We start from the raw sequence: 57,671 nt of genomic DNA on the forward strand, positions 1-57,671 counted from the left end.
TCCGCGTGCCGGCCCGTGATCCGCGCACCCTCCAGCGCCGCGAACGTCTCCGGGAACGACCCCACCAGCACCATCGCGTCCCCCAGGCGGGTCTGCATCCGTCCCTTCGACTCCCCCAGAGCCGCCGCGAACTCCCCCGCCATCGCCCGGAACGGGAAGTCATACCGCGACGAGACCGCCCCCGACCTCGCCAGCTGCGCCCGCGCGACCTCCCCCGCCTCAGCCAGCGCCTGAATCTCCAGCGCATCCGCCTCCGCCCGCAAAGCCCGCGCCCGACGCGCCCGCTCCACCGCCGAACGCGTCACCGCGACCTCCGCCGGAGTGGGCTCCCAACCCACCCCCGCATCCTCCCGCGGCATCGTCCTCGACATACCCCCACACTACCCACCCCATCGGACATTCCACCGAACAATCCCAACCTGTGGATAACTCCACATTCGCAAAGAGATACGAGCACTGAGAGGCGCGCAGGACCCCTGCCTTCTCCTCCTCGCTCTGTCAACCCCGTTCTGCCTGCCCGTCGCGTGTAGTCGAATGGTCTGCACGACCGAAGGCACGACGAGAGGAGGCCCCATGGGACTCGACGACAAGATCGAGAACGCCGGGCAGGACATCGCGGGCAAGGCGAAGGAAGCCACCGGCAAGGCCACGGACAACGAAGAGCTCGAGGCCGAGGGCGAGGCCGACCAGTTCGGCGCGAAGCTCAAGAAGGCCGGAGAGAACGTCAAGGACGCCTTCAAGTAAGAGGCCTCCTCAACGCCGGCGGCGCACTCGCGCCGCCGGCGTTGCCCTCGCACCCGGGAGTGCGACATCGCGTGATCGACGAAGACCACACGACAGACGAGGACGTGCACCATGATCGAACCCCTGCAGAACGCAGACCCCCACAGACGCGACGGATTCCGCCGTGCCGGCGCCGCGAACGGGAGGCACCCGTCGCAGCGACCCGTGCCCATCCCGCATTTCCCGCCGTTGACCGACGGCTACCACCGTCCGACGGGACGGTGACCCGTGCTCAAGCAGATCGGCGGCCGCCGCGGCTACGCGGGCCGCGAGGTCATCGAGGGCTGCTGCGCGGATGACGACGCCTGGGCTCTCATCGCCTGGGACGGATGGGACGACGAGCGCTGGTGGGAGCTGCCAGACGGGCGCGCGATCGACGAGGTCCTCGCGGCGGGCGACATCGCGTCGCTCCCGCCGCTGCGACTCGCGTTCGAGCGCGGCGGACGTCTCGGCGACATCCTCTGGTCGAGCACGCCCGTCGCGCCGATCGTCTCCCAGCGCTTCGCGACCGTCCTCGCCGACACGGGCGCCACGGGGTACGCCCTGGTTCCGCTCGCGACGCCCGAGGGCATCCCGCCCTACTTCCTGCTGCTGCTCGACGACAACGACTTCGACGATGTGCGGGCGTTCCCCCAGGGCGCGCAGCCCGTGGATCGCCTCGACGTCTCGCGCGAGGTGATGGCGGCGCTCCGTGCGGCGCACGCCGACTGCTTCCATGTCGAGCATGCCGAGGCGGCGTCGCAGCGCGAGCGCATGCGCCAGCTCACGGTGGCGATCCCCTCCTGACGGCCGATCGTGGGCGGACGCCCCGGCTCACCGAGCGGGGGAGCGGGAAACTCCGCCCACGATCCTCAGTCGAGCGGCTTCTCGAAGAGCGCGGCCGGCACGCGGCCGATCTCCGGCGGGAACTCGCGGATGCCCTGGAAGACGTACCCGCGGCCCTCGTAGTAGCTGCGGAGATCCGCGTTCGACGCGACGCAGTCGAGGCGCGCCGCGGCCCACCCGCGCGAGCGGATCATCCCCTCGGCGAACGCGAGGACGCGCCCGCCGAGGCCCTCGCCCGCGCGCGACCGCGCGACCATGAGGCCGTGGATGTATCCGGCGTCGTCTCCTTCGGCGTCGGGCCAGAAGAGCGGGTCGTCGTCGAGCACGCGCACGGTCGCCTCGATCTCGTCGCGATCATCGAGGACGTGCCACTGGCCATCCGCGATCTGCGCCTGGATCTCGGCGAGCGGCACCTGCCCGGGCGTCCACTGGCGGATGCCGCGCGAGAGATGCCAGCGCGCGAGCGCATCGCGCAGCGCGAGGATGGCCGGGGCGTCGTCGGTCTGAGCGGGGCGCAGCACCCGACCATCCTCTCGCATCCGGATGCCCCCGATCAGATCTCGGGGACGATCCGGACGGCGCCCTTGTCGGCCGACTGCGCGAAGGCCGCGTAGGCGCGCAGTGCGGGCGAGACCTCGCGGACGCGGTTCTTCGGCCGGTAGCCCCCGCCTGCCTCGAGCGCAGCGCGACGGCGCTCGAGCTCCTCGGGGGCGACGTCGAGCGAGATCGCGCGCGTGGGGATGTCGATCGAGATGATGTCGCCGTCCTCCACGAGCGCGATGAGTCCGCCCGCCGCGGCCTCGGGGGAGACGTGTCCGATCGAGAGACCTGACGTGCCGCCCGAGAAGCGGCCGTCGGTGATGAGCGCGCAGCTCTTGCCGAGGCCGCGGCCCTTGAGGAACGACGTCGGGTACAGCATCTCCTGCATGCCAGGGCCCCCCTTGGGGCCCTCGTAGCGGATCACGACGACGTCGCCCTCCGCGACCTCCTTCGCGAGGATCTTCTGCACCGCCTCGTCCTGCGACTCGCACACGACCGCGGGGCCCGAGAACGTCCAGATCGACGGATCGACGCCGGCGGTCTTCACGACCGCGCCGTCGACGGCGATGTTGCCGCGCAGGACCGCGAGGCCGCCGTCCTTCGAGTACGCGTGCGCGACGTCGCGGATGCACCCGCCCTCGGCGTCGAGGTCGAGCGCCGCCCAGCGCTCGGACTGCGAGAAGGCCGTCGCCGAGCGGCGCCCGCCGGGCGCCGCGTGCCACAGCTCGACGGCCTCGTCGCTCGCGGAGCCGCCGCGGATATCCCACTCGTCGAGCCAGGCGCCCAGCGTCTGCGCGTGCACCGTGTGCACGTTCTCGTCGAGGAGCCCGCCGCGCCGCAGCTCGCCGAGGAGCGCGGGGATGCCGCCCGCGCGGTGCACATCCTCCATGTAGTAGGTCCGGCCGTTCGCGACGTTCGGCGCGACCTTCGCGAGACACGGCACGCGGCGCGAGACCTCGTCGATCTCATCGAGCCCGAACGCGACGCCGGCCTCGTGCGCGGCAGCGAGCAGGTGCAGGATCGTGTTCGTCGACCCGCCCATCGCGATGTCGAGCGCCATCGCGTTGCCGAATGCGGCAGGCGTCGCGATGCTGCGCGGGAGGACCGAGGCGTCGTCCTCGTCGTAGTAGCGGCGCGTGATGTCGACGACGAGCGAGCCGGCCTTCTCGTAGAGCGCGCGGCGCGCGGTGTGGGTCGCGAGCACCGACCCGTTGCCCGGGAGCGAGAGGCCGATCGCCTCCGTGAGGCAGTTCATCGAGTTCGCCGTGAACATTCCCGAGCACGATCCGCAGGTGGGGCAGGCCGACTCCTCGATGCGCTGGATGTCGGCGTCCGAGACGTTCTCGTTCACGGCCTCCGAGATCGCGTCGACGAGATCGAGGGTGCGCACGGTGCCGTCGACGAGCGTCGCGCGGCCGGCCTCCATGGGCCCGCCCGAGACGAAGACGGTCGGGATGTTGAGGCGCAGAGCGGCCAGCAGCATCCCGGGCGTGATCTTGTCGCAGTTCGAGATGCACACGAGGGCGTCGGCGCAGTGCGCGTTCACCATGTACTCGACCGAGTCGGCGATGAGGTCGCGAGATGGCAGCGAGTAGAGCATGCCGCCGTGGCCCATGGCGATGCCGTCGTCGACCGCGATCGTGTTGAACTCGCGCGGCACCCCGCCCGCGGCGGTGATCGCGTCGGAGACGATGCGGCCCACGGGCGCGAGGTGCGTGTGGCCGGGCACGAACTCGGTGAACGAGTTGGCGACCGCGATGATCGGCTTCCGGCCGATGTCGGCGCCGGGGACGCCGGCGGCGCGCAGCAGTGCGCGGGCGCCGGCCATGTTGCGGCCGTGCGTGATGGTGCGAGAGCGGAGTGCGGGCATGCTCCCATCTCCGCACGTCGCACGAGGAAGCGGGAGATGCGGCGAGTACGGGTACTCGCAGTACCATCAAAAGCGTGATCCGGCCGCGCACTCCTCGTCGCGAGCAGCTCGGCGAGTTCCTTCTCGCGCGCCGTCGCACGACGAGCCGCTCCGCACTCGGGCTTCCGCTGACCGCCCGCCGCGGCGACGCCGGTCTCACCCGCGAGGAGGTCGCGACGCTCGCCGGCGTGAGTGGATCCTGGTACACGTGGCTCGAGCAGGGGCGCGACATCAACGTCTCCCGCCAGGTGCTCGCCGCCGTCGCGCGCGTGCTCGGGCTGACCTCGGTCGAGACGGAGTACGTCTTCGCGCTCGCCGAGCAGGAGTCAGCCGAGCCCGCGCCCGAGCGCGAGGCGGTGCCCGACCATCTTCAGCGGCTCGTCGACGCCCTCGACTTCCCCGCGTTCATCGTCGCGACCGACTGGGCGATCGCCGGATGGAACGCCCGGTACGCCTGGCTTTACCCGCGGATCGCGACCCTCGACGAAGTCGACCGCAACCTGCTGTGGCTCGTCTACACCGACCCCGAGCTGCGCGAGATGCTGCCGGACTGGGAGCGCGACAGCCGGCGGTTCCTCGCGGAGTTCCGCGCCGAGGCCGGTGTGCGCCTCGCCACCCCGCGGCACCGAGCCATCGTCGAGCGGCTGCGTACTGCGAGCGACGACTTCCGCGCTCAGTGGGCGGAGCTCGAGATCCTGCGCTTCGCGTCGCGGCGGCGGATGTTCCGGCATCGCGAGGCGGGTCTGCTCGCGTTCGAGCACCATCGGCTCGTGCCGTCCGACGCCTCCGACCTCCACGTCGTGATGTACGTGCCCGTCACGACCTGAACCGCGACATACTGCAGAGGATGCTTCCGCTGACGACGACCGTGTTCACGGTCGGGCACTCCAACCGGCCGATCGAGGAGTTCCTCGCGATGCTCGCCGCGAGCGGGATCGAGCTCGTGGGAGACATCCGCTCGGTGGTCGGATCGCGTCGGAACCCGCAGTTCGGGCGCGACGAGCTGCCGCGCGCGCTCGAGGACGCGGGTATCGCCTACCGGCGTCTCGACGACCTCGGGGGGCGTCGCTACACGCGGGTCGGCGAGGAGTCGATCAACGGAGCCTGGCGCAACCGCAGCTTCCGCGCGTACGCGGACTACATGCAGACCGAGGCGTTCGCGCGCGGCGTGGAGGAGCTCATCCGCCTCGCGGAGCGGCAGCGGACCGCGATCATGTGCGCCGAGGCGGTTCCGTGGCGCTGCCACCGCTCGCTCGTGGGCGACGCGCTGCTCGTGCGCGGGATCGAGGTCGTCGACATCATGAGCCCGACCGCGTCCCGGCCGCACACGCTCACGTCGTTCGCGCGCGTCGACGGCGAGCGCGTCTGGTACCCGCCGGATGACGCCCCGGCGTGAGCGACGTCACCGGGCGGTGCGACTGCGCTCCTCGACGAGGTGCTTGAAGCGCTCGAGGTCGCGCTGCGCGAGGTCGTGGTCGAGGTCGAGCGGGAGGCCGATCGCGGCGAACGGATCGGGGGCATCCCAGGTCGTCTCGAGCGCGACATGGGTGCCGCCGTCGAGCGGCTCGAAATCGACGCGTCCGCAGTGGAGCGCGCCGTCGGTGCTCTGCCAGCAGATGCGCCGTTCGGGCACATCGTCGACGATGTCGGCGTAGAACGTCTGCGGCGTCCGCCCGAGCCGCACCGTCCAGAACGAGCGGATGTCGTCCACCCGGCGGACCGATTCCACGAGCTCGACGAATTCGGGGAACCCCTCGACGTCCCTCCAGCGTGCGTACACCTCCCCGGGAGGCGCGTCGACGTCGATCTCTCCGGTCAGTGCTGTGCGCATGTGTGCCTCGGCTGGTCGCATGATGGAGTGCTCTCTTCGTGGACCCGAGGCTATGCTCCGCTCCTCCGTGGGATTAATGGGGTTGACGAGCGGCGCGCTTCTCCTCACGCGCGCGCGACGGACGCCATCCGCCCCTCACGGCGTTCGAGCCGGGGTCGACGTGGAACAGATTCCCCTCGGAGGGAGAGGCGGCCATCCTGCCCACGCCGACACGGCGCATGTACGCCGACATGAACGCGTCGACGAGCCCCGGGCACAGAGGGCGCAGGTAGACGGCCGCTCCCTGCGTCCAGCCGACGACGCGACGGCGGCGCGGGCGGATGGCGAGCTCGACGATCGCGCTCGCCACACGCTCCGCGGGCACGAGCGGAGGGAGGGGGCGGATCGCGCGGCCGGTCGCGTTCGCGGCGTGCTGGTGGATCGGGGTGTCGATCGTCGCGGGGAGGAGCAGGCACACGTCGATCTCGCCGCGCAGCTCCAGGCGCAGGACCTTCGCGAAGCCGGCGATGCCGTGCTTGCTGGCCGCGTACGCGCCGACGAACGGGGCGGGCACCTCGGAGAAGACCGAGCCGAGGAGGATCATCGTGCCGTGCGCCCTCCGAAGGAGAGGGATGGCCGCACGCGCGGCCTCCATCTGCGCGATGAGGTTCACCTCGAGGATGCGCCGCGTCACCTCGCTCGGCGTGCTCTCGACCGTGCCGAGACTGTAGAGGGAGCTCGCGGCGACCCAGACGTCCACGCGTCCGAGGCGGCGCTCGACCGACGCGAGCATGTCGGCGACCCCGTCTTCGTCGACGATGTCGAGGGGGAACGTCAGGACGTCGGCCGCGCCGAGGCTGCGGCACTCGTCTGCGGCGGCATCGAGGCTCGCCGGCGTGCGCGCGCAGAGCACCAGACGCGCTCCGCGCCGCGCGAAGGCGTGCGCAGCCGCGCGCCCGATGCCGCTCGAGGCGCCGAGCACCACGACCACGGTGTCCGAGTCGATGCGGCCTCTCATGGCCGCTCGCGTGCTGCCATCGGTTCCTCCCGTCGGTGCCATCCCTAACACCGCCGGTCGGCGCGCGGCAAGCCCCTGGCGGACGCGGCGGTGCCGACGCAGGGTGCTCTCATGCGCGATCGATCGAGATCCTGGAGCGTGGTGGCCGAGGGGGTCCACCGGCTCGATGTCGCGCACGTGAACTGCTATCTCGTCGTGCGCCCCGACGGCATGACCCTCGTCGACGCGGGCCTGCCCGGCACGTGGGGCGCGCTCCGGGAAGTGCTCGGCCACCTCCGCGCGACACCGGCCGACATCGACGCCGTGGTTCTCACGCACGGCCATTTCGATCACGTCGGGATCGCCCGGCGGCTGCAGCGCGCGCACGAGACCCCCGTGCACGTCCACGCGCGGGATCGACGACTCGCGCGCCATCCGTACCTCTACCGCCCCGAGCGCGCCCGGCCGCCGTACCTCGCCCGGTATCCGAAGGCGCTCCCCGTGCTCGGCGACATGGTCCTGCACGGAGCGCTCGGCGTGCGCGGCGTGACCGCGCGCGCGTCGCTCGCGAACGGCCATCCGCTCGATGTGCCGGGATCGCCCGTGCCGCTGTGGACGCCGGGGCACACCGACGGGCACTGCGCGCTTCTCTTCGACGAGATCGGGATCCTCTTCTCGGGCGACGCGATCGTCACGCTCGACCCGTACACCGCCGAGACCGGGCCGCGCCTCGTCGCGAACGCCGCGACGGCCGACAGCAGGGCCGCGCTCGCGTCGCTCGACGCGCTCGCGCAGGTCGAGGCGCCGCTGATGCTGCCCGGCCACGGCGAGCCGTGGCGCGACGGTCTCCGCGCGGCCGCACGTCTGGCCCGGGCCGCGGGCGCTCGCTGACGCTGGCACCCGCCCCGCCAGTGCACTATGGTGCACCTATGACCTCTGAGGTGTTCACGGGTGTGAGCGCGTTCCCGCTCACGCCGCTGCGCGACGACGCGCTGGATCGCGACGCGTACGCGGGTCTCGTGGAGCGCCTGGCGCGCAGCGAGGTCGACACGATCACCGCGCTCGGCTCGACGGGCTGCTCCCCGTACCTGTCGCGCTCCGAGCGTGCGGAGGCGGCGCGGATCGCGGTCGAGAGCGCGGGCGAGAAGCCCGTGCTCGTCGGGATCGGCGCGCTGCGGGCGAGCGAGGTGCGCGCGCTCGCCGCCGACGCGCAGGAGGCCGGAGCGGCGGGTCTGCTCCTGCCCGCGCTGAGCTACCAGCCTCTGACCCACGACGAGGTCTTCGCTCTCTTCGAGGCGGTGACGACCGAGGTGTCGGTGCCTGTGGTCGTCTACGACAACCCGACGACGACCGGTTTCGCCTTCACCGACGACCTCCTCGAGCGCGTGGCGGCGCTGCCGCACATCGCCTCGATCAAGATCCCCGGCGTGCCCGCCGAGCCGCTCGCCGCCCGGGAGCGCGTGCGTGCTCTGCAGGGGCGCATCCCGGAGAGCGTGAGCGTCGGCATCTCGGTCGACCCGCTCGCCGCCGCGGGCCTCGCCGCCGGCTGCGCCGTCTGGTACTCAGTGGTGGGCGGCCTCTTCCCGCAGGCGGCGATGGCGATCGCCGAGCCGGCCGGCCGCGGCGATCGCGCCGCCGCGGCGGCGGCCTCCGAGCGCCTCGAGCCGCTGTGGCAGCTCTTCCGCGCGCACGGGAGCCTGCGCGTCGTCGCCGCGCTCGCGGGTCATCTCGGTCTCACGGCGGATGACCCGCTGCCGCGACCGCTCCGCGCGCTCGAGGGGGACGCGCGGCGGCGGGCCGTCGAGGTCGCGCACGAGCTGGGCCTCGACGAGGAGCTCTGAGGAGGGCGGTTCACCCGTCCGGCTGAGGCCGACCGCTCGGCTCCCCGGACGTCCGCGCCTGGACCTCGCGGTACGACGGGTCGCGGATCGCGTGGATCCACGACGCCACCGTCGCGCCCGGCGGAACATGCGCGCCCACGTCGATGCGCTCTGACGTGTCGAGCGCGCCAGTCTCGTGCCGGAGGGTGAGCTCGGCGAAGGGATGCCAGCGTCCGGTCGGGGTGGCGACGTGCAGGCGCAGGCGCCAGGGTGTCTCGCGCAGGGCGGCGGCCAGAGCGGATGGCTCGCTCGGCAGATCGCTCGGCGCGAGCGGCCGCGCGGCGAGCAGCAGAGAGCCCCGGGAGCCCGTGTAGGGGAGGAAGGTGCTCAGCCATGCCGCCGAGGGCGACCGGTGCGCCGTGAGAAGCCAGCGGGAGACGGGCCCACGCCCCGTCGACGCCAGCGCGAGGTGCACGGGGCCGCGTTCATCGTCCACGCGGAGCGCAAGGCCGATCACGTCGGGCAGGGGCGCTGGCACGCCGATCGAACGCGATGCTCGGGCCGACACGCGCTGCGGGCCGTCCGGAGGCTCGTCGACCCAGGCGATCCCCGAGCCGCTCCGGCCGAGCCATCGCATCTCGCCCGTGAGCGCGACGCCATGCGGATGCACGGGGCGCGGATGGCGCAGGCGCACGAGTCCCGAGAAGAGCGCCTTCAGGACCGTGCCGGTGAGCGAGGCGATGCGATGCATGCGTCCATCCCAGCCTTCGCCGACGCGCGCGGGTAATCCCTTGCAATGTCCGGCGGACAATGCGTAGCGTCTCGCTCCAGGCGTTGACAACGATGTCAACCCCCGCGCGACGAAGGGCGAACACGATCCCATGACGAAGAGACGACTCCTGCGCCTGGCCGCGATCGCGGCCGCCACCGCTCTCGGATGCTCCCTCGCGGCATCGCCTGCGTGGGGCGCGGACGAGCCACCACCGCCCGAGACCGAGCAGCACCGGCCGTACCTCCACTTCACGCCCGAGCGCAACTGGATGAACGACCCGAACGGACTCGTCTTCGAGAACGGCACGTGGCACCTGTTCTTCCAGCACAACCCTCATGGGACGCGCTGGGGCAACATGAGCTGGGGGCACGCGACGAGCACGGATCTCGTGCACTGGGAGGAGCAGCCGCTCGCGATCCCCCGCGGCTTCGACGAGAGCGGCACCGAGATCGAGCAGATCTTCTCGGGCTCCGTGGTCTACGACGAGGCGAATACGAGCGGCTTCGGGACGAACGAGAACCCTCCGCTCGTGGCGATCTACACGAGCGCGTACACCCCGCACCACCCGACCCATCCCGGCATCCAGGCGCAGTCGCTCGCGTACAGCCTCGACCACGGCCGGACGTGGACGAAGTACGAGGGGAATCCCGTGCTCGACCGCGGCTCGCAGAACTTCCGCGACCCGAAGGTCATCCCGTACACCGATCCCGAATCGGGTGAGACGTACTGGGTGATGGTCGCCGTGGAGGCGCTCGATCACAAGGTCGTGCTGTACCGCAGCGATGACCTCCGCACGTGGACGCATCTCAGCGACTTCGGCCCGGCGAACGCGGTCGGCGGCATCTGGGAGTGCCCTGACCTCTTCCCGCTTCCGGTCGACGGCGATCCCGCGAACACCAAGTGGGTTCTCGTCGTGAACCTCAACCCGGGCGCACCAGCCGGCGGGTCGGGTGGCCAGTATTTCGTCGGCGAGTTCGATGGCACGACCTTCACCTCCGAGAGCACCGTCGCGGGCGATACTCTGCCGCAAGGGGAGCTGTTCGCGGGCTTCGACGGCGGGGGCTACGACGGCTGGACGGTCATGAACGAGCAAGGGGGCACCGGTCCGTGGGGCGCGGCTCCCGCGCCCGGCACGCTGGACGGCCAGAACCCCGTGACCGGCTTCGTCGGCAGTGGTCTGGTCAACGGCTTCGTCGGCGGCGACGGGCCGGTCGGCTCGATGGAGTCGCCGCCGTTCACGGTGTCGGAGTCGCACGTCAACCTCCTCGTGGGAGGCGGGCGCCATCCGCGTGTGGACGGCACCCAGCTCGGCAACGAACCGCCCGAGGGTCGCCTTCTCTTCGATGGCTTCGAGCTGCCCGACGGCACGGACCTCGCCGACGCCGGATGGGAGCTCACGGGCGACTTCGCGACGGATCCGTCGCGCAACCCGTCGACCACAGGTGGGGACTACTATCTGGGAGCCAAGCGTCTGAATACGTGGGAGGGTGGGCCGAAGGGCGACGAGAACCTCGGCGACCTCACCTCGCCCGCCTTCGCGATCGAGCCCGGCGAGGACCACCTGTCGTTCCTCATCGGCGGTGGCAAGCGTGCGAACGGGACCCTCGAGGTGCGCCTGATCGTGGACGGGCAGGTCGTCCGCACCGCGACCGGGCCGGAGGCCGGCCAGCTCAACTGGCAGTCCTGGGATGTGTCGGAGTTCGCCGGGAGCGAAGCGCGCTTCCAGGTGCATGACGACGCGACAGGCGGGTGGGGACACCTCACGGTCGATCACCTCGTGCTGGGTGCGGAGCCCGCGCAGCCGCGCTCCGAGGAGACAAGCGTGAGTCTCGTCGTCGACGGCGAGGTGGTGCGGACCGCGACCGGAGCGAACAGCGAGACCCTCGACTGGGTGAGCTGGGACGTCGAGGAGTACCTCGGGCGCGAGGCGACCATCCGCATCGTCGACAACAACCGGTTCGGCTGGGGGCACATCCTCGTCGACCAGATCATGTTCGGACCGGAGGCGGCTGCCCCCCGCATCGAGTCCTACGACTGGCTCGACTGGGGGCGTGACGCGTACGCGACCGTGTCGTTCAACGGCGCGCCGGACGGGCGTCGCGTGCTCCTGGGGTGGATGAACAACTGGGACTACGCGAACGACATCCCGACCGGCTCATGGCGCAGCGCTATGGCGCTGCCTCGCGAGGTCGAGCTCGCGTCCACTCCCGAGGGGCCGCGTCTCGTCCAGCACGTCGTACCCGAGTTCGCGCAGCTCGAGCAGTCGGACCGCGCGTGGAACGCACCGGCCGGGCCGATCGCCGACGGCGCGGCGACGCTCCCCGTCGAGGGCGACGTGCTGAGGATCGACGCCGTGCTCGCGCCCGGCGGTGCCGACGCCGTCGGACTCAGCGTCCTCGGAGACGACGAGAGCGCGACTCGGATCGGCTACGCGGACGGGCGCCTCTTCATCGACCGGCGCGACTCGGGCGACGTGGCGTTCCACCCCGCGTTCCCGTCCCTCGACGACGCCCCCGTCGCGTTGGAAGACGGCCGGGTCGCGATCACGGCCTACGTCGACCGCGCGAGCGTCGAGGTCCTCACAGCAGACGGCGAGATCTCGATCACCGACCAGGTGTTCCCGAACGAGGGCGCGGACCGCCTGGCGCTCTGGGCTGAGGGAGACGGCGCGATGGTCGAGTCCCTCACGATCACGCCGATGCACGGGGCGATGTGGAAGGAGGCCGGCGCGGACGACGCGACCGCGGCGCCCCCGGCCGCCGAGGTGAGCGCCCTCACCGGCCCGAGGCGTGGACCGGATGCCGACGGCGACTTCTCGATCAAGGTGAAGGTCGGCAAGGGGCAGCCCACGACGGTCGTCCGGCTGCTTGAGGACGGACGCGTCATCGGCCGCGTCCACCGCACCGTCGCGAGCGATCGCGTCGTCGAGTTCCTGGTCAGCGGTGCCTCGCCGGGCGCGCACGAGTACCGCGTCGAGCTCGAGAACTCGGTTGGCGTCGTCGACGGCGGCGCAGTCCGCGTCGGCGTCGCGCGGTGAGTCGGGGGCCCCGGGGTCGTCCCCGGGGCCCGCGCTCATGCGGGAGCGGCGATCTCGCCACTCCCGCGTGGGATGAGGCTCGTCTGCACGACGATCCGGCGAGCGGAGGCGTCCTCGCCTTCGAGCCGCGCGAAGAGCAGCTCGACAGCGCGGCGACCGATCTCCTGCGGGTCCTGCGCTGCGACGGTGATGCCCGGATCGAGGAGGTCCGCGAGGGGCAGGTCATCGAACCCGACGAGCGCGACCCGGTGCTGGAGACCAGCCTCGCGCAGGGCGTGGAGTGCGCCGACGGTGACAAGGTTCTGGCTGCTGAACACGGCGGTGGGCGGCGTCTCGAGGGCGAGGAGCTCGGCGAGCGCCGCGCGCGCCTGCTCGGGGGTGTGCAGCTCGGTGACGGTCGGCGCGAGGGCGGTCGGGATCCCCGCCGCCCCGAGCGCGTCGAAGAATCCCGCTTGGCGCATCCGTGCGGTCTCGATGTCAAGCCGATCGGCGAGAAGGGCGATGCGGCGGTGCCCGTGCCGGATCAGGTGGGCCGTGGCTGCGGCTGCCCCGTCGCGGTTGTCGCTCGCGACCTGGTCGACCTCGGCGAGAGGGTCGCGGTCGACGAACACAGCCGGGATGCCCCGCGCGCGGAGCGTCTCGAGGTAGGCGGGGCGCGCCTGGGCCGTCGTGAGGATGAGTCCGTCCACTCGGCGCTGCAGGAAGGTCCGCACCGCAAGGTCCTCGCGGTGCGGGTCGTCGTCCATGCTCGCGGCGAGCACGGCCACGCCCCGGGGAGAGGCCGCGTCCTCGACCGCGCGGTGCACGGCGCCCGCGAACGGGTTGTCGACGCTTCCGACCAGGAGCCCGATCGTCCGCGTGCGTCCGTCGGCCCTGCGCAGGCTGCCGGCCTGGAGGTCCACGTGGTAGTCCAGCGTGCGCACCGCGTCCCAGACCTTCGCCGCCGTCGCCGCAGCGACGTTCGGCTCGCCGTTGACCACGCGCGAGACGGTCTTGATCCCGACACCCGCGAGCGCCGCCACGTGCTTCATGGTCGCCCGGGGTCTGCGGGCGTGGTCTTCTGCCAAATCTGACATCGATGTCACATTCTCATCTCGGCGACGGTTTGTCCCCTTGACTCTATCCGAGCCCTCGGATACAAACGTCACTGACATCGTTGTCATCACCTGGAGGTCTCAATGACGAAGCACAGCATCCGGTCCCGCTCCCTCATCGCGGCCGGCCTCGCGACGACCGCCGCGCTCGCGCTCTCCGGCTGTGCCGGTTCCGCGTCGAGTGGCGACCCAGACGCGATCGGCGTCTCGCTCATCGTGAAGACGAACTCGAACCCGTTCTTCATCGCGATGGAGGAGGGCGCCCGCGCTGCGGCAGAAGAACACGGCGTGAGCCTCACGGTCGCCGCCGGCAAGGAGGACGGCGACGAGGACACCCAGATCCAGGCCATCGAGGCCGCGATCTCGAAGGGCGACCAGGGCATCCTCATCACCCCGAACGGTCCCTCCGTCCTCGACGCGATCCAGAAGGCGCGCGACGCCGGGCTCTACGTCATCGCCCTCGACACCGTGCCCGAGCCGGCCGACGCGGTCGACATCACTTTCGCCACGGACAACTTCCTCGCGGGACAGCTGATCGGCCAGTGGACGGCCGGCGCGCTCGGCGGGGAGGACGCCGTGATCGGCATGATCGATCTCTTCGACGACAAGGTCGTCACGGTGGACTACAGCCGCGACCAGGGCTTCCTCGACGGGCTCGGCGTCGATCTCGGCGATCCGGCCGTCAACGGCGACGAGGCCGCGAGCGGCGAGTACTCGGGCGGCTCATACACGATCGTCGGCAACGAGGCGTCGCAGGGCGCCGAGGACGGCGGACGCGCGGCGATGGAGAACCTCCTCGCGAAGAACCCCGACATCAACGTCGTCTACACGATCAACGAGCCCGCGGCCTACGGCGCATATCAGGCGCTCGAGGCAGCGGGAAAGAGCCCCGAGGACGTCATCATCGTCTCGGTGGACGGCGGATGCGCCGGCGTCGGCCAGGTCGCGGACGGCATCATCGACGCCACGAGCCAGCAGTACCCCGTCAAGATGGCGGAGCTCGGCGTCGAGGCGATCGCGCAGCTCGCAGAGACGGGCGAGACCCCCGAGGTCAGCGAGGGCCTGGACTTCTACAACACAGGCGTCGCGCTCGTGACCGACACGCCCGTGGACGGCGTCGACTCGATCGACACCGCCGAGGGCGCGGACCTCTGCTGGGGCGCCGAATAGGCGGAGGTGGCGGGGCGGCGCGTCCTCCCCGCCCCCTCTCCTCGTCCACGCCATCCCTATCCCTGGAGATCCCGTGACTCAGAACATCTCACCGCCGACCAGCGCCCTCGACCTCGCAGCCGAGTTCCTCGATCGTCGGACGCCCGTCGACCGCCTTCGCGGCCTGCTGCACCGGTACCCCGTGATCAGTCCCGCGGTGGTGCTCGTCCTCGCGGTCATCGTCTTCGGCAGCATCAACCCGCGATTCTTCGCTCCCGCGAACCTGTCCCTCGTGCTCGACCAGGTCTCGGTCGTCGGCACCGTCGCCGTCGCGCAGACGCTGATCATCCTCACCGCCGGCATCGACCTCTCGGTCGGCGCGGCGATGATCCTCGCGTCCATGGTCGCCGCGCAGACCGCCGCCGACGCGGGGCTTCCGGCGCCTCTCGCGCTCGTCGTGGGCCTCGTCGTGGCTCTCGTTGCCGGTGCGATCAACGGACTGCTCGTGACGCGGCTGAAGCTGCCGCCGTTCATCGCCACGCTCGGGACGTTCAACGCGTTCCTCGCGCTGAGCCTGCTGTACAGCGGCGGGCAGACCGTGAGGCGCACCGACATGCCCGACCTCATGACCTGGACTGCTACGGCCATTCCGGTCGGAGACGTCCGGCTGACCGTCGGGGCGATCATCATGCTCGCGCTGTACGCGGGCGTCGCGTTCATCCTCGGCCGAACCGCCTGGGGGCGTCACGTCTACGCCGTGGGCGACGACGCCGAGGCGGCGCGCCTCGCGGGCATCTCCACGAGCCGCGTGCTGATGAGCGTCTACGTCGCGGCGGGAGCCGTGCTCGCGATCGCCGCCTGGATCCAGATCGGGCGGTCGGGCGCTGCCAGCCCCAACGCCGGCGCGGATCTCAACCTCGACTCCATCACGGCGGTCGTGATCGGCGGCACGTCGCTGTTCGGCGGGCGCGGCGTCATCTGGGGCTCGCTGCTCGGCGCGATCATCGTCGGCGTCTTCCGCAACGGCCTCTTCCTCGCCGGTGTGGACGGGCTCTACCAGACGCTCGCGATCGGCATCCTCGTCATCGTCGCCGTCTCCGTTGACCAGTGGATCAGGAAGGTGCGCAAGTGATCCCTTCAGAGAGCGCCGCCGCGGCGGCCGTGACCTCGGGGCGCGCCCCGGTGCTGGAAGCACGCCGGCTCGTGAAGACCTTCGGCCGCGTGGTCGGCCTGGACGGCGTGAGCCTCCAGCTCCACGCGGGCGAGGTGCTCGCTGTCATCGGCGACAACGGCGCCGGCAAGTCCACGCTCATCAAGTGCCTCACGGGCGCCTACATCCCCGACGAGGGCGAGCTCCTCCTCGACGGCTCCCCCGTGCACTTCAAACGGCCGCAGGATGCGCGCGCGGCGGGCATCGAAACCGTGTACCAGAACCTCGCCGTGTCGCCCGCGCTGGACGTCGCCTCGAACCTGTTCTTGGGGCGCGAGCGGCGCAAGCCCGGTGTGCTGGGCTCGGTCTTCCGCATGCTCGACACCGCGGGGATGCGCAAGGATGCCCGCGATGAAGTGCAGCGCCTGGGCATCTCCACGCTCCAGGACGTCACCGTCGCCGTCGAGAACCTGTCCGGGGGCCAGCGTCAGGCTGTGGCCGTCGCGCGCGCCGCGGCCTTCGGCTCGAAGGTCGTCATCCTGGACGAGCCGACGGCCGCGCTCGGGGTCCGCGAGTCGAATATGGTGCTCGAGCTCATCACGCGACTGCGCGACAACGGCGTGCCGGTCATCCTCATCTCGCACAACATGCCGCACGTCTTCCAGGTGGCCGACCGCATCCACATCCAGCGTCTCGGCAAGCGGGCCGCGACGATCACGCCGCAGTCGCACTCCATGACCGACGCGGTTGCGATCATGACGGGAGCGGCCACCGAATGAGCGAACCGGTCGTCCTGCATGCCGAGTTCACCGCCCGACCCGGCTCCGAGGACCATGTCGCGCAGCTGATCACCGCGTACGCGGGCGTCGTGCGCGCAGAGTCCGGGAACGTCGTGTTCGACGTGTACCGGAGGGCCGAGGCGCCCGAGCAGTTCTTCGTCTTCGAGGTGTACCGCGATCGCGCGGCCTTCGACGCGCACCTCGGGGGCGACGCCGGCAGCGCGTTCAACGCCGAGCTGGCCGACCACGTCACGGGCGGCGGCAGCGCGCTGCGCTTCCTCGAGCCGGCGTCGGTCGACGGATGGCGCACGTGACGGCGCCGCGTATCCTCGTCGTCGGCGAGGCGCTCATCGACATCGTTCGCCGCGCCGACGGGCGCATCGAGGAGATCCCCGGTGGCAGTCCCGCCAATGTGGCGATCACGCTCGGGCGCCTCGGACGTTCGCCGCGCCTCCTGACGGCGCTCGGGGCGGATGGCCACGGCCGGGTGCTGCGCGACTGGCTCGCCGAATCGGGCGTCGAGGTCGCGCACGCTGAGATCCCGCGGACCGCGACCGCGACGGCCGAGCTCGATAGGACGGGAGCGGCCACGTACGTCTTCGACATCGCCTGGTCGCTCTCCGGGGCGACGGCCGAAGATGCGGACGTCATCCACGTCGGCTCGATCGCCGGCCTGCTCGAGCCGGGAGCGGACGAGGTCCTGCACATCGTGGAAGCGGGGCGACCTGGAGCGCTCGTCACGTACGACCCGAACATCCGCCCCGCCCTCGTGTCGGATGGGGCCGAAACCCGGCGGAGGGTCGAGTCCCTCGTCGCCCAGGCGGACGTCGTCAAGGCGAGTGACGAGGATCTGCACTGGCTCTATCCCGGATTCGACCCTCGCGACGCTGCACGCGCCTGGCAGGCTTCCGGGCCGGCCGTCGTCATCGTGACGGAGGGGGCGAAGGGTGCGTTCGCTGTCGCCGACTGCGGGGAGCTGGAGGTGCCAGGGCGCCGCGTCTCGGTCGTCGACACGGTCGGTGCGGGGGACACGTTCATGGGCGCTCTGATCGACGGCCTCATCTCCGCAGGGTGGGTAGACGGCACCGCGCGCGATGCGCTGCGCGCGGCGGACTCGGCGCAGCTCGCGTCGATCCTCGACTGGGCCGCGCGGGCTGCAGCCGTCACGGTCTCACGCCCGGGCGCGGACCCGCCTCGACGCGGCGAAGTCGCCTAGCGAGACGAGGAGGGCCCTCCACGTGCGCGCGGAGGGCCCTCGTGTGCTGCGGCTCAGCGGCTGTTCTGGGGCTGGGGCTTGAGCTCGAGGTTGGATGGGATGTCGGCGTAGCCGCCGAGGCCGTTGTCGCCGTACGTGCGGTCGACTGTTGCGGTGTCGCCGTCGATCTCGATGCGGACGGTGGGGCCGAGGGTTCCGCCGCGGCGGAAGTTGTCCTTCGTTCCGATCGTGTCGATGAACGACTGCACGAGGCCGTTGGGCATGACGTAGTGCGAGTAGGCCTGGAACTGGCCGGGGTGCTGGTTGTAGTCCGGGTCGAAGGGGTGTCCCACCGCGTAGTTCAGGTTCGACGGGCTGGCCAGCGCGAGTCCCGAACCGCGGTTGAGGGGCTGGTAGTCGCTGCGGATGCCGTTGCCGACGAAGCCGTACACGCCCTCGGGGCCGTCGAGGCCTGCGGCATACGTGTGGCGGTGGCTGATCGTGAAGAGGTAGTACTTGCCGTCCTGCATGTAGATCTGCGGGCGCTCGGTCTGGTCCGTGACGCAGTTCGCGGAGAGGATGGGCGGGAGGAACTCCCACTCGGTGAGGTCCTTGTTCGTCGCGCGGGCCAGTCCGACGTTGCCGATCTGGTAGGTCGCGCCCGAGGCGTTGACCTCTTCGACGGTCTCGGCGTAGGGGTCGCCTTCGCGGTAGCCGAGGTCCTCCTCGGTGCAGTAGGCCTCGTCACGGGGCATGGCGGTGTTGCCCTCGAAGACCATGAAGGTCTCGCCGGGGTGGGCGGGGTCCTCGAACGTGAACGGGTCGCGGAAGTTGAAGAACGGGTTCTGCTCGGCGGTCTGGTAGTACTCGCCGTCGGCCTGGAGCAGGTCGTGGACCTTGTTGAAGCCCGTGAGCTTGACGCCGTTCTTGTTGGCGTGCACGTGCCCGACCGAGAGGGCGATGCGCGGGTCGTAGGGCTTGATGTCCTGCCCGTTCTCGTCGCGGTAGAACGCCACGTCGGTGAAGAAGAGCTTGATCTCGCCGTTCGGGTACACCCGGGCGGAACCGGACCACTGGGTCTGGTGGCTGTAGGACTGGTCCTCGAAGATCGTGCCGGTCACGCCCTCGTCGAACACGAGGCCGCCGTAGGTCCAGCCGCCGTTCTCGGCGTACTCGCCGCCCTCGTTGCCCGGAGCGGTGCCAGCCGGGCGGTAGAAGTAGCCGATCTTGGCGTAGTGGTGGCGCTCGTCGAAGCCGAGGCTGCGGTCGGCGACGAGGGAGAAGATGATCTCCCAGCCGTTCACGCGGTACTGGTTCGCCTTCTCGTCGGTGAGCGGCCAGGTGTCCCACACCCAGACCTGCTCGTTGCTCATGTCGGGGAAATCCTGCGGGATCGTCGGCATCGTGTACTCCTCGGGGAGGGAGTTCTCCCGGGGAGCGGCGTTCGGGTCGGACATCGCCTGGATCTGCATGGCATCCGCACGCGTCCACTTCGCGGTGAAGTCCGACAGCGGGTCGTATGCCTCCTGCGTGTGCTCGGTGGGAGCCGGGAAACCAGGCACCGCATCCGAGGCGGCGATGGCCGGGGTGGCCAGGAGGGAGGCGCCGAGGGCGCCGATCGCGACAGCGGCGCCGAGCAGGCGCCGTCGAGTGCGTGTGATGGTCACGTTCTTCGCTTTCGTGGGGAGACAGGAAAGTCGCTCGAACGCAGGGTGTGATCTTCCGGTGGGCAAGCTATGCGCGCGCTGAGAGCCGTGTCAAACGCATCGGGTCATCACGCGGAGATCGGCTGCCGACTCCGCCGCGTCATCGCGCGGCGGAAGGCGGTTTCCTGGGAATCCACTGATTGCAAAACGGTTTGCAACGCCATACGGTGGAGGCGTCACTCGGATGTGGCGTGCTGAACTTCCACCCCTGTTGTCCGCGATGGTGCACCGTCTCCGTCGCCCACCGGCGGGGAGGCGGTGCACCCCAAGGAGTCCTCATGACCTCCCGCCGCGCTCGCACGCGCCTCGCCGTGCTGGCCGCGTTCTCCATCGTCCTGGCTGTCGTCGTCGCTCTCGTGTGGGCCTGGCCCCGCGACGATGGCCGATCCGCGCCCGGGTCGTCTGGGTCGCCCGCCGCGACGGCCGAGGGTCGTCCGAGCATCCACCTCACCCCGTCGGCGCACTGGATGAACGACCCTCAGCGGCCCGTCTTCGTCGACGGTCGCTGGCACCTCTACTACCTCTACAACGCCGACCACCCGCACGGAAACGGCACGGCCTGGTACCACGTGAGCTCGACCGACTTGGTGCACTGGCGCGACGAGGGCGTCGCGATAGAGAAGTACCGGAACGGCCTCGGCGACATCTGGACCGGCAGCGTCGTCGTCGACAAGCGCGGCACAGCGGGCTTCGGGGCGGGCGCGCTCGTTGCGCTCGTCACGCAGCAGGACGACGGCGTCCAGCGGCAGTCGCTCTTCTTCTCGACCGACGGCGGGGAGAGCTTCGCGTCGTACGACGGCAATCCGGTGATGGACAACCCGGGGGTCGACGCCTGGCGGGATCCCAAGGTGATCTGGGACGAGCAGCGCGGGCGCTGGCTGATGCTCCTCGCTGAAGGCGACAAGATCGGCTTCTACACCTCGCCTGACCTGAAGGAGTGGACCTATCGCTCGGGGTTGGAGCGCGACGACCTCGGCGTGCTCGAGTGTCCGGACCTCTTCGAGATGACGGCCGAGGACGGCTCGCGACACTGGGTGCTCGGTGTGAGCGCCAACGGCGAGGGGCACGGGCGCACGACCGGGTACGCGTACTGGACGGGCTCATTCGACGGCGAGGCGTTCGTGCCATCCGAGGATGACCCGCTCTGGCTGGACGGCGGCGCCGACTTCTACGCGGGCGTGACGTGGAGCGATCCGCGCGACGGCGCCGCGAGCATGCGGCGGTATGCGCTCGGATGGATGAACAACTGGGCCTACGCCGGATCGCTGCCGACCGCGGGGTGGCAGGGCGGAGCGCTCTCGATCGTGCGCGAGCTCCGCCTTCGCGAACAGGACCGGCGCCTTGCTCTCACGTCGGAGCCCATCGACGCGATCGGCGCCCTCGAGGGCGCGCCAGTCTCGGCATCCGGCATCCGGATCGTCGAGGGCGAGACCGCGGTCGACGGGATCCCGCAGCCGGCGGAGGGCGCGTTCCGGCTGCGGATGACGATCGCCCAGGACCCTCGCGATCCTGCGGACGAGGTCCGCGTGCGGGTCGGCGACGAGAGCGCGTTCGCGACGGTCGGCGCGGACTTCGCCCAGGGTGCCGTCTTCCTCGCCCGCGACGCGGACCTCGCTGCGGACGCGATGCCCGAGCAGTACGGGGCTGTGCGCACCGCGCGGGCGCCGCTCGCCGACGGGCGGGTCGAGTTCGACGTCGTCGTCGACGCGATCTCCATCGAAGCCTTCGCGGAGGGCGGGATCGCGTCGCTCACTGGGCTGGTCTTCCTCGATCCCGCGGCGCGAGCGATCGCCGTCGAGTCCGTCGGCGGTGACGTCATCGTCGAGGACGTGAGTGTGGCGCCTCTCGCGAGCGCGCGCTGACGAGGGACGCCACACTCAGCCGCACCGCGTCAGCGGCTGTTCTGGGGCTGGGGCTTGAGCTCGAGGTTGGATGGGATGTCGGCGTAGCCGCCGAGGCCGTTGTCGCCGTACGTGCGGTCGACTGTTGCGGTGTCGCCGTCGATCTCGATGCGGACGGTGGGGCCGAGGGTTCCGCCGCGGCGGAAGTTGTCCTTCGTTCCGATCGTGTCGATGAACGACTGCACGAGGCCGTTGGGCATGACGTAGTGCGAGTAGGCCTGGAACTGGCCGGGGTGCTGGTTGTAGTCCGGGTCGAAGGGGTGTCCCACCGCGTAGTTCAGGTTCGACGGGCTGGCCAGCGCGAGTCCCGAACCGCGGTTGAGGGGCTGGTAGTCGCTGCGGATGCCGTTGCCGACGAAGCCGTACACGCCCTCGGGGCCGTCGAGGCCTGCGGCATACGTGTGGCGGTGGCTGATCGTGAAGAGGTAGTACTTGCCGTCCTGCATGTAGATCTGCGGGCGCTCGGTCTGGTCCGTGACGCAGTTCGCGGAGAGGATGGGCGGGAGGAACTCCCACTCGGTGAGGTCCTTGTTCGTCGCGCGGGCCAGTCCGACGTTGCCGATCTGGTAGGTCGCGCCCGAGGCGTTGACCTCTTCGACGGTCTCGGCGTAGGGGTCGCCTTCGCGGTAGCCGAGGTCCTCCTCGGTGCAGTAGGCCTCGTCACGGGGCATGGCGGTGTTGCCCTCGAAGACCATGAAGGTCTCGCCGGGGTGGGCGGGGTCCTCGAACGTGAACGGGTCGCGGAAGTTGAAGAACGGGTTCTGCTCGGCGGTCTGGTAGTACTCGCCGTCGGCCTGGAGCAGGTCGTGGACCTTGTTGAAGCCCGTGAGCTTGACGCCGTTCTTGTTGGCGTGCACGTGCCCGACCGAGAGGGCGATGCGCGGGTCGTAGGGCTTGATGTCCTGCCCGTTCTCGTCGCGGTAGAACGCCACGTCGGTGAAGAAGAGCTTGATCTCGCCGTTCGGGTACACCCGGGCGGAACCGGACCACTGGGTCTGGTGGCTGTAGGACTGGTCCTCGAAGATCGTGCCGGTCACGCCCTCGTCGAACACGAGGCCGCCGTAGGTCCAGCCGCCGTTCTCGGCGTACTCGCCGCCCTCGTTGCCCGGAGCGGTGCCAGCCGGGCGGTAGAAGTAGCCGATCTTGGCGTAGTGGTGGCGCTCGTCGAAGCCGAGGCTGCGGTCGGCGACGAGGGAGAAGATGATCTCCCAGCCGTTCACGCGGTACTGGTTCGCCTTCTCGTCGGTGAGCGGCCAGGTGTCCCACACCCAGACCTGCTCGTTGCTCATGTCGGGGAAATCCTGCGGGATCGTCGGCATCGTGTACTCCTCGGGGAGGGAGTTCTCCCGGGGAGCGGCGTTCGGGTCGGACATCGCCTGGATCTGCATGGCATCCGCACGCGTCCACTTCGCGGTGAAGTCCGACAGCGGGTCGTATGCCTCCTGCGTGTGCTCGGAGGGAGCCGGGAAACCAGGCACCGCATCGAGCGCGGTAGCCGCAGGGGCGGCGATCGCCGGCCCCGCGATGACAGACGCGCTGAGTGCGCTCAGCGCCAGGGCGACGCCCAGAAGGCGGCGCCGGGTTCGTTGTGTGCTCACGATCTTCGCTTTCGTCAGATGGATGGGACGGCCGCTCGAACGTGACGTGTGATCTTCCGGGGCAGACGCTATGACTGCACTGAGGGTGTGTCAACTGCCCGGGTTACCGGGCAGCGGCAGCATACGGTTTCCGCGAGAACATGGGTTGCAAATCGGTTTGCATCGGTGTTAGCCTCCGGGCGGTCACTCGAGAAGTGACGTGCGCATCTTCCGATCGCTGCACGGTGCATCGCCCTGTCGTGACCCGACGGGGCGATGCACCCCGCTCACGCGGGAGGCGCGACCGAGCCGCGCTCCACGAGGGCGCATTCCAGGCGCGCCTGGACCGGCTCGGTGTCGCCCTCGACAGCCGCGAGCAGACGCGACGCCGCCCAGTGGCCCATCTCGGCGTGCGGCAGCGCGATGGTCGTCAGAGACGGGCGGAGCCCTGCGGAGATGATCCGCAGGTCATCGACTCCGACGACGGAGAGCTCGTGCGGGATCGAGATGCCCGCTGCTGCCGCCGCCTGGTACACGCCCATCGCCATCTCGTCGTTGAAGCAGAAGACGGCGGTCGGGCGCGGTGTGCGCGCGAGCAGCGCGACGCCCGCTTCGTAACCACCGGTCGGATCGCCGCTCGCGCGGACGACGAGCCGCTCGTCGGCCGCGAGCCCCGCTTCCGCGAGGGCCGCGCGGTAGCCGTCCTCTCGCCCGTGCGCAGCGGGCACGTCCCCGCCGATCGTGGCGAGGGCGATCCGACGGTGCCCCGCCGCGATGAGGTGCCGCGTCGCGGTGAGTCCGATCCCGTGCTCATCGGGCACGACCGACGAGAGGCTCGGATCGTCGCTCGTCGCGTCGGCGAGGACGACGTTCTGGTCGCGCAACTCGTCGGGGACGACGACGGAACGGTGGAACATCCGCGCGTAGATGAAGCCGTCGACGCGATGCGTCAGCAGCGTGCGGATCTGACGTCGCTCGCGGTCGGCCATCCCATCGGAATCGAGCACGACGAGGACGCTGTCGTGCTCGGCAGCGGCCGCCTGGGCGCCGCTCACAATGCGACCGGCGTGCGGCGTGGATGCGATGACGTCGCTCAGGAAGCCGAGCGTGTACGTGCGCGAGCCGCGCAGCGATCGCGCGCGGACATCCGGCAGATAGCCCAATCGCTCAGCCGTCTCGATCACCCGCGCGCGGGTATCGGGGTTGAGAGCGCGTGCGCCGCTGAAGGCGTGGGAGACCGTCGTCGGCGACACGCCGGCGGCAGCGGCGACATCACGAATGCCGACCCTGCGCTTCGGTTCCGCCGTGGCCATAGCGCAACGCTAGTGCACACGCCTTCAGCTCCCCTCGAAAGAGCGGATGACGATACCGGAGAAGCGCGCCGGCCCGCCGTCGGTGTAGAGCGAGATGCCGGTGTCGCCCTCGGTGAAGTGGACCTGCTGTGACAGGACCGTGTGTCCGGCGTTCACGAACACCTCCACGCTCTGCGTGTCGACGAAGATGCGAAGGTGCACCGTGCGCGCGGCGGGATCGATCGGCGCAGCTGCCCGCGTGTAGGGCGCGAGCTCATACCCCGCGAGCTCGGACGGCCCGCGATCGACGTAGAGGTCGCTGCCGTACTTGCCGATGTTCGTATGGCGCGCGCCGTCTGCGGAGCGCCCGACCGAGACGCCGACGTTGGTCGCCGAGTCCCACGAGATGTCCACTTCGAGCTCGTAGGCGCGCCCGCTCCAGGGCAGCACGACACTTCCGTCGACGATCCGATCAGGCAGGGTCGTCTCGGAGGTCACGCGTTCCGCGAGCGTCGCGACGGGACTGCTGAGGAGGCTGTACCAGCCGCCGGCCTGGCGTACGAGGCGCAGTTCGCGCGTGATCGCGTTCTGCCCGTTGTATCCGTCGGTCGCGTCTGTCGGCACATCGCGGGCGGCGTACTTCCAGTTGTTCATCCAGGCTGTCGCATAGCGCCGGGTCTCGGGCGCGTCCGCCTTCGGCCACGTCACCGCTCCGTACCAGTCCCAGCCCCAGTCGAGCCACTGCGGAGTGAGGTCGTCGGCAAGGAACTGCTCGCCGTCCCACGTGCCCATCCAGTACGCGTAGGTCATGGGGAGTCCGACGCCGTACGCGTCCATGCTCGCGCCGAGGATCCAGTGACGAGAGCCGTCGTCGGCCGTCATCTCGAAGAGGTCGGGGCACTCGATGCCGCCGAGCGCGTGGTCCGGGTAGTCGAAGTTGCGTCGCAGGCGCCAGTCGCGCAGGTTCGCCGAGGTGTAGAAGGTCGCGTAGCGCGCACGGCCGATCACGCACACCCACTCGCCCCGTGCAGCATCCCAGTGGATCTTCGGGTCGCGGAACCATTCCGCGTTCGCGATCTCCTCGGGCGTGCTCGCCGTGCGCCCATCCGGGTTGACGATCACGGGGTCCGGCAGGGGAGTGAACGTGTACCCGCCGTCCGTCGACCAGTACAGGTACTGCTCCTGGAAACGGCGCACGCCGTCGGTCGGCTGCGTCGCGAGCGCGACGATCGCCCCTGACCCGAAGCCCGCGGTGTTCGCCGCGTCCACGACGAGCGATCCGGACCAGACCGGGACGTTCTGCCGCAGCGGCATGACCGTCCCGTGGTGCGTGAACGTCACCGCATCCACGGTCGTTGCGTGGTCCCATCCGCCTGGCCCATTGTTCACATCGGAATGCAGGTAGTACAGGTGATAGGCGCCGCCCACGTGGACGGGACGCTGGGGATCGCAGAGCCAGCCGGACGGCGGGGTCAGGTGGTAGATCGCGCGCAGGGACGTCAGCGCGCGCGCAGGCGCTGCGTCGACGGAGCCGACGAGCAGGGCGAGGGCGCCGGCTCCGGCGCCTTGCATGAGTCGGCGGCGGGAGATCGGATGCATCATCGCAGATTCCTCTCTGTGTTCGCGGGCGCGACGGCGCGCCCGCCGTGGCGTGTGCGGACGGCGGCGTTCGAAGGGCAGGGTCAGGCGAGCGCGGCGGCGAGGGTCTCGGTCGGACGATCGGCGGCGAGATGGGCGGCCGAGGCGCGGACGGCGCCCGCACGCTCGGTCTGCAGGCTTGCGACGACTGGGCCGTCGCCGAGCATCACGAGATGTGTGATCGTCGCCGCGCCGTCGTCGGCGAACACTTCGAGCAGGGGGCCGTCGAGGCTGATCAGCAGCCGTCGCGTCGATCCGTCCTCGATCAACCCGGTCGTGCACGCCGATGCGAAGTCAGGATGGACGGCTTCCGCGTCGGGGCCGCCGCGCTCGAAGCGGAGGGTCGCTGTCTCGGGATCGTGGCTCAGCTCCGCGAACGCGTCGGCGTCGCCCGTGAGCCGCAGGCGCAGAGAACCGGTCGTGCGCGGATCCCACTCCAACTCGAGCAGGGAGTGGCCGGTCAGGGCGAGCTCAGCGAATGGTCTCGCGGCGAGGACCACCTTCGACGGCGTATCGGCGAGGTGCTCGCGCACGAAGATCGGGGGTTCCTGGTGCAATCGCACTCGTCCGCGACGGTCTCGGCGGAGCGAGAGTCGACGCGCGAGCGACATCGCTCCCCGCCACGGCGACGACGGGATGGCATGGGCGTAGCGCCAGTTGCTCATCCAGGCGAGCATGACCGCCTCGCCGCCTGGTGCGCTGTCGAACGTGACGCCGGCGTAGAGGTCACGTCCCTCGTCGAGCCGAGCGAACTGGCAGGTGTCGGGTGTGAAGGCGATCCCGTCGAAGGTCCCGGCGATCCAGCTCATCGCCGATCCGCGAGGATCGGCATCGTCGCCGACGGGGTTCGTGCTGAGCAGGAGAACCCAGCGGATGTCATCCGGATCGTCGTCGACGGCGAGCGGGACGAGGTCGGGGCACTCCCAGACCACACCATCGGTTCCGAGTGGCCCGAACGAGCTGAGATGCTCCCACGTGCGAAGATCGTCGGACCCGTAGAAGAGCACCTGACGCGCGTCGGCTTCGACCGCGACGAGGATCCATCGATCGCGGCCGTCGGCCGTCGGGAACCGGACGACCTTCGGATCGCGGAAGGACGTCGTCCCTCGGTCGAGCACGGGGTTCTCGAGGTCGGGCGACCAGGTGAGGCCGCCGTCGTCGCTCACGGCGCGGGACTGCGCTTGCCGGCCGTCGTCGTATGCGCTCGTGTAGTGCGCGATGAGCCGGCCGCCGTCCCGCTCGGCCACCACGGACCCGGAGAAGATCTGTTCACCCGGCCGGTGCCGCAGAGCGACCGGGTGCTCGGTCCAGTGCGCGAGATCCGTGCTGGACGCGTGGCCCCAGCTCATGTTGCCCCAGTCGGACGACTCGGGGTTGTACTGGAAGTAGGCATGCCAGAGGCCGCTGTGATGAACCAGGCCGTTGGGGTCGTTCATCCAGTTGCGCCTCGGCGTGAGGTGGAACGCCGGACGAGGGACGCGGATCATGACCGAGCCTCCGCGATCGACGCGCGCGCGACGGGAGGGCAGGCGATGCGACGCACTCCGTCGGCCGTATCGTCGATGCCGAGCAGAACCCGCACGCCGGCAGCGCCCAGCTCGTAGTGCGGGAGGGCGACCGTCGACAGGGGCGGTCGGAGGTGCGCGGCGATGACCTCCTGGTTGTCGAACCCCATCACAGCGATGTCCTCCGGCACGCGTCGCCCGTGTTCGCGGAGTCCGTCGTAGAGGCCCATCGCCACGCGGTCGTTGTGACAGAACACCGCTGTCGCCTGAGACGCGAGCACCTGCCGCGTGGACGCGTAGCCGCCCTCCTGCTCGGGCGCCGCGGGGAGGACGAGCGCGTCGTCGAAGGGGACGCCGGCCGCCTCGAGGGCTGCGCGATAGCCCGCCAGGCGTCCGCTCTGCGCGGGCGAGGGCGTGGTCGTGTTGATGAAGGCGATCCTCGTGTGCCCCGCTGCGAGCAGGACCTCGGTGGCCGTGCGGCCGCCCTGCTCCTCGTCCGGCACGACCGCGGGGAGGCCGCTGCCCGGCGCGAAGCAGTCGACGAGCACGGTGTCGGTCTGGCGGAGGGTCTCCGGGACGACGATCTCGCGGTGGTACCAGGTCGAGTAGAGGATGCCCTGCACCTGGTGCTCGAGCATCATGGCGATCGCGTCCGTCTCGGCGGCGGTGTTGCCGTCGGTGTTGGCGACGAGCAGCACATAGCCGTGCTTCCAGGCCTCGTCCTGTGCGCCGTGGATGATCTGGCCGGCGAACGGCGTTGTCGCGATCGCATCGGCGACGAGGCCGATGAAGCGCGAGGAGCCTTGCGACAGGGTCTTCGCGAGGGCGTTCGGACGGTAGCCGAGTTCGAGCACGGCCTCTTGCACGCGGCGGCGGGCGTCTTCGCCGATGCGCGCGCCGGGCTTGTCATTCACGACGTGGGAGACGGTCGCCACCGAGACGCCTGCTGCCCTGGCGACGTCTCTCATGGTGACCGGCGAGCGCCCGTGGTCGGTGGTCGTCATCCCTTGGTCGCTCCGCTCTCGAGTCCGCTGATCATCGCCTTGTTGAGCACGAGGAACACGAGGAGCAGCGGAGTCACCGTGACGCACACGGCGGCGAACGTCGCTGTCCAGTCGGTGTTGCCCATCGCCCCGATGTAATTCTGCAGGCCGAGCGGGATGGTCTTGAGACCATCCGACAGCACGAACGTGTTCGCGAAGATGAAGTCGTTCCAGATGAAGATGCTGTTCACGAGGACGACCGTGATGATCGTGTTCGCGGAGAGGGGGAAGGTGATCTTCGCGAAGATCCGATACGGGCCCGCTCCGTCGAGTGAGGCGGCCTCGTACATCTCTCGCGGGATGTACTCGTAGAAGGAGGAGAACAGGTACACCGACATCGGCAGAGAGAACGCCGCGAGCGGAATGATCATCGACATATGGGTGTCGAGCAGGCCCACTTGCGAGTAGTCGATGAACAGCGGAACGAGCGCGATCTGGACCGGCACGATGATGCCGAGGAGGAACAGCGAGCGCACGAGCCCGCTGAAGCGGAAGCCGAGCACCTGCAGGGAGTACGCCGCCATCATCCCGGCGATCACGATGAGCGCGCTCGAGCCGAGCGTCACGATGAGGCTGTTGAGGATGTTCAGCCACAGGTCGCCGGTCGCGAACGCCCGCTCGTAGTTCTCGAGTGTGTACGCCGACGGCAGGGCGAACGGGTTGCCTCCCGCGAAGTCGGACGCCGTGCGGAAGCTCGTCACGAACAGCCAGGCGAGCGGGTAGACCTGCACGACCACGATCAGGGCGACCGTGACGCTCAGCAGTGCGCGGTGGATCGGGAGTCGCTGCGTGCGCGGGGTCCGCGCGCGATCGCGCGGCGGTTCGGTCACGGCGGTCTCCGAAGGTCGGATGAGGGCGGGAGCGGTCACGAGTCGTCCCTTCGACGGAGCAGGAGGATGATGAGGCCGACGGCGACGAGGCACTCGACGACGATGAAGACCGAGATCGCGCTCGCGTACCCGTAGTCCGTGTGCACGAACGCGGTCTTGTACATGTACGTCGTCAGGAGCTCGGAGGCCTGCCCCGGACCTCCTCCTGTCAGGAGGTAGGGGATATCGAACCCCCGCAGGGCGAAGGTCGTCGCCATGATCGTCGTGGTGATCCAGACGGGGCGGATATACGGGAAGCGGATGCGCCAGAAGGTCTGCCACCAGGAGGCGCCGTCGAGACGAGCGGCCTCCTCGAGCTCGCGCGGGACCGCGATCAGGGCCGCGTAGATGATCAGCATGTACAGGCCGGTGAAGCGCCATCCCTCGGGGATCGAGACCGCAGCGAGCACGGTCTGGACGTCCGAGAGCCACGCGGACTGAAGGTCTTCGAGACCGAGCCACGCGAGCGCCTGGTTGAGGAGGCCGACCGGGTCAAGCGAGTAGATGCGCTGGAAGAGGAAGGCGATCGCGACGGTCGAGATCACGGCAGGCAGCAGGTAGAGCGTCTTCACAAGCTCCCGGGCGCGCGGCAGGGTGGTGAGCAGCCCGGCGACCGCGAGCGCGCCGCCCAGCTGCAGCACGAGGCAGATCGCGAGGTAGCCGAGCGCGTTTCCGAACGACGTCCAGAACACGTCGTCACGCGTGAGCATCTTGACGTAGTTGTCGACGCCGACGAAGACCATGTCGGTGATCCCGTCCCAGCGGAACAGACTGAGGACGAGCGACTGGATGATCGGCAGCAGCACAGCGACGCCGTAGAGGAGCAACGGCGGGACGAGGAACACCGCGACCGAGAGCGCCGAACGGCGCGGCAGCATGGACGTCCGCATCGCCGGCCGGGTCCGGGACGGGTGGCGTACGCTCGCCCCGGACGGGGCCATCTCAGCCATCGAGGTTCTCCGCGAGGGTCGCGTCCATCGTCTCGATGAACTGGTCCGGGGTGATCTCGCCCTGTACGAGCAGCGTCAGCTCCTGCTGGAGGCGCGTGTTCGTCGCGGGGTCGAGCTGCGTGTCCCACGGCATCGCGATGGCCTCGCCGACGCCGTCGGCCTGCTCGACCGCGCGCGTGTACAGGTCGGTGGCGCCCTCGGGGATGGCCGTCTTGGCGGTCGTCGTCGGAGACAGTGCGCCCGTGGCCGCGTAGACCTCGGGGTAGCGCTCAAGCGCGAACGCGAGGAAGTCGCGGACGAGCGGGTCGTACGTCTTCGCGTTCACGGCCATCCCGATGCCCGACGGCGTCACGTACTCGTTCTCGGCCGTCACTGCCCCGTCGATCGTCGGCAGCGTGAAGTAGTCGACGGCGTCTCGCACGGCCGGGTCGAGGGCATCGGTCGCGAGGTTGCCGAGCTCCCACGTCCCGATGTTGTAGACGGCCGCGCGCCCCGAGGTGAAGAGCGCCTGCGCGTCCGCGTACCCGGTCGAGGAGAAGCCGTCGGCGAAGCAGCCGGCCCTGCCGAGTGCGTGCATCCACTCGGCAGCGGCGCGACCCGCCGGGTCGGCGAACGAGGCGTCGCCGTTCTTGAGGTCCTGAACGTACTCGGGCCCGGCCATCCGGAACGGGTAGTAGGCGAGGTAGCGCTCGAGCGGCCACTGGTCCGCCCCGTCGAGGGCGATCGGTGTGATGCCGGCGGCGCTCAGCTGCTCGCACATCTGCGGGAAGCCGTCGAGTGTGGCGGGCACCTCGACGCCCGCCTCGGCGAAGAGATCGGCGTTGTACCAGAAGAACTCGAGCTGGAACTCGAACGGCACCATGTACAGCGAGCCGTCGTCGAACCGCTGGTAGGCGAGGGCGGCCTCGCGGTAGTCGTCGGCGAGCCCGAGATCCTCGAGGAGCAGTTCCACGTCGACCATGCGACCCTGATCGGCGAGCTTCTGCGCGAACGGCGTCGCATCGGTGTCGAACAGCTCGGGCAGCTTGTTCGCCGCGGCGAGCGTCTCGTACTTCTGGATGTACGAGGGGCGGTCCGGTGTCGTGATGAGGTTCAGGGCGAACCCGGGGTGCTCATCGGCGTACTCGTCGGCGATCTGCTGCATGGCCGTGATCACGCCGCCGTCTGCTGGTCGGGAGAGGAGCCACGAGATCTCGCGGGCGACGATCTCGCCGTCGGGGTCGACGTCGGCGGGATCGGAGGAGGCAGTCGTGCCGGAGCAGCCGGCGAGGGCGAGAGCGGAAGCGGCGAGGCCGGCGAGCAGCGCCGCGCTGCGGTGAGGGCGGGACATGGTCGTCATCTCCATTGACTGATCGATCGGGTGTGCACGGGAGTCGGCTCAGCGGCCGAGGGAGAGGAGGTTCTCGAGGCGATCCGCAGAGGCGGCGGACTCGGGGACGCGGACGGTGAGTTCGTGCAGGAGTGCGGATCCTTCGCCGACGAAGAAGCCCACGCGGCCCGAGGTGCGGTCGTAGATGCGCGTGCTGAGCACCGTTGCGTCGTCGAGGGTCGCGACGCAGATGTCGCCGTCGACGAGGATGTCGAGCACGTGCGCGCCCAGGTCGATGGTGCACGGCCGCTCGAGCTCGACCGCGAACGGGACGTCGCCCGAGATCTGCCACTGCTCGCCGCCCGTGCGGCGCCTCGGCCAGCGGTCGAAGACGAGGCGGTTGCGTCGAGGCTCCACGCGGATGGCGTAGGCGGCGTCGCCGTCGGCGCTCGTCCGCAGGAGCATGCCGCACTCCGTCGTGCCTTCGCTGATCTCGAACTGAGCAGTGACCCGGAAGGCGTCAGGGGCGTCCTCGTGCGAGAGGATGTGCTGATACCCGTCGGGTGCGGCGAGCGTCTGAGCGTGCATGACGATCCCCGTCGATCCGGTGGAGTAGGCGCTGCGCAGCTCGGCGGGCGGATGGAAGGCGAGCGTGCCGTCCATCCGCTGCTCTGCCTCGAGCACCGAGAGCGTGCCCGCCCACTGCCACGCGCCGTCGTCGCACGCGCCTTCGCGCGTCGCGATCCAGCCGAAGAAGAGGCGTCGTCCGTCGCGCTCGGCCGACTTGGCCGCGTAGTAGGCCCGGCCGTCGAGTGTGTCGTGCTCGGGTACCAGCCACGGGCCGTCGAGACTCCGGGCCATCCGGTACCGGGTGGTGAACGACTCGCTGAACTCCGACGAGACGAGGTACCACCAGTCGCCCCACTGGAACACCTCGGGGCACTCGTGCGCGAGAAAGCGCCGCGGGTCCCAGAACGGCGCTGCGGGTTGCCACGCGCGGAGGTCGCGCGAGACGCACTGCGCGATGACGCCCCGTCGGCGCTGCGGTCCGCTGTCGTGGCGAGCCGTGATGAGCATGCGCCAGAGTCCGGCCTCGTGGTCGCGGAACACGAACGGATCGCGCCAGTCCGAGGTCTCGTAGCCGGGCGTTGCGCCGAAGGCGTCGTCGGGGTGCCGTTGCCACGTGCGCATGCCGTCTGCGCTCGTCGCATGCATGACGACCTGGACGGGAAGGCCGTCGGATCCGAGTACCGCCGGGTTCTGACCCGTGTAGAACGCGTGGTGGAGGCCGCTCTCGTCGCGGACGATGCTGCCGGTGTAGACGTTGAAGTCTGCCGCGTCCGGCCCGCCCGAGGCGAGTGCGACGCCCTTCTCTGAGAACTCGACGAGGTCCGTCGTCTCGATGCGCAGCCACGGCATTCCGGTCTTCGGCTCGCGGCGCTCTTCGTGAAGGTAGAAGAGATGGAAGACGCCATCCTCCTGCCAGGGGATCACGTCCCCCACCCAGGCTCCGTCCGGTCGGTAGAACCCTCGTCGGCTCATCGTCACCCCGTCATTGGTGGTTAATCGGTTGAGCAGGACGTTAGCAGGTCTCGATGGAGATGGTCAATCGGTTAATCAAGAACCAAGGGAACGGGCCCGCCGCGTCTGACGCGGAGGGCCCGTCGTTCGGCGACTGTCGTCAGCGCGCGAGCGCGGCGAACCCGGTGACGCGCTTGGGGCGCGGCGGCGCGTAGGTCCGCACCTTGGACGTGCGAAGGCCCAGGCGCACGAGGCCCTCCGCGACCGCGACCGCCGCCTGCACGCCGTCCACGACGGGCACTCCGCACAGCTGCACGACGCGGTCCTTCAGCTCGGCCATCCCGCCGCAGCCGAGCACGATGACCTCCGCGCGGTCCTGCTCGACGGCGCGCTGCGCCTCCGCCGCGATCGCCTCGACCGCGCGGGCGGGGTCGGACTCGAGCTCCAGCACGCCGAGGCCCGACGACCGCACCGAGGCGCACCGATCGTGCAGCCCGGCGAGGACGAGCCGGTCCTCGATGAGCGGGACCGCCCGGTCGAGCGTTGTGATGACCGAGTACGAACGGCCGACGTACATCGCGGTCGACGCCGCGGCCTCCGTGATGTCGACGACGGGCACGTCGAGGAGCTCCTGCAGGCCCTCTCGCCCGTGCTCGCCGTACCCTGCCTGGATCACGGCGTCATACGGGCCCTCGTACCGCGTCACCTTGTCCATCACGGCGATCGCGGCGAGGTAGCTCTCCACGTTCCCCTCGCATGACTCCGCGCCGAAGTCGGGGGTGAGCCCGATGATCTCGGTGCCCGGAGAGGCGGCCGAGCGCGCGGCCTCCGCGATGCCCTCGGTCATCGACTCCGTCGTGTTCACGTTCGCGACGAGAATGCGCATGTCGGTGCTCCTTCTTCCGGGGCGATCAGTGGGTCGGCGTGACGGCGATGTCGGTGCCGGCGACATCGTGGAAGGGCCCGCGGCGGTCGGCGATCACGGCGTACACGACCGCGGCGAGTCCGGCGGCGAAGAACCACGAGAAGTCGCGGACCGCAGCGAACGCGGGCAGGAACGTGAACAGGAGCGAGATCGCGCCCGAGATCGCGAGGGCGATGACGGCTTGCGGGTTGAAGCCGCGGGTGTACGCGTACTCGCCGACCGGCGAGGTCGAGTACAGCTCGGGCACGTTGATCCGCTGCCGGCGGATGATCCAGTAGTCGACCATGATGATGCCGAAGAGCGGGCCGAGCAGGGCGCCGAGGCCGCCCAGGAAGACGTTGATCACGACGGGCGAGTTGTAGAGGTTCCACGGCAGGATCACGAGGCCGATCACGGCCGACAGGATGGCCGCCTTGCGGAAGTCCAGGTGACGCGGCAGGAGGTTCGTGAACGCGTAGGTCGGGGCGACGAAGTTCGCCATGAGGTTCACCGCGATCGTGAGGGCGATGAGCGCGAGCGAGGCGAGCACGAGCAGGAAGGTGTTCGGGATGGCCGCGACGACGTCGGCGGGCGAGGTGATGAGCGTGCCGTTCAGGCGGAACGTGCCGCCCGAGAGCACGACGACGATCGCGCCGAAGAACAGCATGTTGATCGGGATGCCCCAGAAGTTGCCCTTGACGACGGCCGCGCGCGACTTCGCACCGCGCGTGAAGTCGCAGAAGTTGAGCACGAAGGTGCCGTAGATCGACACCCACAGCGACGCCGCGCCGAGCATCGTGAGCCAGAGCTCGCCGCCCTCGGCAGTGCCGAGCGGCGCCCAGTCGATCTGGAACCCGCTCTGGATGAGAACCCAGACGGCGAGGACGACGAAGGTGCCGAGGATGATCGGCCCGGCCCACGCCTCGTACTTGCGGATCATCTCCATGCCGTAGCTGACGATGACGACCTGGATCGCCCACAGGGCGAGGAACGTGATCCATCCGAGGGTCGACAGGCCGAGGAAGGAGCCGGCCTGCAGTGCGACCGCTCCGGGCGCGACCGCGATGATGACGACCTGCAGCACCTGCGACGCGAGGTACGTCTGGATGCCGAACCATGCGATCGCGACGATGCCGCGGAGCAGGCCGGGGATCTGCGCGCCGTGCACGCCGAAGGCGATGCGGCTCATGACGGGGAAGGGCACGCCCGTCTTCTCGCCCATGAACCCCGACAGCGTCAGGAGCAGGAAGAGGAAGAGCGCCCCGAAGGCGAGTGCCCCGAGGATCGCGCCGCCGCTCAGCCCGAGGGCGAACAGGCCGATCGCGAACGCGTAGTTGCCGAGGCTGTGCACGTCGTTCGCCCAGAGGGTGAAGATGCTGTAGGCGCTCCAGTGGCGGCCCTCGCGGGTCGTGGGTGCGAGGTCGCTGTTGTAGAGGCGCGGGCTGATGCCGGCCTGGACGGCGAAGGTCGCGGATGGCGGGTTCGCGAGCCCCTCGGAGGCGCGGCTCGGGATGTGGACGTACTCTTCGGTCGACATGGACGCTTCTTTCCTCGACTTCGTCGTCAGGGGAGAGGGATGATGAAAGTTCCATAATATGGAACGCCTGTTTCGGGTAAAGGAATTTCACCACGTCGTCGGTCCAGCTGTCAACGGTCTGGCCTGCGCCCGCGCCCTAAGATCGACCCCGTGCCGACCCCCTCGCTCCGCCACCCCCTCGACATCGACGGGATCCCGTACGCGCCCCGCGCGCAGGCGCTGCGCGACGCGCTCGCGACGCGCGTCGTCATCGCCGACGGCGCGATGGGCACGATGCTGCAGCGGTACGAGCCGACGCTCGACGACTACCAGGGGCTCGAGGGGTGCAACGAGATCCTCAACGTCTCGCGCCCCGACATGGTCGGCCGCATCCACGACGACTACCTCGCGACCGGCATCGACGCGATCGAGACGAACACCTTCGGCGCCAACTGGTCGAACCTCTCCGACTACGACATCGACGACCGCATCCACGAGCTCGCCGAGGCGGGCGCCCGCATCGCGCGCGAGCGGGTGGATGCGGCGGAGGCGGCGGATGGCCGGATGCGCTGGGTCCTCGGGTCGATGGGGCCGGGCACGAAGCTGCCCTCGCTCGGGCACACGACCTACGCGCACCTCAAGGAGACCTTCGCGCAGCAGGCCGAGGGCCTGATCGACGGCGGCGCCGACGCCCTCCTCATCGAGACGTCGCAGGACCTGCTCCAGACGAAGGCCGCCGTGAACGCGTGCAAGCAGGCGATCGTCGCCCGCGGCATCCGCCTGCCGATCTTCGTCGAGGTGACCGTCGAGACGACCGGCGCCATGCTCATGGGGTCGGAGATCGGCGCCGCGCTCACGGCTCTCGCACCGCTCGGCGTCGACGCGATCGGCCTGAACTGCGCGACGGGGCCGCAGGAGATGAGCGAGCACCTGCGGCACCTCTCCAAGCACTCGCCCGTCACGGTCATGTGCATGCCGAACGCCGGCCTTCCCGTGCTCACGGCCGATGGCGCGCACTACCCCCTCACGCCCGCCGAGCTCGCCACGGCGCACGAGCAGTTCGTACGGGAGTTCGGCCTCGGCCTCGTCGGCGGATGCTGCGGCACGACGCCCGAGCACATGCAGGCCGTCGTCGACCGGCTGCGCGGGGCATCCGCCGCCGAGCGGTCGGCGCAGATCGAGCCCGGCGTCGCCTCGCTCTATCAGCACGTGCCCTTCGACCAGGACGCGTCCTACCTCGCGATCGGCGAGCGCACGAACGCCAACGGGTCGAAGGCGTTCCGCGAGGCGATGCTCGAGGGCCGGTGGGACGACTGCGTCGAGATCGCGCGCTCGCAGATCCGCGTCGGCGCGCACCTGCTCGACGTGTGCGTCGACTACGTCGGGCGCGATGGCGTCGCCGACATCCGCGAGATCGTCTCGCGCTTCGCCTCGGCCTCCACCCTGCCGCTCGTCGTCGACTCGACGGAGCCCGCCGTCATCCAGGCCGGTCTCGAGCTCATCGGCGGTCGCCCCGTCGTGAACTCGGTCAACTACGAGGACGGCGACGGCCCGACCTCGCGCTTCGGGCGCATCATGCCGCTCGTCAAGGAGCACGGCGCGGCCGTGATCGCGCTCACGATCGACGAGCAGGGGCAGGCGCGCACCGCGGAGGACAAGCTCCGCATCGCCTCGCGCCTCGTCGACGAGCTCGTCGGCGAGTGGGGCATGAAGGTCTCCGACATCATCGTCGACTGCCTCACCTTCCCGATCGCGACCGGCCAGGAGGAGACCCGGCGCGACGCGATCGAGACGATCGAGGCCATCCGCGCCCTCGTCGCGAAGTACCCCGGCATCCACACGACGCTGGGCGTCTCGAACGTCTCGTTCGGGCTCAACCCGGCCGCCCGCTCGGTGCTGAACTCGGTGTTCCTGCACGAGGCGTCGCAGGCGGGTCTCGACTCGGGCATCATCGACGCCGCGAAGATCGTGCCGCTCGCGTCGATCCCGGAGGAGCAGCGCCAGGTCGCGCTCGATCTCGTCTGGGACCGCCGCGCGTACGACGCCGACGGCACCCTGACCTACGACCCGCTCGCCCGCATGCTCGACCTCTTCGCGGGCGTCGACAGCGCCGCCCTCCGCGACCAGCGCGCGGCCGAGCTCGCCGCGCTGCCCACGGGAGAGCGGCTCCAGCGGCGGATCATCGACGGCGAGCTCAAGGGGCTCGAGGAGGACCTCGACCTCGCGCGCGCCGAGGGGATGACCGCACTCGGCATCATCAACGACCACCTGCTCGAGGGCATGAAGGTCGTCGGCGAGCGCTTCGGGTCGGGCCAGATGCAGCTGCCGTTCGTGCTGCAGTCGGCCGAGGTCATGAAGACCGCCGTCGCGCTGCTCGAGCCGCACATGGAGAAGAGCGACGACGCGGGCAAGGGCCGCATCGTCCTCGCGACCGTGCGCGGAGACGTGCACGACATCGGCAAGAACCTCGTCGACATCATCCTCACGAACAACGGGTACGAGGTGATCAACCTCGGCATCAAGCAGCCGATCGCCGACATCATCGCCGCGGCCGAGGAGCACGACGCCGACGTGATCGGCATGAGCGGCCTGCTCGTGAAGTCGACGGTCGTCATGAAGGAGAACCTCGAGGAGCTGCAGGCGCGGGGCCTTGCGAGGCGCTGGCCGGTCATCCTCGGCGGTGCGGCGCTCACGCGCGCCTATGTCGAGGACGACCTCGCGAGCCTGTTCGAGGGCGAGGTGCGCTATGCGAAGGACGCGTTCGAGGGCCTCGCCCTCATGGAGCCGCTCGTCGCGATCGCGCGCGGCGCCTCGCCCGACGAGGTGGGCCTCCCGCCCCTCAAGAAGCGCATCCACCGCAAGGGCGCCGCTCTCACGCTCACCGAGCCGGAGAGCATGCCCGAGCGCTCCGACGTCGCGGCCGACAACCCCGTGCCGGCGCCGCCGTTCTGGGGCACGCGCATCGTGCGCGGCATCGCCCTGGCCGACTTCGCGGCCTTCCTCGACGAGCGCGCGACGTTCATGGGCCAGTGGGGGCTGAAGCCCGGTCGCGGCGACGACGGACTGTCGTACGAGCAGCTCGTCGAGCGCGAGGGCCGGCCGCGCCTGCGGTACTGGCTCGACCGCATCCTCGCGGAGGGCATGCTCGATCCGTCGGTCGCGTACGGGTACTTCCCCGTCGTCTCGGAGGGCGACGACCTCGTCGTGCTCCATCACGGAGACGATCCGGATGGCCGCATCGGCCGCGCGGGGCTGCTCGCGCCCGACGGAGGGTCGGGCGGGCCGGTGGGCTCCGACCGGCTGCGCTTCCACTTCCCGCGCCAGCGTCGTGATCGGCACCTGTGCCTGTCGGACTTCGTGCGCGCACGCGCATCGGGTGAGGTCGACGTGCTGCCCGTGCAGCTCGTGACCGCGGGCGCGAGGATCGACGAGGTGACCGCGCGGATGTTCGCTGAGAACCGGTACCGCGACTACTACGAGCTGAACGGCCTCGTCATGCAGCTCACCGAGGCGCTCGCCGAGTTCTGGCATGCGCGCATCCGCGACGAGCTGGGGTTCTCGGCCGAGGACCCGACGAGCACCGAGGGGCTCTTCAAGCTCGAGTACCGGGGCGCGCGGTTCTCGCTCGGCTACCCCGCGTGCCCCGACATGGAGGACCGCCGCAAGGTCGTCGAGCTGCTGCGGCCCGAGCGGATGGGCGTCGAGCTCAGCGAGGAGCTGCAGCTGCATCCCGAGCAGTCGACGGACGCGTTCGTCTTCCACCACCCGGAGGCGAAGTACTTCTCGGTGTGACGGCCGGCTTCGCGCGCCGCAGCGCGCGCAGGCAGGCGGTGCCGACGAGGGCGAGCCCGACGACGGTCGTGATCGCCCGCAGCGTGTCCCAGCTCAGCGTGGAGGTCACGAGCGAGTACACGAGGAAGCTCGCGAGGTTCTCGGCGAGCGGCGCCCCGGGCGCGTAGGACGCTCCCGTGCCGGCCCCGACCGCGAACGGCCAGAACCACATGTTCATGATGAGCCCGAAGGCGTACGACGCCGCGACGCCGTAGACGCACAGCATCGCGATCTCGGCCCGTCCGCGCACGCGGCGGGGGAGGAGCCCCGCGCCCGCCGCGACCCATCCGCACGCGAACATCTGGAACGGCAGCCACGGGCCGACGCCTCCCCAGAGCAGCGCCGACATCCCGATCGACACGGCGCCCAGCAGCAGGCCGAAGCGCGCCCCGAGCACGCGGCCCGCGAGGATGAGCAGCACGAACAGGGCCTCGACGCCGCCGACGCCCGTCCCGACGATGCGGATGGCCGCGCCCACGGCGCCGAGGACGGCCAGGTGCGCGAGCGTGTGGGCGGAGCGCACCGAGCCGTCGAGGAGGGCGAGCACGGCGATGACCGCGAGCGGCGCGACGGCGACCGCCACGTACGGGACGGCGGCCTGGGCCTCGGTCGGGAGGGCGCTCGCGAAGAGGGGCCACAGGAAGGCCCCCACCGCCACGAGGTTGGCGAGAACGAGGAGCGACCTGCCCCCGGCTCCATCCGCGGGCACCCTGCCCCCGGTCGTTGAGCGAGCGAAGCGAGTCGGTTCGTTCGGGGAGCGCAGCGACCTGCCCCCGGTCGTTGAGCGAGCGAAGCGAGTCGGTTCGTTCGGGGAGCGCAGCGCCCTGCCCCCGGTCGTTGAGCGAGCGGAGCGAGTCGAAACGCCGTGAGCCGAAACGCCGTGAGTCGAAACGCCGTCCCCTTCCGTCGTCGGCGCCCCCACGCGCCCGTCCGCGATCGCCAGCCGGCGGTCCGCGACGAGCTCCGCGAACGCCGCGTCGTGCGTCGCGAGCAGCACGCCGACCCCGGCGTCGGCCTCGACGAGCACAGCGCGTGCGACGAGCGCGCGGGCCGCGGGATCGAGTCCGCGCGTCGGCTCGTCGATGAGCAGCGCCCTCGGGCTGCGCGCGGTCTGGAGGGCGATGGCCAGGCAGCGCCGCTGCCCCGCGGACAGATCTCGCGGGTGCGTGTGGAGGATGCGCGCGAACGCCGGCGCCCCGGGCTCGAGGCCGAGGAACGCCGCGAGCCGTTCGGCGGTGGGCTGCGCGGGGCGGAAGCGCCGGTCGGCCGCCCGGCATTCCGCGGCGACCGTGTCGCGCAGGAGGAGGTCGTCGGACGCATCGGGGACGAGCGCGACGCGGCGGCGCGCCCCGCCCGCGACCGCGACCCCGGGCGCTCCGGTCGCGAGCGCCTCGAGGAGGCTCGACTTGCCCGCCCCGTTGGGACCGGTCAGCACGAGCACCTCGCCCGCGTGCAGCTCGAGGCTCGCCTCGTCGACGGCGATGCGCGTCCCGCGTCGCACGGTGACGTCGTGGGCCGCGAGGGCGACGGCGCCTGCGGGCGGCGGCGTGCGGCGCGGCGCTCTGCTCCGCTCGGGGCCGGAAGGGAGGTCGGAAGGCCCCGCCGCCCCGTCCTCGATCCGCAGCGAGAGGTCGGCGATGGAGGCGAGCTCGGCCATCCGGTGCTCGGCGACGACGACGCACATGCCGTCGCGATGGGCGAGCGCGTCGAGGAGCGCGACGATCCGGCCGCGGAAGTCGGCGTCGAGGTCGGCGAGCGGCTCGTCGATGAGGAGGAGCGCCGGGTCGTCGACGATGGCCGATGCGAGGGCGACGAGGGTCGCCTCGCCCGCCGAGAGTCCGCGCACGGGGCGCTCGAGGAGGTGCGCGATGCCCATCCGCTCCGCGACGTCGGCGACCTTCTTGCGACGGTCCGCTGCGGAGACGCCGCGCAGCTCGAGGGTGAAGCCGATCTCGTCGGCCACGCGAGCCGCCGCGAACGCCTGCCGGGGCTGCTGCAGCACGACGCCGATGTCTCGCGCGAGGTCGCGCGGCGGCACCGCGCTGCGGTCGCGGCCGACGACCTCCGCGCGTCCCGCCATCCATCCGCCGTCGACGTGCGTGTGGAGCCCCGCGATGAGCCGCAGGAGCGTCGACTTGCCGGCGCCGGTCGGCCCCGAGAGGCAGACGACGGATGCCCGCGGCAGCGAGAGCGCATCGACGCGCACGACCTCGACGGGGCCGAACCCCGCGCGGACGCCATCGAGCAGGACGGCCGTCTCGGCGCGTGCGGCGGGGGATGGCCGGCCCGCGTAGCCGCGGAGCTCGAGTGCCGCGCTCAGCGCGGTCGCGCGCTCGAGGGCGCGCTCGAGCACGGGCGCGAGGAGGCGCGCGGCGTTCCGCTCGTCGCGCAGTCGCTGGGCGAATTGCGCGGCGCGGACCGCGTCGGCGAGAGAGGGAACGGTGGCCCACGCGATGGCGAGGGCGCGGCAGATTCCGCCGAGGAAGCGCCCGCGCGCGCCGTGCGCGAGGAGGCGCGGCACGTCGACGAGCGCCGTGAGCACGCCGATCCCGAGGATGACGAGCGCGATCGGAACCGCGCTCAGCGCGGCGTCCGCCAGGCCATCCGCCGTGACCTCGCCGAGCAGGCGCACATGCGCGAAGGGCGGCGGGAGGCGCAGCTCGGGCAGCGCCCAGAGCACGGCGCCGTCGCCGTCGGCGCCGTGGAAGAGGATGCGGTAGACGATCCGGACGACGATGAAGCCCGCGGCCACGACGGCCGCGGTCCTCACCGCCGCGGATCGCGTTGTCACGGTGCCGCGGGTGCGCCGTCCAGCGTGAAGAGGAGCTCGAGGCTCTCGCCCGGTGCGACCTCCTGGGTCGACAGGCCCTCCATCGCGTATCCCCACTCGCCGTCGGCGGGCTGGATCCAGATCGACCAGTAGGCGAACGCGGCGGGCATCGACGCGCACTCCTCGACGTACGCCGGGTCCTCGGTCGAGCCGACCGGCTCGGTCGCCGACGGCAGGCCGTCCACGCGGCAGAGCACCTCGTCGCCGTACTCCTCCGTGCCCTCGGTCTCGACGCCGGCCTCGGCCAGGACGTCGGCCGCGACCTGCGGCTCGTCCGCGAGGACGCAGCGCTCGCTGCGCTCGCCGCCCTCGAGCGCGGTGCTGTCGACGACGAGCGAGATGCCCTCGTCGTCGGCGCACGCGCCGTCGACGACCGTCTCGGCCGCAGGGGTCTCGGCCGGTGCCGACTCGGCCGGCTGCTCGGACGCGGGGCTTGCACAGGAGGCCAGGGCGAGCACGGCGATCACGCCGGCGAGGCCCGAGAGGGCGCGCAGTGTCTTGGTCACCGACTCAGCGTAGGGCGCGCGGCGGCGGTGGTCGGAACCGCGCGTAACAGGAGACCTGTCAGAAGAGCATCACGGCGCGTGCCGGGGGCGGCGCGTTGCGCGAGAGAATGTCCAGGAAGCGCACGTTGATGAAGAGACGGTCCCGGCCGAGCCGCAGATCTCGGAGGACGCCGCCCGCGACGAGCGCGTTCAACCACGAGGCCGCGGTGGGGCGGGAGACACCGCACCGGTCGATCACGTTCGCGATGCGCGCGTACGGATTCTCGAAGAGCACGTCGAGCAGGTCGGAGTTGCTGCCGGCCGTGGTCAGATCGCGGATCTCCTGGCGGACTGTCTCCTGCAGAGATTGGATCTCGTCGATCTTGCCGAGTGTCTCCTGCGCGGTCTGTTCGAGTCCCCGCAGCATGAACCGCACCCAGTCCTCCCACGCGCCGTCCCGGGTGACCGCGAGGAGAAGGCGGTAGTAGTCGTTCTTGTTCCGGATGATGTAGCGGGACAGATAGAGAATCGGAGCGTCGAGGAGCCCCGCTTGCACCAGGTAGAGGACGTTGAGGATGCGGCCTGTGCGGCCGTTGCCGTCCTCGAAGGGGTGAATGGCCTCGAACTGGTAGTGCGAGATCGCCATCCGCACGAGCGGGTCGATCTCATCATCTCGGTGGAGGTACTCAGACCAGTTCGAGAGCTTGTCGCGGATGACGCCTTCTCCGACGGGGGGAGTGTAGATCGCCTCGTGCGTTGCGGGGTTCCCGATGTAGGTGCCAGGAAGAGTCCGGACATCCATCTCCCGCCTGTGGATGGTTGTGCAGACCTCGATGGCGGTTGAGGCGGACAGGGGGCGCCGGGCGATGATCTCCAGACCGGCGAACAGGGCAGCGCGGTAGCTCAGAGTCTCCTTGGTGTCCGGGCTGGCGGCTGCCGCGGGGTCGTGCGCATATCGGAAGAGGTCGTCGGTCGTGGTGACGATATTCTCGATCTCCGAGCTCGCCTGCGCCTCGAGGAGCGAGATCGAGTTCACGAGCACGAGCGGATTGGGCATCCGCTTCGCCGCTTCGTTCAGGCTTGCAAGTGCGGCGCGGGCGCGGATCGTGTCGCGGAGGACCGCCTTCGTCTCGATCTCCGCGTTCGGCGGGAGCAGCGGAAGCGCGTTGTACGGCTCCGAAGGCGACCATGTCATGTGGAAAGCCTACGACGACGTGACCGTAACGTGTAAAAAATACCGCCGAATTTTTACACGTTGCGCGGACGTGTCAACCGAGTTGCCATGAGGTTGGCAGGACCCCTTGTCCTTGCCCCCGGCAGCGCCCGCCTGTCGGTCGTTGCCCGTAGCGTTGGCGATGATGTCCGACGCAGCCTCTCCCGATTCTCCCGCGCCCTCCGGCCCCCGTCGTCCCGCTGACGCGGCGCGGAGCGCATCCGAGCGCCCCGCCTGGCGCCGGCTGGGCTGGCGTCGGCTGGGCGGGCCCGCTGCGTTCGCCGCGATCGTCCTGCTCGTCGCCGGTACGACCGGCCAGGCCGCGGGGACCGTGATCGCGGGGCGCCTCTCGGGCGAACCCACGGTGAACGCGCTGCTCCTCTTCGCCCTGTGCGTCGTCGGCGGCGCGGTCGTCGACAGCGTCGGGCAGGTCCTGTGGGCCGGCGTCGTCGACCGCGCCGAGGGGCGCCTGCGCGGCGATCTGCTCACGGCCGCGATGAGCCAGCCCCTGGCAGTGCTGTCGGAGCAGGCGGTGGGCGAGGTGCTCGACCGCGTCGACGACGACACGCGCGCGGTCGGCTCGCTCGTGCGGCGTCAGCTGTGGGGAGCCGGTCGGACCCTCGTCGGCGTCGTGCCGCTGTGGATCGTGGCGAGCACGACGTGGTGGCCCGCGTGGATCCTCTTCCCCGTCCTCGGCGTGATCGTGGCGCTCGTCGCGCGCCCGCTGCTGCGCGAGATCGCCCTGCGCAAGGTCGCGGAAGAGGAGGCGTGGACCGACCACGCCGCCGCGTTCGAGGAGGCGGTCGCTGCGCGGAACGACCTCCGCACGAGCCTCGGCCAGGCGTTCGCGGTGCGGCGCCTCGCGCAGATCTCGGCCGTCGTGCACGCGCGGCTCCGCGCACTGACGGGCCTCGAGATGCGGCTCATCAACCGGGCGGAGGTGCTGCTGCACGCCCTGCTGGGCGGCGTCGCGGTGACCGGAGCCGTGCTCGCCTTCGGCGGCAGCCTCCCCGTGGAGCAGCTCGTCACGCTCTTCCTCGCGACGGCCCTGCTCGTCGGGTCGGTGTCGAACCTCGTCCACCACCTGCCGGACATCCAGGAGGGCATCGGCGCGCTCATCCGCATCCGGCAGATGCTCGAGGTGGAGCCCGAGCCGGTGGGCGGCCTCGACGTGCCGCCCGGCCAGGTCGGTCTGGAGGTGCGTGACCTCGACTTCGCCTATGAGGAGGGCGCCTTCGCCCTCGCCGGGGTGTCGCTCGACGTGCCGGCCGGGCAGACCGTGGCGCTCGTGGGGCGGACCGGTTCGGGCAAGTCGACGCTCGCCGCGCTGATCTCGCGCGCGCAGGAGCCGCCGCGCGGCACGGTGCTGCTGGGCGGCGTCGATGTGCGCGACCTGGATCTGCAGAGGCTGCGCGCCGCGGTCGGCGTCGTGACGCAGCGCACCGAGATCCTGTCGGGCACGCTCGCGGAGAACATCGCGCTGTTCGCGCCGGTCGACCGGGGCGAGATCGAGGCCGCCGTCGCGGAGCTCGGCATCGCCGACTGGGTCGCCGGGCTGCCCGACGGGCTCGACACCGCTCTCGGGCCGGGGGGAACCGCGCTCTCCGCCGGCGAGGAGCAGCTCGTCGCCTTCGCGCGCCTGCTCGTCCGCCACGTCCAGGTGGTCGTCCTCGACGAGGCGACGGCGCGGATGGACCCGCTCACCGAGGCGCGCGTCGTCGCGGCGTCAGAGCGGCTGCTGCGGGGGCGGACGGGCGTGCTCGTCGCGCACCGCCTCACGACGATCGAGCGCGCCGACCTCGTCGCCGTTCTCGACCATGGGCGCATCGTCCAGCAGGGGCCGCGCGAAGCTCTCGCGGCAGCGGACGGCCCCTTCCGCCGCCTGCGCGAGGCGGCAGCGTCCGACGGTCAGATCGACGACGCCGCGCCCGACGCGCAGCCGGATGGCGCGGAGGCGGATGCCCCGGCGGCGGCTCCCGACGCCGGGGCCAGCGTGGGCACGCGGCGCCGCACCGGCACTCCGCCCGCGCTCTCGGAGCCCGGCGATGGGCCGTCGCTCGCGCGCGGCATCCTGCATGTGCTGTTCGTCCGGCCCCAGTGGGGCATCGCGGGCGCGGCGCTCTTCCTCGTGTCGGCGCTCGCCGCGGCGCAGGGCGCGCTGACCGGCTTCCTCTGGGGGCGGATCGTGGAGGCGCTTCAGGCGGGCGAGCTGCCGTCGGCCCTTCTCATCGGGCTCGTGGTGCTGATGCTCATCAGCCCGCTCGCGCTGGGTCGGGCGATCTACCTCTACCCGAGCTGGTGGGTCGAGAACCTGCTGCGCGTCCGCATGCGCGTCATGTACGGCCAGACCCGCCAGCACCGGCTGCCGACGACTCCCGCGGGCGAGATCGTCGCGCGCGCGATGGACGCCGACCGCTACGTCATGTACGCCGACCGCTGGGTCGACTTCATGAACGGCCTGGTCATCGCCGCGGTCACGGCGCTCGTCTCGCGCTCCTGGCTCGCGGGCGGCGTGCTGCTCGCGGTCATGGTGGTCTCCGCGCTCGCGGCCGCGGTCGGCCGGCCGATCGCCGGTCGCTCGGCGACCCGCTCCTCGGCTGCCCGCGCGCGATTCGGGCGCTCCCTCGTCTCGGCTCTCGATGCCGCGCGCACGGTCAAGCTCGCCGCCCGCACGCCAGAGGTGCACCGTCATCTCCAGGAGGTCGACAGCGGCCGCGTGCGCGCGGCGATCTTCGAGCACCGCGTGCAGGCCGTCCTCGACGGCGTCCCGATCGTCGCCCTGCACATCGGAGCGGTGGCCGCATGGGCGGCATTCCTCTCCGGCGTCTGGGATCTCGCGACCACCCTCCTGGTCGCGAACGCGGTCACGGGCTTCGGATGGTTCGGCGTCGTCGCGGGAGCGGTGGTCACCGAGGCGCCGGGCACGCGCAGCTGGCAGCAGGCGACCGCGCGCTTCGCGGGCGGCGTCGACCTCGTCGATCCGGTGCCTGGTGTCGACCTCGTCGCGGGAACCGCGCCCGAGCCGCCCTCGACGGGTCGCGAGCCGCTCCAGTCGCTGGAGCTGCGCGGCGTGAGCGCGGTGCACGACGACGGCACGCTCGGCGTGACGGATGTCGATCTCGAGGTGCGCCGGGGCGAGCTGGTCCTGCTCCTCGGGCAGGTCGGATCGGGCAAGTCGAGCCTGCTCGCGGCGCTCGCGGGGCTCATGGAGCACACGGGCGAGATCCGGTGGAACGGCGTCGAGATCGCCGATGCGCAGGAGTTCCTCCGCCCCGGCCAGGTCGCGCATGTCGCCCAGGTGCCCCGCGTTCTCAGCGGCACCTTCGCCGACAACGTGCGCCTCGATCACGAGCGCGACGTCGACGGCCCGATCGACAGCGCCCGGCTCAGCGAGGACGTCCGCGACGCGGGCGGCGCCCACGCCCTCGTCGGCCACCGCGGGGTGCGCCTGTCGGGCGGGCAGGTGCAGCGGCTCGCGCTCGCGCGGGCGCTCGCGGCCGACGCCGAGCTCCTGCTCGCGGACGACGTGTCGTCGGCGCTCGATGCGCGCACGGAGATCGAGCTCTGGCAGGCGCTGCGCGATCGTGGTGCGACCGTCATCGGCGCGACCTCCAAGCGTGCCGCGCTGGCCCGAGCGGATCGCGTGGTCGTGCTGTCCGACGGCGAGGTCGCGGCCGTCGGCCCCTGGCGCGAGCTGGCGCCGCGGTGGGGGCACCTGGCGGGGTGAGACGCGCGCGGCGACAGCGAGATGTAGTCGCCGTCAGGCCGGTCCGCCCGGCGGGGCGCCGCATCAGCAAGCCAGCTGCCGCGGCTTCCATCAGTGCATCGGTGCTGGTCACGTCTTCCGGGAATGGCCATCGTGTCGCGTTCACGTCAGTTCTTCTGGAATGCGTGTAACGAGTAAGATCTGTTACATGATGGATGTCGGCGCCTTGTCCGCGGCGGAGCTCCTGTTGCTACGAAGCAGTGTGCTCCGTGAGATCCGTCACCGGAGCACTCCGCAGCGTGTCTGCGAGCGTTGCACGCACAAATTCGTTGGCCGCGCTGATGCCCGGTACTGTTCACCGAAATGCCGCACGGCCGCACACCGCGGGCGCAACAAGAAGGAGGCCCCCAGATGAGCACCATTCTCGGCGTCGGCTACGAAGGACAGAGCCCGGAGGCGTTCGTCTCGAGGCTGCGCCTGCACGGGGTCGAGACCCTCGTGGACGTCCGGTTGAACGCGATCTCCCGCAAGCGTGGGTTCTCCAAAACCGCGCTCTCCGAGGCCCTGCGTGCAGCTGGCATCGAGTACGTGCACATGCCGGAGCTCGGGAACAAGCGCGACAACCGGGACGGCTACGCGACGGTCGATACCATCGAAGCCCACGAGGCGCGCGACCGGTTCCGCGACGTCCTTGCATCCGATAGAGCTGCTTCGGCGCTGAAGCAGCTCGCGTCACTCGCGAGGAGTCGAACGATTGCCTTGTTCTGCTTTGAAGCGGACGAGGACCATTGCCATCGTCAGCAGGTGCGCGAAGCGCTGCGGAATCTGATGATCCGTGAGCTCGCCGCCGCCTAGATTCATTGATCCGGATCGTCGTCGATGTCCGGCTGATCCGGGCCCGTACGGTCCGGCGCAGGCCGACCGCGACCTGCCTGTTTGACAGCCGTGATGAGCACGATCACGAGAGGGCGCGTGGCCGCTCGAATGGCTACGGCAGCGCGCATGCCGCAGTCGACGACCCCTAGAACAAAGTGGGGACAGCATCCGCCTGTGTCGGGGCGTAGACGCCCAGGACACTGAAGCTTCCGCGCTTTACCTTGTCCCCGAAGTTGCCTACGAAGAACGACGTTTGACGGTTCGGAGCGAACTTCTGTGTGAGGAACTTCCTCTCGATTTCGCGCTTCGCGTCTACTTCGGGCAGACTCCGGAGGTGCCGGCGCTGTAGCTCGCCGAGCTCCCAGTCCAGGAGTTGGGCGGTGTGTGACGGGCAGTCGCTGGCCGTGCAACGGTACTGATACCGGACCGTGAAGCGGGGCGCCTTCAGTTCTGGGGGTGTGTCTATCCCGTCTCCAAATAGATCGAGTGGGGCGAGGTTCTCTGCGTCCGCGATGCGCTTGAGCTGGGCTTCACTCCACCCCGAAAATGGAACGATTTCGAGTTTCTCGACGTGCGCAACTGGTACAAGACCGAGAGAAGGGGCCTGACTATCAGTGGTCGCCGCTCGCCGCAGTGCGCAAGTGGTAGTGGAGGTCACCTTCCCGAGAATCTCGTGCCGATGCTTCCACTTATCGAGGTGTCTGATGATGTTGATCGACTGAATGTCCGGACGAAAGCTTTCTCGACGGTCATCCGTCGCGCTGTGGTGGACGTCGACCTCGATAATGTCGTACTTCTTGAACCGCACCCGCTCCGGCATCCATCGAAATGGGAACGGGTAGAGGCGGATCCATTCCGCACGACCGCCGTCGATCCGGATCCCAGCCACGCACACAGTGTCTCCGTACTTCGACGACGGCTCGGGTGCGGCCTTCACTGAGATGAGTACTTGCGCACGCTCTACCCCGGATGTCATGCCCGTTACGATAGCGGCCTACGCGGGTCCGGAATCCCCCTTCTCGCTTCGGGCGGTGGAGGAGCGGCTCGTCTCGTTGTGAGTAAGAGGCTCAGCCCGGTGTGTGAGACTCGATTTATCAGCGAGGAGCAACAGTGGACACCATTGAGGACATCATCGGGGTCAATCGATCACTGCGAATCTCGTTCGACAGCGCTTCGCGTGAACTGGACGCCGAGAGCTGGTTCGCGGAGCTTCGAGCTGTCGAGTACGACGACGTGACAGATGACTCATACGAGGGTCGCACCTTAGCCAGCGCGAGGATCGTTCGTGTGAACTTGCAGAGCGAGAATTGGTTGGACTCGCTCGATGCTGAATCCGGAGATCTGGTCGCCGTCGGAGAGGCGTTGCGAGATCCTGGCGCCCTCGCCGAAGTCGATGAGAACGCCCTCTTCGCGGATAGCTTGTTAGTACTGGACTTCGTCGGTGTGCCATCGGATCTGCGCGGTTCTCGGCTGAGTCACGCCCTAGTACGTGGCGTCGCTCACATCTTCCGAAGCGACGTCGTCGCGCTCCTCGTCTCCTCGTTGTCGACTGGTCCGGATGGCAAGCTTTCATACGACGCCGAGAAGCGGAACGGACTGCTCCGGCACTGGCAACGCATCGGCTTCGTGTCGGTCCCCGATACAGACGTGATGGTGTTCCCGCTCGGCGACCGCTGATCCCATGGTTCACGACCGGGGTTCCTTGAGCTTGTGGGAGCCAGCCCGCTTCGCGTCCGGCGCCTCTCGATCTGTCAACCGACTTCTCGTCGCGCCAGCGGCGCTGACATGTAACGAGCTCCCAATTAGGGCGCAACGTGCGCGGATGGATGTAGAAGATGCCTCGAGCAATCGTGAATTGGTCGTGAAGCACAATCGCGTATCTCTGGGGGTTGCAGTCTGCGTCGCCTCTAACAGCACTCGCCTCGCTTCCCGCCACCTGCGAGGTGCGGATGTCGCGCGCGGCCGCTCGGGCCAGTCGAGGAGGTCCTATGAACACCGCTCACATGGAAGCGCTAACCGGGTTGCGCAGGGGTTTCTCCTCGCTCTCAAGGTGGGCGTGAAAGCGTTCGTCCAGAAACAGTAAGCGCCGCACGGTTCGTGCCCTCTTTCGATCGGCCGCTGCCAGCCCGCCGAGAATGGCACCCAGTGCCAACGTTGCGAGGCTAAAGGCTGTCGTAACAGAGGAGATCAAGAGGGCCATGTCGAACAACCCACTCGTATCGGTAGAGGACGTGACCATGACGCCCGCTGCCGCGTCTAACGCGACTTGAGACGGCGGGGCCAACGCGACGAAGTAAGTGAGCACGGCGACTGTGAATGCTGCCAGACTGAAAAGCAGCGCGACCACGGTAATGGAGAACCGCGCGTCCCGCTCATGGTTATCCGCGCTTCCCGAGAAGACATCGAGTACGTACCGCGCTTCGACTCGGCGCCGAGGAGACAGCGGACGCCATGAAGACGTGGAGCCGAGCCACTCCTCAAAGAGCAGGTTTCGTTGCCGTCGCCGTTTGAAGGCTAGGTCTGAAATCCCCGGGCTGTCCACGTGATGACGATAGCGGAGCGCGACGCCGCGCCCGCGACACAACTCCACCCGCGGCTCGTTCCCTCTGGGACATCGGCGTCACGGAGAAGATGGCGATGCAATTCGGCGAGCCCGACTTGCCCGCACCACTCATTCGCGGCAGAGGATGGTCATTTGCATCGACGTCGCCGAACCGTGACGGAACCGGGTCTAGGTCGCCCCGCCCCAGTTCTTCAGCCACTGGTTGCCGGTCGAACTCCAGATCATCTTGGTGGCCGCGGTCTGCTCGAACGAGATCGTCATGAGGTGATAGAGGCTGAGTACGGCCTCCTGCAGTGCCTGATCGGCCTCGAGTTCCTCAATTATCAGTCCTTGCGCCGCGGCTTCGTCGCGGCCGATGCGTCGCCCGTGGGACTTGTGATGCCCGTTGTCGGCGAAGTACTTTGCGATATCCGCAGCCCTGGTCCCGGCGTCGGCATCGCCCGCCAGCATGTACTTTTCCAGCCAGTTGGCGACCATGTGCTCGGAGTAAGCAAGTGCGTTCGACGACTCCTTCAGCAGGGCGGGACCCAGGCTCGCCAGAACGGGTGCCCACGCGTGGGCGAAGATCGGGTCGCTCGCGATGTCCATCTTTGCCGCGTCGAACTGATCGACGATGGTCTGTGCGGAGTAGCTGCGTCCGGCGACCGTAGGAATCTGAGGGTCGATCGGGCCCAACTGGCTGTGGTGGCCCATGATGATGCGGTCGGCGGCCATCGAGATCATCGTCCCCGCCGACATGGCGAATGTGGGGACGATCACTTCGATTGATGGGAACTTAGCCCGAAGGTAGTCCACGAGGGACTCGGTTGCGTTCGTTACACCACCCGGTGTGTGGAGAATCAGAGTGAGCCCGCGGTCGAACTGCATCCCCTTGATGACGGCCATCAGGCCGTTAAGGTCCTCGTGCGTGATGCTGACGAACGATGCAGGCACGTCCTGCTTCTGTAGGAATGCGGACCCGTAGAGGAGCACATTTTTGTTGTTACGTAGCCGCGAGACCGTACCCATCCATGTTGCGAAACGAGCGGCGATCCAGGCTGGCTTGTCTGCGACAGGGACCGCGTCGAATTCGCTGAGCAGTTGGTTTCAGGTCGGCACTATGCCGTACCAAAAGTCATGGATCCTGACATCGGCTTCGGCGCAAAGAACTCAGGGAGACCAGCGGACGACGGGTTCGCAGCGAGGACGTCGAGAGCCAGTTCCCGGTACGTCGAGTAGTCCGCGGGGGTGAAGGTTGGCATGACCGGCAGTGTTGCAGGGGATTGCGTCACGTCGCGCTCTTTCCTCGGTGGGTACTCGGATCTTATATGGAGCAGCCTTGGTGGTAAATGGAAGCTCGCGAGGTGTTCCGTTCGCCTATTGGCACGAGGCCGGTACGGAACGCCCTCCGGTAGGCGTGCCCTGATCGGAGCGGGTCCCGCCGAAGTAGTGTGTGACCAGGGATGACCTTGTGGAGGGGCTGACGGGAATCGAACCCGCGCTGTCTGCTTGGGAAGCAGAAGTTCTGCCATTGAACTACAGCCCCGCGCGCGTGGAGCACGCGACTCCGCCAGCATAACAGGGGCTGCGGGCGCCCCGGGATCCCCCGACAGCAAGTAGCGTCGGCTTCATGGGACGCGACGACCGGTACACCGAGACCTTCACCTCGGTGCCCGAAGGGCATCAGGGGCCCTACGTCATCCCGCCTCTCGACGAGATGCGGCGTCGCGGGACGCGCCCGCCGACCCCGCAGCCCTCCCGACCCCGACGGCGCGGACGCGGGTGGCTCGTCCTCCCGATCCTCGTCGTGATCGTGGTGGCGGCGTTCGAGACACGGCTCTTCGGGCTGTGGCCGGTCGTCGTGGAGACCGTCGAGACGTGGATCAGCGGCGCGCCGGACGAGCCCGAGCCCGTCGTGCCGACCGCGGATGCCGATGCCGATGCCGATGCCGAGCCATCCGCCCCGCCCGCGCCGCAGCCATCCGAGTTCCCTCTCGTCGATGCGGCCCGGCTCGCGGCCATCCTGGATGCCCCCGAAGCGCACGTGGGCGAGGGGTTCGTCGCGTACGCGGAGATCCTCGCGCCCGACACGCCGGAGGCTGACGTGCCCGCCGACGCCGCTGCGCACCTCGTCACGCTGAGCGCGCGCCAGCCCGCGACCGCGTACGAGTACGTCGGCGACAACCAGACGGTCATCGTCGACCCCGAGGGGCGCCCGGTCGAGACGGGCGACGTGCTCCTCGTCTCGCTCGCCGTGCCCGATCCCGAGAGCTTCGACTCGTACTACGACCTCGCGGGGATCGACTCCGCGCGGTTCGACGTCGTCGAGCTCGAGGTCGTCGGCCTCTACGACCTCGCGCAGGACGTGACCCTCGGCGAGCTGAGGCTCGACGGCGACGAGCCCGTCCTGCCCGTCAGCGTCCGGAACTCCGCCGACGTGCCGATGGAGTACGCGATCGACATCACGGCCCTGAACCCCGACGGGTCGGAGGCGGCCACGTCGATCGCCTGGTCCGCCGACATCGCGCCGGGGGAGACCGGCGCGGCCGACGTCACGCTGTACGGGGCGGTCCCGGATGGCGTCACGTTCCGCATCGACAGCGTCTCGCGCTACGCGCACTGAGGCGGATGGCCACGGCCGACTACGCTGGCACCGTGCTGCTCTCGGATCGCGACATCAAGGCCCAGCTCGACGCCGACCGCATCAGGCTCGACCCGCTCGATCTCGCGATGGTGCAGCCCTCGAGCGTCGACGTGCGCCTCGACCGGTACTTCCGTCTCTTCGACAACCACAAGTACCCCTTCATCGACCCCGCCGAGGACCAGCCCGAGCTCACCCGCCTCATCGAGGTCAAGCCCGACGAGCCCTTCATCCTGCACCCCGGCGAGTTCGCGCTCGGCGCGACGTTCGAGCAGGTCACGCTCCCGGATGACATCGCGGCCCGCCTCGAGGGCAAGTCGTCGCTCGGTCGCCTCGGCCTCATCACGCACTCGACGGCGGGCTTCATCGACCCGGGCTTCACCGGCCACGTCACGCTCGAGCTCGCGAACGTCGCGACGCTGCCGATCAAGCTCTGGCCGGGAATGAAGATCGGCCAGCTCTGCTTCTTCCAGCTGACCTCGGCGGCCGAGAACGCCTACGGCTCGGGCCCCTACGGCAACCGCTACCAGGGGCAGCGCGGGCCGACCGCCTCCCGCTCGTTCCAGAACTTCCACCGGACGGACGTGTCGGTGAGCGACGCGGGCGCGAGCGGGGCCTGACCTACAGCCGCTTCAGATGCACCGCCGCCATCGCGAGCGCCGCGATCGACTCGCCGTCTGAGATCTCCCCGGACACGGACATCCGCAGCGCCTCGTCGAGCGGCACCCACCGCGAGGCGGTGATGCCCTCCTCGGCCTGATGCGCGGCCGCGTCGCGAGCGGACGTGAGCCCGCGGGCGAGGAACACCGTCTCGGGGGCGACGCAGATGCCGTTGAGCGCGTTCATCCGCCCCACCTCGATCCACTCCGCCGCCTCGAGCCCGCTCTCCTCGAGCAGCTCTCGGCGCGCGGCCTGCTCGGCCGGCTCGCCGTCGCTGCCGCCCGCGACGACCTCCCACGATCGTCCGACCGTGTAGCGGTCGACCTCGACGAGCAGCACGCGGTCCTCCTCGTCGAGCGCCACGACGAAGACCGCCGGATGCCGCAGCTCGACGACGCCGTAGATGCCCTCGCCGCCGTCCGGCCGGGCGACCTCGTCCTCCCGCACGCGGATCCACGGATTCTCGTACACGGTGCGCGTGCGCTTCGTCTGCCAGGCCATGGCCCCATCGTAGGAAGGCGACCCGCGTGTCGCCGATCGGTGCCAGGATCGACTCTCGTGGCATCACTGGGTGAGATCGTCGCGCCGCGGCGGATGGGGCGCGACTTCCGATGGCTCCTCGCGTCGTCGTGGACGAGCAACATCGGCGACGGCATCGCGCTCGCGGCAGGGCCGCTGCTCGTCGCGTCGCTGACCGACTCCCCGTTCCTCGTGGCCTCGGCGGCACTGCTGCAGTACCTGCCGTGGCTGCTGTTCGGCCTGCACGCCGGCGCGATCGCCGACCGATTCGACCGCCGCACGCTCGTCATGATCGCGAACGCGCTCCGCGCGCTGGTCGTGGCGATGCTCTGCGTGTTCATCGTCACCGGCGCCGTGAACATCGGCATCGTGCTCGTCACGATGTTCGCCTACGGGGTCGCCGAGGTCTTCGTCGACTCCGCGAGCAGCACGCTGCTGCCGATGCTCGTCGACCACGACGACCTCGGCATCGGCAACGCGCGCATGCAGGGCGGCTACCTCGTCGCGAACCAGTTCGCGGGGCCGCCCCTCGGCGCCTTCCTCTTCGCCGCCGGCTTTGCCTGGCCGTTCGCCGCGCAGATCGTCTGCGTCCTGCTCGCGATCCTCCTCGTCTCGCGCATCGCCCTCCCGCCGCTCCCACCGCGCGAGGGCGGCCATCCGCCCGTCCGCCGCGACATCGCGGAGGGCCTGCGCTGGACGTGGCGCAACCCGCCCATGCGCACCCTCGCGATCGTCATCCTCGTCTTCAACATCACGTGGGCGGCGCCGTGGGGCGTGCTCGTCCTCTACGCGACCGAGCACCTGCACATGGGCGCCGTCGGCTACGGGATGCTCACGACGGCATCCGCCGCGGGCGGTCTGCTCTCGACGATGGCGTTCGGATGGCTCGAGCGGCATGTCTCGTTCGCCACGCTCATGCGCGTGTGCCTGTCGCTCGAGGTGGTCATGCACCTCGCCTTCGCGCTCACGACCGAGGGATGGCTCGCGCTCGTCATCATGGGAGTGTTCGGCGCGTACGCGTTCGTGTGGGGCACGATCTCGACGACGGTGCGCCAGCGGGTCGTGCCGAACGAGCTCCAGGGGCGCGCGAGCTCGCTGAACATGGTGTGCGTGTTCGGCGGGATGGTCGTGGGCCAGGCGCTCGGCGGCGTGATCGCGCAGCTGTGGGGCCTGACCGCCCCGTGGTGGTTCGCGTTCGGCGGCGCCGGCATCACGCTGCTGCTCGTCTGGCGGCAGCTCGGCCACATCGCCGCCGCGAAGCGCGCGCCGGCGTGATCGCACGGCGGGCGCCGGGCGGACCGTCAGGAGACTGCGGCACGCTGAGGGCGTGAGCAGGCGCCGGAGGAGCACGACGCAGGCCGCCGCGGTCGTCGTGAGCGGCGTCGTGGGTGCGGGCGTGCTCGTCGGGCTGATCGCCCTGGCCGTGCGGACCGCGGAACTCGCTCCGCCGGCACCCACCTCGGCCGCCGCGCTCGCGACGCCGTCGTCGGACGGCGCCACGGTCGACGCCGAGTGGCTCGCGGCGACGGCCGCGTCGCAGGGGATCCCCGAACGCGCGCTCGCGGCATACGGGGCGGCCGACCTCGGCGCGCGGGCGACCTACGGCTGCGCGGTCGGATGGAACACGCTCGCCGGCATCGGATGGGTCGAGAGCCGGCACGGGGCGCTCAACGGCGGAGCTGTGGACGGCGACGGCGTCGCCCGCCCGGCGATCATCGGCATCCCGCTCGACGGCACGAACCGCACCATGGCCATCCCCGACACCGACGGCGGAGCTCTCGACGGGGACGCGGTCTGGGATCGCGCGGTCGGGCCTCTGCAGTTCATCCCGGAGACCTGGGCCATCTGGGCCGTCGACGCCGACGGCGACGGCCGCACGGACCCGCACGACATCGACGACGCCGCGGCGACGGCCGCACACTACCTCTGCCAGGCGCGCGGGACGCTCGATTCGCCCGAGGCCTGGATCGGCGCCATCCGCTCGTACAACGACACCGATGACTACCAGCGGCAGGTCGCCGAGGCTGCGACGCGGTATGCCGAAGGCGGGTGAGCCCGATGTCGCCCGCTCGCGCTAAGGTCGCGCCGTGATGCGCGACTCCCTGCCGCCTCCTCCGTCGCGTCGCCCCGACGTCGAGGACGACTTCGCCGAGGGCCCCGATCCCGCCCTCTGGATCGCGCACTACCTGCCGCACTGGACGACGCCCGACCGCTCCGCGGCGCGGTTCGACGTCGCCGCGGATGGCCTGCGCCTCCGGATCGATGAGGACCAGCTCGACTGGCGCCCCGAGGACGCGCCGCTGCGCGTCTCGAATCTGCAGACCGGGGTCTTCTCGGGGCCGCTCGGGTCGACGCGCGGCACGCATCGGCATCGCCCCGATGGCCTGACGGTTCGAACCGAGACACCGGCGCGCCTGCTGTGGGCGCCGCGCTCGGGCCGCGTCGACATCACCGTGAGTGCGAGCACGGATGAGGGCGCGATGCTCGCCGCGTGGCTCGTCGGGACGGAGCATGAGCGCGCAGAGGACGCGGGCGAGATCTGCATCTTCGAGATCGACGCGGAGGCTGTGGGGTCATCGACCGTCGCCCGCACGGGCATCAAGGCCCACGGCGACCCGGGGCTGCGCACCGACATGGCCGAGGTGACGCTGCCGTTCGACGCCGCGAGACCGCACACGTGGACCGCGATCTGGGGCGCAGGCGAGACCGTCATCGGATGCGAGGGCGTGGTCGTGCGCCGGATCCCGCAGGCCCCCGACTGCCCCCTGTTCCTGCTC

48 protein-coding genes and 1 tRNA gene (1 of these 49 running past the window's edge) are annotated in these 57,671 nt (G+C 70.1%); 22 read left to right on the plus strand and 27 right to left on the minus strand.

Annotated features, from left to right (window positions below):
• Positions 1 to 338 (minus strand): hypothetical protein (locus ACWXWW_RS04490; protein WP_455968975.1); only part of this gene is annotated, 338 nt, incomplete at its 3' end.
• Positions 339 to 573: 235 nt separating this feature from the next.
• On the opposite strand from ACWXWW_RS04490, the gene ACWXWW_RS04495 reads away from it, so the two are divergent.
• Both ACWXWW_RS04495 and ACWXWW_RS04500 read left to right on the plus strand, forming a co-directional pair.
• Positions 574 to 744 (plus strand): CsbD family protein, encoded by a 171-nt coding sequence (locus tag ACWXWW_RS04495; protein ID WP_271174638.1) that lies wholly within the window; start codon positions 574 to 576, stop codon positions 742 to 744.
• A 267-nt stretch (positions 745 to 1,011) separates the two neighbouring features.
• Entirely contained in the window at positions 1,012 to 1,569 is a 558-nt protein-coding gene (locus tag ACWXWW_RS04500) for a hypothetical protein (protein WP_271174637.1), read from the plus strand.
• A gap of 65 nt (positions 1,570 to 1,634) precedes the next feature.
• Here the strand turns inward: ACWXWW_RS04500 and ACWXWW_RS04505 are convergent, their stop codons facing one another.
• Together ACWXWW_RS04505 and ilvD are read right to left on the minus strand one after the other, a co-directional pair.
• Positions 1,635 to 2,129, minus strand: a complete 495-nt coding sequence (locus tag ACWXWW_RS04505; RefSeq protein ID WP_455968977.1) for a GNAT family N-acetyltransferase — start codon at positions 2,127 to 2,129, stop codon at positions 1,635 to 1,637.
• A gap of 32 nt (positions 2,130 to 2,161) precedes the next feature.
• A complete protein-coding gene (gene ilvD, locus ACWXWW_RS04510; protein ID WP_455968979.1) occupies positions 2,162 to 4,018 on the minus strand; it encodes a dihydroxy-acid dehydratase in 1,857 nt (618 codons plus the stop codon).
• 74 nt (positions 4,019 to 4,092) lie between these two features.
• Here ilvD and ACWXWW_RS04515 point away from each other — a divergent pair, with 74 nt between their 5' ends.
• The gene (locus ACWXWW_RS04515) at positions 4,093 to 4,884 is read left to right on the plus strand and encodes a helix-turn-helix domain-containing protein (RefSeq protein WP_455968980.1); all 792 of its coding nucleotides are present in this window, start codon (positions 4,093 to 4,095) and stop codon (positions 4,882 to 4,884) included.
• 20 nt (positions 4,885 to 4,904) lie between these two features.
• Positions 4,905 to 5,453: a DUF488 domain-containing protein gene (locus tag ACWXWW_RS04520; protein WP_455968981.1), complete on the plus strand. Its 549-nt coding sequence runs from the start codon at positions 4,905 to 4,907 to the stop codon at positions 5,451 to 5,453.
• Positions 5,454 to 5,459: 6 nt separating this feature from the next.
• Here the strand turns inward: ACWXWW_RS04520 and ACWXWW_RS04525 are convergent, their stop codons facing one another.
• Both ACWXWW_RS04525 and ACWXWW_RS04530 read right to left on the minus strand, forming a co-directional pair.
• The gene (locus ACWXWW_RS04525; protein WP_282980408.1) at positions 5,460 to 5,888 is read right to left on the minus strand and encodes an SRPBCC family protein; all 429 of its coding nucleotides are present in this window, start codon (positions 5,886 to 5,888) and stop codon (positions 5,460 to 5,462) included.
• A gap of 73 nt (positions 5,889 to 5,961) precedes the next feature.
• On the minus strand, positions 5,962 to 6,885 hold the full coding sequence (locus ACWXWW_RS04530; RefSeq protein ID WP_455968983.1) for an SDR family NAD(P)-dependent oxidoreductase: 924 nt from the start codon (positions 6,883 to 6,885) through the stop codon (positions 5,962 to 5,964).
• A 141-nt stretch (positions 6,886 to 7,026) separates the two neighbouring features.
• Between ACWXWW_RS04530 and ACWXWW_RS04535 the strand changes: the two genes are divergently transcribed.
• Positions 7,027 to 7,755 (plus strand): MBL fold metallo-hydrolase, encoded by a 729-nt coding sequence (locus ACWXWW_RS04535; protein ID WP_455968985.1) that lies wholly within the window; start codon positions 7,027 to 7,029, stop codon positions 7,753 to 7,755.
• A 38-nt stretch (positions 7,756 to 7,793) separates the two neighbouring features.
• Positions 7,794 to 8,705, plus strand: a complete 912-nt coding sequence (locus tag ACWXWW_RS04540; RefSeq protein ID WP_455968986.1) for a dihydrodipicolinate synthase family protein — start codon at positions 7,794 to 7,796, stop codon at positions 8,703 to 8,705.
• Between the two features lie 10 nt (positions 8,706 to 8,715).
• Here ACWXWW_RS04540 and ACWXWW_RS04545 read toward each other — a convergent pair whose 3' ends face one another.
• Positions 8,716 to 9,435, minus strand: coding sequence for a hypothetical protein (locus ACWXWW_RS04545; RefSeq protein ID WP_455968987.1), 720 nt, complete (start codon positions 9,433 to 9,435; stop codon positions 8,716 to 8,718).
• Between the two features lie 130 nt (positions 9,436 to 9,565).
• Here ACWXWW_RS04545 and ACWXWW_RS04550 point away from each other — a divergent pair, with 130 nt between their 5' ends.
• A complete protein-coding gene (locus ACWXWW_RS04550; RefSeq protein ID WP_455968989.1) occupies positions 9,566 to 12,493 on the plus strand; it encodes a GH32 C-terminal domain-containing protein in 2,928 nt (975 codons plus the stop codon).
• A 35-nt stretch (positions 12,494 to 12,528) separates the two neighbouring features.
• Here ACWXWW_RS04550 and ACWXWW_RS04555 read toward each other — a convergent pair whose 3' ends face one another.
• Positions 12,529 to 13,524 (minus strand): LacI family DNA-binding transcriptional regulator, encoded by a 996-nt coding sequence (locus ACWXWW_RS04555; protein WP_455968990.1) that lies wholly within the window; start codon positions 13,522 to 13,524, stop codon positions 12,529 to 12,531.
• Positions 13,525 to 13,671: 147 nt separating this feature from the next.
• Here ACWXWW_RS04555 and ACWXWW_RS04560 point away from each other — a divergent pair, with 147 nt between their 5' ends.
• The 5 genes from ACWXWW_RS04560 to ACWXWW_RS04580 all read left to right on the plus strand — a co-directional run bounded on the left by ACWXWW_RS04560 (position 13,672) and on the right by ACWXWW_RS04580 (position 17,881).
• Positions 13,672 to 14,757, plus strand: a complete 1,086-nt coding sequence (locus ACWXWW_RS04560) for a substrate-binding domain-containing protein (RefSeq protein WP_455968991.1) — start codon at positions 13,672 to 13,674, stop codon at positions 14,755 to 14,757.
• 73 nt (positions 14,758 to 14,830) lie between these two features.
• Complete coding sequence (locus ACWXWW_RS04565) at positions 14,831 to 15,868, plus strand: ABC transporter permease (protein WP_455968992.1); 1,038 nt, start codon at positions 14,831 to 14,833, stop codon at positions 15,866 to 15,868.
• The gene (locus tag ACWXWW_RS04570) at positions 15,868 to 16,665 is read left to right on the plus strand and encodes an ATP-binding cassette domain-containing protein (protein WP_455969165.1); all 798 of its coding nucleotides are present in this window, start codon (positions 15,868 to 15,870) and stop codon (positions 16,663 to 16,665) included. The genes ACWXWW_RS04565 and ACWXWW_RS04570 overlap by 1 nt, the downstream gene beginning before the upstream one ends.
• Positions 16,662 to 16,979, plus strand: coding sequence for a putative quinol monooxygenase (locus ACWXWW_RS04575; RefSeq protein ID WP_455968994.1), 318 nt, complete (start codon positions 16,662 to 16,664; stop codon positions 16,977 to 16,979). Before ACWXWW_RS04570 ends, ACWXWW_RS04575 begins: the two co-directional genes overlap by 4 nt.
• On the plus strand, positions 16,976 to 17,881 hold the full coding sequence (locus ACWXWW_RS04580) for a carbohydrate kinase family protein (protein ID WP_455968996.1): 906 nt from the start codon (positions 16,976 to 16,978) through the stop codon (positions 17,879 to 17,881). The genes ACWXWW_RS04575 and ACWXWW_RS04580 overlap by 4 nt, the downstream gene beginning before the upstream one ends.
• Positions 17,882 to 17,934: 53 nt before the next feature.
• On the opposite strand, the gene ACWXWW_RS04585 is transcribed toward ACWXWW_RS04580, so the two are convergent.
• The gene (locus ACWXWW_RS04585) at positions 17,935 to 19,527 is read right to left on the minus strand and encodes a glycoside hydrolase family 68 protein (protein WP_455968998.1); all 1,593 of its coding nucleotides are present in this window, start codon (positions 19,525 to 19,527) and stop codon (positions 17,935 to 17,937) included.
• A 317-nt stretch (positions 19,528 to 19,844) separates the two neighbouring features.
• Between ACWXWW_RS04585 and ACWXWW_RS04590 the strand changes: the two genes are divergently transcribed.
• Positions 19,845 to 21,428, plus strand: coding sequence for a GH32 C-terminal domain-containing protein (locus ACWXWW_RS04590; protein WP_455969000.1), 1,584 nt, complete (start codon positions 19,845 to 19,847; stop codon positions 21,426 to 21,428).
• A gap of 29 nt (positions 21,429 to 21,457) precedes the next feature.
• Here the strand turns inward: ACWXWW_RS04590 and ACWXWW_RS04595 are convergent, their stop codons facing one another.
• From ACWXWW_RS04595 to ACWXWW_RS04645, 11 genes are all read right to left on the minus strand, one after another.
• On the minus strand, positions 21,458 to 23,065 hold the full coding sequence (locus ACWXWW_RS04595) for a glycoside hydrolase family 68 protein (protein ID WP_455969001.1): 1,608 nt from the start codon (positions 23,063 to 23,065) through the stop codon (positions 21,458 to 21,460).
• Between the two features lie 266 nt (positions 23,066 to 23,331).
• Positions 23,332 to 24,357: a LacI family DNA-binding transcriptional regulator gene (locus ACWXWW_RS04600; RefSeq protein WP_455969002.1), complete on the minus strand. Its 1,026-nt coding sequence runs from the start codon at positions 24,355 to 24,357 to the stop codon at positions 23,332 to 23,334.
• A gap of 24 nt (positions 24,358 to 24,381) precedes the next feature.
• Positions 24,382 to 25,938 carry a glycoside hydrolase family 32 protein gene (locus ACWXWW_RS04605; RefSeq protein WP_455969003.1) on the minus strand — a complete coding sequence of 519 codons (1,557 nt, stop codon included), beginning with the start codon at positions 25,936 to 25,938 and terminating at the stop codon, positions 24,382 to 24,384.
• A gap of 80 nt (positions 25,939 to 26,018) precedes the next feature.
• Positions 26,019 to 27,461 (minus strand): GH32 C-terminal domain-containing protein, encoded by a 1,443-nt coding sequence (locus ACWXWW_RS04610; RefSeq protein ID WP_455969004.1) that lies wholly within the window; start codon positions 27,459 to 27,461, stop codon positions 26,019 to 26,021.
• Positions 27,458 to 28,483: a LacI family DNA-binding transcriptional regulator gene (locus ACWXWW_RS04615; protein ID WP_455969005.1), complete on the minus strand. Its 1,026-nt coding sequence runs from the start codon at positions 28,481 to 28,483 to the stop codon at positions 27,458 to 27,460. The genes ACWXWW_RS04610 and ACWXWW_RS04615 overlap by 4 nt, the downstream gene beginning before the upstream one ends.
• Positions 28,480 to 29,391, minus strand: a complete 912-nt coding sequence (locus ACWXWW_RS04620; RefSeq protein ID WP_455969006.1) for a carbohydrate ABC transporter permease — start codon at positions 29,389 to 29,391, stop codon at positions 28,480 to 28,482. Before ACWXWW_RS04620 ends, ACWXWW_RS04615 begins: the two co-directional genes overlap by 4 nt.
• On the minus strand, positions 29,388 to 30,269 hold the full coding sequence (locus ACWXWW_RS04625; protein WP_455969008.1) for a carbohydrate ABC transporter permease: 882 nt from the start codon (positions 30,267 to 30,269) through the stop codon (positions 29,388 to 29,390). Before ACWXWW_RS04625 ends, ACWXWW_RS04620 begins: the two co-directional genes overlap by 4 nt.
• A gap of 64 nt (positions 30,270 to 30,333) precedes the next feature.
• A complete protein-coding gene (locus ACWXWW_RS04630) occupies positions 30,334 to 31,671 on the minus strand; it encodes an ABC transporter substrate-binding protein (RefSeq protein ID WP_455969010.1) in 1,338 nt (445 codons plus the stop codon).
• A gap of 48 nt (positions 31,672 to 31,719) precedes the next feature.
• Positions 31,720 to 33,192 (minus strand): GH32 C-terminal domain-containing protein, encoded by a 1,473-nt coding sequence (locus tag ACWXWW_RS04635; protein ID WP_455969011.1) that lies wholly within the window; start codon positions 33,190 to 33,192, stop codon positions 31,720 to 31,722.
• A gap of 139 nt (positions 33,193 to 33,331) precedes the next feature.
• The gene (locus ACWXWW_RS04640; protein ID WP_324013058.1) at positions 33,332 to 34,057 is read right to left on the minus strand and encodes an aspartate/glutamate racemase family protein; all 726 of its coding nucleotides are present in this window, start codon (positions 34,055 to 34,057) and stop codon (positions 33,332 to 33,334) included.
• Positions 34,058 to 34,082: 25 nt separating this feature from the next.
• Entirely contained in the window at positions 34,083 to 35,612 is a 1,530-nt protein-coding gene (locus tag ACWXWW_RS04645) for an NCS1 family nucleobase:cation symporter-1 (RefSeq protein ID WP_455969013.1), read from the minus strand.
• A 150-nt stretch (positions 35,613 to 35,762) separates the two neighbouring features.
• Between ACWXWW_RS04645 and metH the strand changes: the two genes are divergently transcribed.
• Positions 35,763 to 39,383 (plus strand): methionine synthase, encoded by a 3,621-nt coding sequence (metH, locus tag ACWXWW_RS04650; protein ID WP_455969014.1) that lies wholly within the window; start codon positions 35,763 to 35,765, stop codon positions 39,381 to 39,383.
• Here the strand turns inward: metH and ACWXWW_RS04655 are convergent.
• The 3 genes from ACWXWW_RS04655 to ACWXWW_RS04665 are packed head-to-tail and all read right to left on the minus strand — an operon-like array spanning position 39,298 to position 43,932.
• Positions 39,298 to 42,213 (minus strand): ATP-binding cassette domain-containing protein, encoded by a 2,916-nt coding sequence (locus ACWXWW_RS04655; protein WP_455969016.1) that lies wholly within the window; start codon positions 42,211 to 42,213, stop codon positions 39,298 to 39,300. The two genes, metH and ACWXWW_RS04655, sit on opposite strands and share 86 nt — an antisense overlap.
• A complete protein-coding gene (locus tag ACWXWW_RS04660) occupies positions 42,210 to 42,758 on the minus strand; it encodes a hypothetical protein (RefSeq protein WP_455969018.1) in 549 nt (182 codons plus the stop codon). Before ACWXWW_RS04660 ends, ACWXWW_RS04655 begins: the two co-directional genes overlap by 4 nt.
• Positions 42,759 to 42,816: 58 nt before the next feature.
• Positions 42,817 to 43,932, minus strand: coding sequence for a Fic family protein (locus ACWXWW_RS04665; protein WP_455969020.1), 1,116 nt, complete (start codon positions 43,930 to 43,932; stop codon positions 42,817 to 42,819).
• A gap of 160 nt (positions 43,933 to 44,092) precedes the next feature.
• Between ACWXWW_RS04665 and ACWXWW_RS04670 the strand changes: the two genes are divergently transcribed.
• Positions 44,093 to 47,677: an ATP-binding cassette domain-containing protein gene (locus tag ACWXWW_RS04670; protein ID WP_455969021.1), complete on the plus strand. Its 3,585-nt coding sequence runs from the start codon at positions 44,093 to 44,095 to the stop codon at positions 47,675 to 47,677.
• 390 nt (positions 47,678 to 48,067) lie between these two features.
• A complete protein-coding gene (locus ACWXWW_RS04675; RefSeq protein ID WP_455969022.1) occupies positions 48,068 to 48,511 on the plus strand; it encodes a DUF488 domain-containing protein in 444 nt (147 codons plus the stop codon).
• 166 nt (positions 48,512 to 48,677) lie between these two features.
• On the opposite strand, the gene ACWXWW_RS04680 is transcribed toward ACWXWW_RS04675, so the two are convergent.
• Positions 48,678 to 49,508, minus strand: a complete 831-nt coding sequence (locus ACWXWW_RS04680; RefSeq protein WP_455969023.1) for a hypothetical protein — start codon at positions 49,506 to 49,508, stop codon at positions 48,678 to 48,680.
• A 134-nt stretch (positions 49,509 to 49,642) separates the two neighbouring features.
• On the opposite strand from ACWXWW_RS04680, the gene ACWXWW_RS04685 reads away from it, so the two are divergent.
• Positions 49,643 to 50,209: a hypothetical protein gene (locus tag ACWXWW_RS04685; RefSeq protein ID WP_455969025.1), complete on the plus strand. Its 567-nt coding sequence runs from the start codon at positions 49,643 to 49,645 to the stop codon at positions 50,207 to 50,209.
• A gap of 322 nt (positions 50,210 to 50,531) precedes the next feature.
• Here the strand turns inward: ACWXWW_RS04685 and ACWXWW_RS04690 are convergent, their stop codons facing one another.
• The 3 genes from ACWXWW_RS04690 to ACWXWW_RS04700 all read right to left on the minus strand — a co-directional run bounded on the left by ACWXWW_RS04690 (position 50,532) and on the right by ACWXWW_RS04700 (position 52,620).
• Positions 50,532 to 51,074 (minus strand): hypothetical protein, encoded by a 543-nt coding sequence (locus tag ACWXWW_RS04690; RefSeq protein ID WP_455969027.1) that lies wholly within the window; start codon positions 51,072 to 51,074, stop codon positions 50,532 to 50,534.
• 189 nt (positions 51,075 to 51,263) lie between these two features.
• A complete protein-coding gene (locus ACWXWW_RS04695) occupies positions 51,264 to 52,028 on the minus strand; it encodes an SDH family Clp fold serine proteinase (RefSeq protein ID WP_455969029.1) in 765 nt (254 codons plus the stop codon).
• A gap of 518 nt (positions 52,029 to 52,546) precedes the next feature.
• Positions 52,547 to 52,620: transfer RNA gene (locus ACWXWW_RS04700), tRNA-Gly, on the minus strand.
• 84 nt (positions 52,621 to 52,704) lie between these two features.
• On the opposite strand from ACWXWW_RS04700, the gene ACWXWW_RS04705 reads away from it, so the two are divergent.
• Positions 52,705 to 53,697: a hypothetical protein gene (locus ACWXWW_RS04705; RefSeq protein WP_455969031.1), complete on the plus strand. Its 993-nt coding sequence runs from the start codon at positions 52,705 to 52,707 to the stop codon at positions 53,695 to 53,697.
• A 32-nt stretch (positions 53,698 to 53,729) separates the two neighbouring features.
• Positions 53,730 to 54,335, plus strand: coding sequence for a dCTP deaminase (gene dcd, locus ACWXWW_RS04710; RefSeq protein ID WP_271174620.1), 606 nt, complete (start codon positions 53,730 to 53,732; stop codon positions 54,333 to 54,335).
• A 1-nt stretch (position 54,336) separates the two neighbouring features.
• On the opposite strand, the gene ACWXWW_RS04715 is transcribed toward dcd, so the two are convergent.
• Positions 54,337 to 54,876, minus strand: a complete 540-nt coding sequence (locus ACWXWW_RS04715) for an NUDIX domain-containing protein (RefSeq protein ID WP_455969033.1) — start codon at positions 54,874 to 54,876, stop codon at positions 54,337 to 54,339.
• A 57-nt stretch (positions 54,877 to 54,933) separates the two neighbouring features.
• Between ACWXWW_RS04715 and ACWXWW_RS04720 the strand changes: the two genes are divergently transcribed.
• The 3 genes in view from ACWXWW_RS04720 to ACWXWW_RS04730 are tightly spaced (at most 52 nt apart) and all read left to right on the plus strand, a layout consistent with a single transcriptional unit that may run on beyond the window.
• Positions 54,934 to 56,169 (plus strand): MFS transporter, encoded by a 1,236-nt coding sequence (locus ACWXWW_RS04720; RefSeq protein WP_455969034.1) that lies wholly within the window; start codon positions 54,934 to 54,936, stop codon positions 56,167 to 56,169.
• A 52-nt stretch (positions 56,170 to 56,221) separates the two neighbouring features.
• A complete protein-coding gene (locus ACWXWW_RS04725) occupies positions 56,222 to 56,947 on the plus strand; it encodes a lytic murein transglycosylase (protein WP_455969036.1) in 726 nt (241 codons plus the stop codon).
• Positions 56,948 to 56,984: 37 nt separating this feature from the next.
• On the plus strand, positions 56,985 to 57,671 hold the 5' portion of the coding sequence (locus tag ACWXWW_RS04730) for a hypothetical protein (protein WP_455969167.1). Its footprint extends 87 nt past the window's final position; 687 of the gene's 774 nt are visible here — the first part of the coding sequence; the start codon lies at positions 56,985 to 56,987; the stop codon falls past the right edge of the window.

The sequence above is a fragment of the Microbacterium sp. KNMS genome, from assembly GCF_053851835.1.

Coding starts and splice junctions, on each gene's coding strand:
- ACWXWW_RS04605 (WP_455969003.1), bottom strand. CDS start 25,938: ATGATGCATCCGATCTCCCGCCGCCGACTCATGCAAGGCGCCGGAGCC.
- ACWXWW_RS04715 (WP_455969033.1), bottom strand. CDS start 54,876: ATGGCCTGGCAGACGAAGCGCACGCGCACCGTGTACGAGAATCCGTGG.
- ACWXWW_RS04525 (WP_282980408.1), bottom strand. CDS start 5,888: ATGCGCACAGCACTGACCGGAGAGATCGACGTCGACGCGCCTCCCGGG.
- ACWXWW_RS04640 (WP_324013058.1), bottom strand. CDS start 34,057: ATGCGCATTCTCGTCGCGAACGTGAACACGACGGAGTCGATGACCGAG.
- ACWXWW_RS04635 (WP_455969011.1), bottom strand. CDS start 33,192: ATGAGCCGACGAGGGTTCTACCGACCGGACGGAGCCTGGGTGGGGGAC.
- ACWXWW_RS04675 (WP_455969022.1), top strand. CDS start 48,068: ATGAGCACCATTCTCGGCGTCGGCTACGAAGGACAGAGCCCGGAGGCG.
- ACWXWW_RS04575 (WP_455968994.1), top strand. CDS start 16,662: ATGAGCGAACCGGTCGTCCTGCATGCCGAGTTCACCGCCCGACCCGGC.
- ACWXWW_RS04630 (WP_455969010.1), bottom strand. CDS start 31,671: ATGTCCCGCCCTCACCGCAGCGCGGCGCTGCTCGCCGGCCTCGCCGCT.
- ACWXWW_RS04495 (WP_271174638.1), top strand. CDS start 574: ATGGGACTCGACGACAAGATCGAGAACGCCGGGCAGGACATCGCGGGC.
- ilvD (WP_455968979.1), bottom strand. CDS start 4,018: ATGCCCGCACTCCGCTCTCGCACCATCACGCACGGCCGCAACATGGCC.
- ACWXWW_RS04625 (WP_455969008.1), bottom strand. CDS start 30,269: ATGCTGCCGCGCCGTTCGGCGCTCTCGGTCGCGGTGTTCCTCGTCCCG.
- ACWXWW_RS04705 (WP_455969031.1), top strand. CDS start 52,705: ATGGGACGCGACGACCGGTACACCGAGACCTTCACCTCGGTGCCCGAA.
- ACWXWW_RS04560 (WP_455968991.1), top strand. CDS start 13,672: ATGACGAAGCACAGCATCCGGTCCCGCTCCCTCATCGCGGCCGGCCTC.
- ACWXWW_RS04670 (WP_455969021.1), top strand. CDS start 44,093: ATGATGTCCGACGCAGCCTCTCCCGATTCTCCCGCGCCCTCCGGCCCC.
- ACWXWW_RS04530 (WP_455968983.1), bottom strand. CDS start 6,885: ATGAGAGGCCGCATCGACTCGGACACCGTGGTCGTGGTGCTCGGCGCC.
- ACWXWW_RS04680 (WP_455969023.1), bottom strand. CDS start 49,508: ATGACATCCGGGGTAGAGCGTGCGCAAGTACTCATCTCAGTGAAGGCC.
- ACWXWW_RS04645 (WP_455969013.1), bottom strand. CDS start 35,612: ATGTCGACCGAAGAGTACGTCCACATCCCGAGCCGCGCCTCCGAGGGG.
- ACWXWW_RS04610 (WP_455969004.1), bottom strand. CDS start 27,461: ATGATCCGCGTCCCTCGTCCGGCGTTCCACCTCACGCCGAGGCGCAAC.
- ACWXWW_RS04600 (WP_455969002.1), bottom strand. CDS start 24,357: ATGGCCACGGCGGAACCGAAGCGCAGGGTCGGCATTCGTGATGTCGCC.
- ACWXWW_RS04555 (WP_455968990.1), bottom strand. CDS start 13,524: ATGAAGCACGTGGCGGCGCTCGCGGGTGTCGGGATCAAGACCGTCTCG.
- ACWXWW_RS04665 (WP_455969020.1), bottom strand. CDS start 43,932: ATGACATGGTCGCCTTCGGAGCCGTACAACGCGCTTCCGCTGCTCCCG.
- ACWXWW_RS04590 (WP_455969000.1), top strand. CDS start 19,845: ATGACCTCCCGCCGCGCTCGCACGCGCCTCGCCGTGCTGGCCGCGTTC.
- ACWXWW_RS04540 (WP_455968986.1), top strand. CDS start 7,794: ATGACCTCTGAGGTGTTCACGGGTGTGAGCGCGTTCCCGCTCACGCCG.
- ACWXWW_RS04545 (WP_455968987.1), bottom strand. CDS start 9,435: ATGCATCGCATCGCCTCGCTCACCGGCACGGTCCTGAAGGCGCTCTTC.
- ACWXWW_RS04520 (WP_455968981.1), top strand. CDS start 4,905: ATGCTTCCGCTGACGACGACCGTGTTCACGGTCGGGCACTCCAACCGG.
- ACWXWW_RS04550 (WP_455968989.1), top strand. CDS start 9,566: ATGACGAAGAGACGACTCCTGCGCCTGGCCGCGATCGCGGCCGCCACC.
- ACWXWW_RS04615 (WP_455969005.1), bottom strand. CDS start 28,483: ATGACGACCACCGACCACGGGCGCTCGCCGGTCACCATGAGAGACGTC.